At 67.0% G+C, this 57,671-nt stretch carries 40 protein-coding genes and 2 pseudogenes (1 of these 42 cut by a window edge); 24 read left to right on the top strand and 18 right to left on the bottom strand.

Translation table 11 applies throughout. The features are described from left to right. From OID54_RS29345 to OID54_RS29330, 4 genes are all read left to right on the top strand, one after another. On the top strand, positions 1 to 317 hold the 3' portion of the coding sequence (locus OID54_RS29345) for a hypothetical protein (RefSeq protein ID WP_329024364.1). It extends 307 nt beyond the left edge of the window; 317 of the gene's 624 nt are visible here — the last part of the coding sequence; the start codon falls outside the window, past its left edge; its stop codon occupies positions 315 to 317. Between the two features lie 307 nt (positions 318 to 624). Continuing rightward, complete coding sequence (locus OID54_RS29340) at positions 625 to 1,890, top strand: DNA sulfur modification protein DndB (protein WP_329024362.1); 1,266 nt, start codon at positions 625 to 627, stop codon at positions 1,888 to 1,890. Positions 1,891 to 2,127: 237 nt separating this feature from the next. Further along, complete coding sequence (locus tag OID54_RS29335) at positions 2,128 to 3,810, top strand: hypothetical protein (protein ID WP_329024361.1); 1,683 nt, start codon at positions 2,128 to 2,130, stop codon at positions 3,808 to 3,810. A 1,257-nt stretch (positions 3,811 to 5,067) separates the two neighbouring features. Continuing rightward, positions 5,068 to 6,597, top strand: coding sequence for a helix-turn-helix domain-containing protein (locus tag OID54_RS29330; protein ID WP_329024359.1), 1,530 nt, complete (start codon positions 5,068 to 5,070; stop codon positions 6,595 to 6,597). Positions 6,598 to 6,722: 125 nt separating this feature from the next. Here OID54_RS29330 and OID54_RS29325 read toward each other — a convergent pair whose 3' ends face one another. Further along, entirely contained in the window at positions 6,723 to 7,136 is a 414-nt protein-coding gene (locus tag OID54_RS29325) for an integrase (RefSeq protein ID WP_329024358.1), read from the bottom strand. Positions 7,137 to 7,715: 579 nt separating this feature from the next. Between OID54_RS29325 and OID54_RS29315 the strand changes: the two genes are divergently transcribed. Both OID54_RS29315 and OID54_RS29310 read left to right on the top strand, forming a co-directional pair. Next, a complete protein-coding gene (locus OID54_RS29315) occupies positions 7,716 to 8,540 on the top strand; it encodes an IS5 family transposase (protein ID WP_329024354.1) in 825 nt (274 codons plus the stop codon). A gap of 267 nt (positions 8,541 to 8,807) precedes the next feature. Continuing rightward, positions 8,808 to 9,416 carry an SMI1/KNR4 family protein gene (locus tag OID54_RS29310; protein ID WP_329024352.1) on the top strand — a complete coding sequence of 203 codons (609 nt, stop codon included), beginning with the start codon at positions 8,808 to 8,810 and terminating at the stop codon, positions 9,414 to 9,416. A 63-nt stretch (positions 9,417 to 9,479) separates the two neighbouring features. On the opposite strand, the gene OID54_RS29305 is transcribed toward OID54_RS29310, so the two are convergent. Further along, positions 9,480 to 13,895, bottom strand: a complete 4,416-nt coding sequence (locus OID54_RS29305; RefSeq protein ID WP_329024351.1) for a golvesin C-terminal-like domain-containing protein — start codon at positions 13,893 to 13,895, stop codon at positions 9,480 to 9,482. A 313-nt stretch (positions 13,896 to 14,208) separates the two neighbouring features. Between OID54_RS29305 and OID54_RS39285 the strand changes: the two are divergent. The 11 genes and pseudogenes from OID54_RS39285 to OID54_RS29255 all read left to right on the top strand — a co-directional run. Then, positions 14,209 to 14,840, top strand: a pseudogene (locus OID54_RS39285) (transposase); the annotation flags it as partial. Positions 14,841 to 15,272: 432 nt separating this feature from the next. After that, positions 15,273 to 15,725 (top strand): peptidase M23, encoded by a 453-nt coding sequence (locus OID54_RS29300; protein WP_329024349.1) that lies wholly within the window; start codon positions 15,273 to 15,275, stop codon positions 15,723 to 15,725. Between the two features lie 82 nt (positions 15,726 to 15,807). Further along, a complete protein-coding gene (locus OID54_RS29295; protein ID WP_329024347.1) occupies positions 15,808 to 16,704 on the top strand; it encodes a hypothetical protein in 897 nt (298 codons plus the stop codon). Positions 16,705 to 17,696: 992 nt separating this feature from the next. Further along, positions 17,697 to 18,527: a hypothetical protein gene (locus OID54_RS29290; protein ID WP_329024345.1), complete on the top strand. Its 831-nt coding sequence runs from the start codon at positions 17,697 to 17,699 to the stop codon at positions 18,525 to 18,527. After that, positions 18,524 to 19,246 (top strand): ABC transporter ATP-binding protein, encoded by a 723-nt coding sequence (locus OID54_RS29285; protein WP_329024343.1) that lies wholly within the window; start codon positions 18,524 to 18,526, stop codon positions 19,244 to 19,246. The genes OID54_RS29290 and OID54_RS29285 overlap by 4 nt, the downstream gene beginning before the upstream one ends. Next, positions 19,243 to 20,535: an ABC transporter permease gene (locus tag OID54_RS29280; protein ID WP_329024342.1), complete on the top strand. Its 1,293-nt coding sequence runs from the start codon at positions 19,243 to 19,245 to the stop codon at positions 20,533 to 20,535. The genes OID54_RS29285 and OID54_RS29280 overlap by 4 nt, the downstream gene beginning before the upstream one ends. A 484-nt stretch (positions 20,536 to 21,019) precedes the next feature. Then, positions 21,020 to 21,709, top strand: coding sequence for a response regulator transcription factor (locus OID54_RS29275; protein ID WP_329024340.1), 690 nt, complete (start codon positions 21,020 to 21,022; stop codon positions 21,707 to 21,709). A gap of 2 nt (positions 21,710 to 21,711) precedes the next feature. Further along, positions 21,712 to 22,893, top strand: coding sequence for a sensor histidine kinase (locus tag OID54_RS29270; protein WP_329024338.1), 1,182 nt, complete (start codon positions 21,712 to 21,714; stop codon positions 22,891 to 22,893). A gap of 217 nt (positions 22,894 to 23,110) precedes the next feature. Next, positions 23,111 to 24,721 carry an amino acid adenylation domain-containing protein gene (locus tag OID54_RS29265; protein WP_329024336.1) on the top strand — a complete coding sequence of 537 codons (1,611 nt, stop codon included), beginning with the start codon at positions 23,111 to 23,113 and terminating at the stop codon, positions 24,719 to 24,721. Further along, positions 24,718 to 26,022, top strand: coding sequence for a hypothetical protein (locus OID54_RS29260; protein ID WP_329024334.1), 1,305 nt, complete (start codon positions 24,718 to 24,720; stop codon positions 26,020 to 26,022). The genes OID54_RS29265 and OID54_RS29260 overlap by 4 nt, the downstream gene beginning before the upstream one ends. A gap of 81 nt (positions 26,023 to 26,103) precedes the next feature. Beyond that, positions 26,104 to 26,871, top strand: a complete 768-nt coding sequence (locus tag OID54_RS29255) for an enoyl-CoA hydratase-related protein (protein WP_329024332.1) — start codon at positions 26,104 to 26,106, stop codon at positions 26,869 to 26,871. A gap of 154 nt (positions 26,872 to 27,025) precedes the next feature. On the opposite strand, the gene OID54_RS29250 is transcribed toward OID54_RS29255, so the two are convergent. Next, complete coding sequence (locus OID54_RS29250) at positions 27,026 to 28,576, bottom strand: MFS transporter (RefSeq protein WP_329024330.1); 1,551 nt, start codon at positions 28,574 to 28,576, stop codon at positions 27,026 to 27,028. Positions 28,577 to 28,805: 229 nt separating this feature from the next. On the opposite strand from OID54_RS29250, the gene OID54_RS29245 reads away from it, so the two are divergent. Continuing rightward, positions 28,806 to 29,612, top strand: coding sequence for a PaaX family transcriptional regulator (locus OID54_RS29245; protein WP_329024328.1), 807 nt, complete (start codon positions 28,806 to 28,808; stop codon positions 29,610 to 29,612). Positions 29,613 to 29,765: 153 nt separating this feature from the next. On the opposite strand, the gene OID54_RS29240 is transcribed toward OID54_RS29245, so the two are convergent. Beyond that, positions 29,766 to 30,254, bottom strand: a complete 489-nt coding sequence (locus OID54_RS29240; protein ID WP_329024325.1) for a beta-class carbonic anhydrase — start codon at positions 30,252 to 30,254, stop codon at positions 29,766 to 29,768. A gap of 356 nt (positions 30,255 to 30,610) precedes the next feature. Here OID54_RS29240 and OID54_RS29235 point away from each other — a divergent pair, with 356 nt between their 5' ends. Further along, positions 30,611 to 31,030, top strand: coding sequence for an ATP-binding protein (locus tag OID54_RS29235; protein ID WP_329024323.1), 420 nt, complete (start codon positions 30,611 to 30,613; stop codon positions 31,028 to 31,030). A 108-nt stretch (positions 31,031 to 31,138) separates the two neighbouring features. On the opposite strand, the gene argF is transcribed toward OID54_RS29235, so the two are convergent. The 11 genes and pseudogenes from argF to OID54_RS29180 all read right to left on the bottom strand — a co-directional run bounded on the left by argF (position 31,139) and on the right by OID54_RS29180 (position 47,378). After that, positions 31,139 to 32,158 (bottom strand): ornithine carbamoyltransferase, encoded by a 1,020-nt coding sequence (argF, locus tag OID54_RS29230; protein ID WP_329024321.1) that lies wholly within the window; start codon positions 32,156 to 32,158, stop codon positions 31,139 to 31,141. Positions 32,159 to 32,314: 156 nt separating this feature from the next. Next, a complete protein-coding gene (locus OID54_RS29225) occupies positions 32,315 to 33,547 on the bottom strand; it encodes an arginine deiminase (protein WP_329024319.1) in 1,233 nt (410 codons plus the stop codon). Positions 33,548 to 33,694: 147 nt separating this feature from the next. After that, positions 33,695 to 36,262 carry a polynucleotide kinase-phosphatase gene (locus OID54_RS29220; protein WP_329024317.1) on the bottom strand — a complete coding sequence of 856 codons (2,568 nt, stop codon included), beginning with the start codon at positions 36,260 to 36,262 and terminating at the stop codon, positions 33,695 to 33,697. Then, positions 36,259 to 37,827: a 3' terminal RNA ribose 2'-O-methyltransferase Hen1 gene (locus OID54_RS29215; RefSeq protein WP_329024315.1), complete on the bottom strand. Its 1,569-nt coding sequence runs from the start codon at positions 37,825 to 37,827 to the stop codon at positions 36,259 to 36,261. Before OID54_RS29215 ends, OID54_RS29220 begins: the two co-directional genes overlap by 4 nt. Positions 37,828 to 38,130: 303 nt before the next feature. Further along, positions 38,131 to 39,069, bottom strand: a complete 939-nt coding sequence (gene mmuM / locus OID54_RS29210; protein WP_329024313.1) for a homocysteine S-methyltransferase — start codon at positions 39,067 to 39,069, stop codon at positions 38,131 to 38,133. Positions 39,070 to 39,078: 9 nt separating this feature from the next. After that, positions 39,079 to 40,002: an LLM class F420-dependent oxidoreductase gene (locus OID54_RS29205; RefSeq protein ID WP_329024311.1), complete on the bottom strand. Its 924-nt coding sequence runs from the start codon at positions 40,000 to 40,002 to the stop codon at positions 39,079 to 39,081. A 902-nt stretch (positions 40,003 to 40,904) separates the two neighbouring features. Next, positions 40,905 to 41,396: pseudogene (locus tag OID54_RS29200) on the bottom strand (DUF6099 family protein); the annotation flags it as partial. 205 nt (positions 41,397 to 41,601) lie between these two features. Then, a complete protein-coding gene (locus OID54_RS29195; RefSeq protein WP_329027855.1) occupies positions 41,602 to 41,916 on the bottom strand; it encodes a nucleotide pyrophosphohydrolase in 315 nt (104 codons plus the stop codon). Positions 41,917 to 42,047: 131 nt separating this feature from the next. Then, entirely contained in the window at positions 42,048 to 43,193 is a 1,146-nt protein-coding gene (locus tag OID54_RS29190) for an ATP-binding protein (RefSeq protein WP_329024309.1), read from the bottom strand. A gap of 56 nt (positions 43,194 to 43,249) precedes the next feature. Further along, complete coding sequence (locus tag OID54_RS29185; protein WP_329024307.1) at positions 43,250 to 43,663, bottom strand: cell division protein SepF; 414 nt, start codon at positions 43,661 to 43,663, stop codon at positions 43,250 to 43,252. A 259-nt stretch (positions 43,664 to 43,922) separates the two neighbouring features. Then, the gene (locus OID54_RS29180) at positions 43,923 to 47,378 is read right to left on the bottom strand and encodes an AfsR/SARP family transcriptional regulator (RefSeq protein ID WP_329024306.1); all 3,456 of its coding nucleotides are present in this window, start codon (positions 47,376 to 47,378) and stop codon (positions 43,923 to 43,925) included. 189 nt (positions 47,379 to 47,567) lie between these two features. Here OID54_RS29180 and OID54_RS29175 point away from each other — a divergent pair, with 189 nt between their 5' ends. After that, positions 47,568 to 48,452: a ParB/RepB/Spo0J family partition protein gene (locus OID54_RS29175; RefSeq protein ID WP_329024303.1), complete on the top strand. Its 885-nt coding sequence runs from the start codon at positions 47,568 to 47,570 to the stop codon at positions 48,450 to 48,452. Between the two features lie 807 nt (positions 48,453 to 49,259). Further along, entirely contained in the window at positions 49,260 to 50,000 is a 741-nt protein-coding gene (locus OID54_RS29170) for a gamma-glutamyl-gamma-aminobutyrate hydrolase family protein (protein ID WP_329024301.1), read from the top strand. A gap of 178 nt (positions 50,001 to 50,178) precedes the next feature. Here OID54_RS29170 and sepH read toward each other — a convergent pair whose 3' ends face one another. Beyond that, positions 50,179 to 51,258, bottom strand: a complete 1,080-nt coding sequence (gene sepH / locus OID54_RS29165) for a septation protein SepH (protein ID WP_329024299.1) — start codon at positions 51,256 to 51,258, stop codon at positions 50,179 to 50,181. A gap of 450 nt (positions 51,259 to 51,708) precedes the next feature. Here sepH and OID54_RS29160 point away from each other — a divergent pair, with 450 nt between their 5' ends. Continuing rightward, the gene (locus OID54_RS29160) at positions 51,709 to 52,557 is read left to right on the top strand and encodes a hypothetical protein (protein WP_329024297.1); all 849 of its coding nucleotides are present in this window, start codon (positions 51,709 to 51,711) and stop codon (positions 52,555 to 52,557) included. A 47-nt stretch (positions 52,558 to 52,604) separates the two neighbouring features. Here the strand turns inward: OID54_RS29160 and OID54_RS29155 are convergent, their stop codons facing one another. Both OID54_RS29155 and OID54_RS29150 read right to left on the bottom strand, forming a co-directional pair. Then, a complete protein-coding gene (locus tag OID54_RS29155; protein WP_329024296.1) occupies positions 52,605 to 53,927 on the bottom strand; it encodes a D-arabinono-1,4-lactone oxidase in 1,323 nt (440 codons plus the stop codon). Beyond that, positions 53,884 to 55,134, bottom strand: a complete 1,251-nt coding sequence (locus tag OID54_RS29150) for an MFS transporter (RefSeq protein ID WP_329024294.1) — start codon at positions 55,132 to 55,134, stop codon at positions 53,884 to 53,886. Before OID54_RS29150 ends, OID54_RS29155 begins: the two co-directional genes overlap by 44 nt. Positions 55,135 to 55,444: 310 nt before the next feature. Between OID54_RS29150 and OID54_RS29145 the strand changes: the two genes are divergently transcribed. Then, on the top strand, positions 55,445 to 56,575 hold the full coding sequence (locus OID54_RS29145; protein WP_329024292.1) for a ferrochelatase: 1,131 nt from the start codon (positions 55,445 to 55,447) through the stop codon (positions 56,573 to 56,575). Between the two features lie 202 nt (positions 56,576 to 56,777). Then, on the top strand, positions 56,778 to 57,587 hold the full coding sequence (locus tag OID54_RS29140) for an inositol monophosphatase family protein (protein WP_329024290.1): 810 nt from the start codon (positions 56,778 to 56,780) through the stop codon (positions 57,585 to 57,587). Positions 57,588 to 57,671 lie beyond the last annotated feature (84 nt).

Here is a 57,671-nt window from a genome sequence, read left to right as displayed (position 1 = left end):
AACTCTCCTATCTCATCTCCGATGACGCCCGCGACGGGACCATGACGGTCCGTGCGCTAGCTGAGCGTTACGAGATCCCGCAGCGGGTGGTCCGGCTCGTGCTGGACAGCACACAGCCCGCTGATCGCGATGTGAAGTTCCGCAAGGACCCGGTCATGGTCCCCGTCATCCGCCTGGTCGACGAAATGCTCGCCCGAGGGGTTCGCGGCAGAGCTATCTGGGCGGAGCTCATGGACGAGCACGACTACTCCGTGTCCTACTCGTCCCTGCTCTACTACGTCCACCGAGGCCGTCGCTTGGGACGCCACCAGCAATGAGCGAACCCCCCGACCCGCCCGACTGGTCGGCTCGGCGGCGAGCCGGTTGCCATCTGCGACACGCCTCAGCTGGATGATCTAAGCGCCGAGGATGCCAGCGAAGAGGGTGCCGGGGGCGGTACGCACGCCCCCGGCCTGTACGTAGTCGCCCACGGCTGCGCGGCCAGCTCGCACTCCATGACGTGAGGCTTGAACTTCAACTTAAGAGGGGAATTAAGAACTTATTCTGCAAGATAGAGCGCTGCGTGGTAGTCTTTTCAAACTGAAGTGCAATATAAGATCACAACTGACCCGATAGGGGCTTGTATTGAGCATCAACGTTGATCCGCTGCGTCTGTCCAAGCCGCAGGACTCCAGTACGTACTTGGCAATCAAGACTCCCCAGGGAGGCCGCGACGTCTACAGCACGCGCGTTCCCCTCCTTGATCTCCCCACCATCCTCCCTGTCCCCGACCCGACCAACGTCGACAAGGACAACCGCAAGGTCGACCGCCTCCACGCCAAGCACTTCGGCGAGTACCTCGACACCAAGAAGGATTGGGTCGCCCCCGCCCTGTTGGCCCGCGACGGCGGAGGCTGCACCTTCGAGAAGGTGGACGAGCATGGCGCCGTCGGCTACCTCACAGTCCCGTGGGCAATCGGCGGTATCTCCTCTCTGCGCACCATCGACGGCCAGCACCGTGTGCTTGGTGTCTCCATCGAGAAGCAGCGCATCACCGACGCCATCTCTGGCCTCGACCGTGAGATGGCGCGCAAGGTCAGCCCGGAGAAAGCCGTCAAGCTCCAGGCCGAACGCGAGAGGCTCATCGGCCAGATGAACCGACTGAAGGCCGAGTTCGTCGGTCTGGACATCTATGTGGAACCGGACCCGATCAAGGCCCAGCAGATGTTCGTTGACGTCGCCGACAACGCCAAGGGCATCAGCAGTGCCGTCCGCGCCCGCTTCGACAGCTACAAGGTCGCCAACCGTACGTTGTCCGACGTCATCGACCACCCGCTGCTCAAGGGCCGGGTCGACGCCGAGCAGGACCGCATGACCCTGAAGAATCCCAACCTCATGGGAGCCAAGCACGTCGCCGACATCACCCGCGCCGTCATCGCCGGGGCAGGCGGTCGGATCAGCAAGAAGGCCGAGCAGACCCTGACTGACGGCGAGGTCATCGAGCAGGTCAAGGACTTCCTCGACGTCATCTCCAACGCTTTCGCCGACCTCGCCGCCATCACTGAGGACGACCCTGAGTCGGAGCGCCAGGCCGATGAGCTGACCATGTCGCAGAAGCTCCGCCGTACCTCGCTGCTCGGCTCAGTGGGCATGCTGCGCGTCCTGAGCGGGGTGTTCCGAGAACTGCGCTCGGGCGACAACCCGGTGGAGCTCGACGACATCACTGAGTTCTTCAAACGACTCGACCCTCACATGGCCGCGCCGGTCACCGAGAACAGCATTTGGCGCACCACTGAGGCAAACGCGGACTTCGAGCTCAACGCCGCCTCGCCGATCATGCGGACCCAGAACATCGTCCACCTGGTGGGCGTCATCACCGGCTGGTACAAGAAAGCTCCCGCCGGTCTGTAGCCGATCACACGACCCACGAGGGGCGCCTTCCTGTCCTTGGAACGGCGCCCCTCGCGATGTGCGATCGCCGCCAGTGGACTGGCTGGACCGCTCCGGCCCGGAGGATGCGTCCTGGACGCATCAGGGCGTTGACGTACGCAGAGGTCCTGGTTGTGCAGGGCTTCCAAACGAGACGACCGTCGCCACCACATAGACCATCTCAGCGCCCCTTGCCGAGCACTCACGTGAAGAGCCGTCATGGACCTCAACAGCAACCCACTCGCTCATCGGACCACCCTTACGGTTCCGCACTCTGAGAACGTCTTCCAGGATGTTCGCCGAATCAGCGCCCAGTGGCTGACCAAGAAATTCGGCAGCGCACCTTTCACATCTGGCCACCATTACCTCGATGAGGTCTCGGTACTCACCAACCAGGCCGCATATCTCGCCGACGGTGCCGAGCACGCGATACGCCTGCAGCTGCGCGAGGACAAATCCGACGCCACCTGGCGCACCGCCATCACCGCTGTTGCGTTCGAGGACGACTCTGCACTGGTCTCTGTTGGTTTGGAGGTGTTCCCCAACGGCCACGCGCCACTCTCCCCTGGCCGACCCGGGCTGGTCCGCGACATGGTCCGCGACCTGCAACCCACGGACGGAATGGCCCCGCTAACCCTGGACACTCTGACCGTAGGCGCTCAGGGTGTCGATGCCCTGGTCGACGTACTGTGCGACCCGGCTCGCCGCATGCCGATGATCGTAGCGGCACGGCCGGTGCGCTCCGATTCTGTGTGGTCGGACCGGATGAGAAGGGCCATGACGCAGTGCGCCGGCGCGGCCTCGCTGTACCTGCTTGAGGACACCGTCGCTGTCGACGCGTTCCGCGACTCCATCGGCGAATACCATCGCGTCGCCCCGGGCTCGGTGCGCACCTTTCTTCCGCAGGTGGATCCCGCATGGCCGCAAGACGGGCCACGACACCGGTTCCTGACCATGGCCCGGATGAGCGACCCCAAGGACGGAGCCTGGTTCGGTCTCGCGCGCACCGTCCAGCGAATCTCGACCGAGGCCGCGCTGCCGGAGGCGCTACGCAGCCTCTCGTTCCCTGATGCAGGCCAGCGCCACCGGGCGGAGCGTCAGGCCGCCCTATCAGTGGTCCGGCGCTCCGACCAACTGACGACCATACGAAACGACGTTGCCGAGCTGAAGGCGCTGCTCGCACAGGCGGACGAGGATTTGAAGGAGGCCGGGCGCACTGCTGAGCTGTCAGCGCGCACCGTGGCCTCCCTGGAGGAGCAGCTCCACTCGACTGTGGAGCGCTCGGACGGGGATATGGAGGAGGCTGTACGTGCTCTGGACGATGTGGAACGGGCGCGGGCCGAAGCAGACGTATTGCGGGGCCGACTTCGTGATGCAGGGCGCTTTGAGGACACGGTGGTCGCCGAGCAACCCCAGGGAGTGCCCGACTCGTTCGAGGACCTGTGGGAGCGGCTGAATGCCCTCGACGGGGTCCTGGTGACGGCTGACAGGAGCACGGCCCTGGAACTGGACGACACAAACCGAGCCCGAGTATGGGCGGCCAAGGCGTGGAATGCCCTTCGGGCGTTGAACTCCTACTCACAGGCAGCCAAGGAAGGCTTCAACGGCGGCTTCTACCAGCACTGCACCTCGGACCGATCTGGGGCAGTGAGCTGGCCGATCAAACAGCTGGCTATGACGGAGTCCGATACGACGATGAACATGTGGGGCTCAGAGCGGATATTCGCAGTCCCCAAGAAGGTGAACTCCTCTGAGCGGATGGAGATGCAGGCCCATCTCAAGTTAGATTCGAAAGGCAGCACCTCGCCGCGGGTGTACTTCATGGACGACACGAAAGGCGCCACAGGACAGGTAATCGTGGGCTATGTCGGTCCCCATCTAGCCAATACGAAGACAAACTGACCGTCGCGGCCAAGACTCGGTGACCGATCAGCGTGGGCAGCGCCCGCCAGGCAAGCACCGCGACGCCCTTGCCGTCGCCGCACGTGACCCTGGCCGTCGACCGCAGCGCCGAGCCAGGATCTGGAAGGTCCCACTCGGCTACCTGTCACTTCGCCATAGCTTCGGGACACTGAGCCGAGATGACTGACTAGACCCAGAGGGAAGGGACCGTCCAGATGAACGCGAGGCCGAAAAGCCCACAAGAACTGAGCCGAGTGCCGCGCAGCGCTGAGGGCATCGCAAACACTCTGACCAGCGCTCGCCGGACCGAGTTCTACCGCGAGTTGCTCACGGCCGCCCCCGAAAGTATTCAGGGTGTCCTGCGCTACTGGTGGTGCGAGGCAGTGTTGGAGGACTCCAGCCCCGTAGGCGACCGGCTCACCGAGGCCGCGCTGGCTGGCATATTGCCTACCCACACAGTCTCGGACATCGTTGATCGGCGGCGGGCGGCGGGACTGCCTGGTGAATGACTCAGGCACGCAGGCTGGCCTCGTGCCCTACTGACGGCTGTCTCACTCAATCCAGTCCAGGCAGGTCAACGCGATCCAGTCGACTACCTTCAATGAGACAGGACACCCGATGGGCGCGGTGTGCTGTATCACGCGTACCCCGATACAGCCCGCCGTCGCGCCCAAGAACGCACCAGCGCACGGACCGAGACCCAAGGCGATCACACCAGGTCAGAGCCGATTCTGCGCGGCGAAGGCCACCCTCGACTCGCATGACCACCAGGGCGTGTGGCAAGGCGTGCTCACCGCACGGCGACGGAGGCCGACTCCCCCGCGGCAGTCGAACAACCTCGTCGGACTCCATCCACACCGGGGCATTCCCACAAGGGCGGCATGAGCCCCTTCACTCAATAACCGAGATACAGGGGTGGAGCCTTCCGGGTCTACGCCGTCGGAGCACCCCCCTGTCAGCATCACCCATCAGTGCACTTGTGCCGATATGAGTCCCCTTCAGCGACTTCACCGTAGACGTCCTCTTCTCTTCGTCGGCACGCCACGATTCTCCGAGTCCAGCGCCCATCGCAGCCCCAGGCCACGGGCGCTCGGGTGGAACCGGAACACCGCACCCCAACACCCGGATGGACCCCCACCGCTTGACGCACCAGCGCTCCCGACGGACCGTCAAACTGCGAGCGGGGCTCGCCGCAGGCTCACCCGAACGCCACCCCCGTCGTGCGCTTCATCTCATATCTGAGATAACCTCCCCTTCATGGCAGACGACTACCTCGTACGTATCGGTAAGCTCATCCGTGACGCTCGACAGCATCGCGGCTGGACACAGACTCAACTCGCAGACGCTCTCGGCACGAGCCAGAGCGCGGTCAACCGTATCGAACGTGGCAACCAAAACATCAGCCTTGAGATGATCGCTCGGATCGGTGAGGCGCTGGACAGCGAAATCGTGTCCCTGGGCTACGCCGGCCCGATGCATCTGCGGGTCGTGGGCGGGCGTCGTCTGTCCGGCGCGATCGATGTCAAGACGAGCAAGAACGCCTGTGTGGCGCTGCTGTGCGGCTCCCTTCTGAACAAGGGCCGCACGGTGCTGCGCCGCGTGGCCCGCATCGAAGAGGTCTTCCGTCTGCTGGAGGTCCTCAACTCCATCGGTGTCCGCACCCGCTGGATCAATGACGGCGTGGACCTGGAGATCGTCCCGCCGGCCCAACTCGACTTGGACGCCATCGACGCGGACGCGGCCCGCCGCACCCGCTCGATCATCATGTTCCTGGGACCGCTGCTGCATCGGGTGGAGTCCTTCCGACTGCCCTATGCGGGCGGTTGCGACCTGGGAACCCGCACCATCGAGCCGCATATGATCGCGCTGCGCCGCTTCGGTTTGGACATCACGGCGACCGAGGGCCTATACCACGCACAGGTCGAGCGGACGACCGCACCCGACCGGCCGATCGTCCTGACCGAGCGCGGCGACACCGTGACCGAGAACGCCCTGTTGGCGGCTGCCCGCCATGAGGGGGTGACGGTGATCCGCAATGCGTCGTCCAACTACATGGTCCAGGACCTGTGCTTCTTCCTGGAGGCCCTCGGCGTACGCGTCGACGGCGTCGGCACCACGACGCTGACCGTCCACGGCGTGCCCACCATCGACGTCGACGTCGACTACTCGCCCTCCGAGGACCCGGTCGAGGCGATGAGCCTGCTGGCCGCGGCCGTCGTCACCGAATCCGAGCTCACGATCCGTCGGGTCCCGATCGAGTTCCTGGAGATCGAGCTCGCCGTACTGGAGGAGATGGGTCTCGACCACGACCGCTCCAGCGAGTACACGGCGGACAACGGACGTACCCGGCTGGTCGATCTCACCGTGCGGCCCTCGAAGCTGGAAGCCCCGATCGACAAGATCCACCCCATGCCCTTCCCGGGCCTCAACATCGACAACGTGCCGTTCTTCGCCGCCATCGCCGCGGTCGCGCAGGGCCAGACCCTCATCCACGACTGGGTCTACGACAACCGCGCCATCTACCTCACCGACCTCAACCGCCTCGGCGGCAGGCTGCAACTCCTCGACCCCCACCGCGTCCTCGTGGAGGGCCCGACCCGCTGGCGCGCCGCGGAGATGATGTGCCCACCCGCACTGCGGCCCGCCGTGGTCGTCCTGCTGGCGATGATGGCGGCCGAAGGCACGTCCGTGCTGCGGAACGTGTACGTCATCAACCGCGGGTACGAGGAGTTGGCTGAGCGCCTGAACTCGGTGGGTGCGCAGATCGAGATCTTCCGCGACATTTGACATACGGGCGCCGCCGCACCCCGTCTGACCTGCCAAAACAAAGGTCTGATGGGGGTGCGGCGGCGTCTGTGGGACTTCTCTGGGACTTTGGGCCCGGGAGCAGCACTCCCGGGCCGCAATCTCGGTCAGCCGAATAGGGCGTCGATGGCGGCGGTGCCGCGGGCGCCCGCCCGGGGCAGGAAGTGCGCGTACTTCCTCAGAGTGAACCCCGGGTCGGAGTGTCCCAGCCACTGGGCGAGTGAGACGACCGACTCACCGGCCTCCAGCTGCTCCGAGGCGTAGAAGTGGCGCAGCGCGTGGAAGCCGTGTTCGCGGGAGGGTTCCCAGACGCGCTGTCCGTCGGCGCGCTGCTCCAGGCCGCCGATTACGCCGGCCTTGGTGAGTGCGGGTTTCCAGATGTAGGAGTTGAAGTAGTTCCGGTTGATGGCCTTGCGCTCGCGGCCGGTCACGAGCAGGTTGTACGTCCTGGGCCGGCGGTGCTTGGCCTCCACTGGTGTCTCCGGTGAGCGGGGGTCGTCCCAGGCCATGGTGACCGGCACGGACGGGAACGCGGTCGCGTCCGTTGTGCTGCTTCTCCAATGCTGGAGGGCAGTGCCACGTCGCGGACCTTGCGGCCTTTGGGGAGCGCGAAGCACAGGCTCGCCCGGACCATCTTGACCTGGCGGCGGATGTGGACGACGCCCTCTTCGAAGTCGAAGTCGTCCAGGCTGAGTCCGAACGCCTCGCCCTGGCGCAGGCCGAGACCGGCGCCGATCTCCACGAGGATCCGGTAGCGGTCTGGGAGGGCGGCGCGGATTGTCCGTACGTGTTCTTGCGGCCATGCCTCCAGCCTGCCCGGAGCAGCGGCGGGCGGCCGGTCTTAGTGGGCGTTTGATTCCCATATCCGGTAGTCCATCACGATTCTGGGCTACCGATCAGGGACGCCAGGTTGCCCAACTGCCAGGAAAGCGGCTTATGCGGCCATGAAGCGGCCGTCAATACACCGGGTTCCTCAGCAAAGCTCCCGTCTCATTTGGAAACCCACCGGTCCATGCTGAACTGCGAACTCGCCCCACAAAGCCCCAGACACCCCCGCACACGCCCTACCCAGACCGACCAACGCCACATACCCAGGCATCATGCAGCCCTCACGGCCCTACCCCAGCGACCTGTCCGACGCCCGCTGGGAACTCATCCGCCCCACCCTCGAAGCCTGGCGCCAACACCGCAACGGCATCCGCAAACCCACCCACGACCTACGCACGCTGATGAACGCCATCCTCTACATCGACCGAACCGGCATCCCCTGGCGCTACCTGCCCCACGACTTCCCGCCCCACCAGAGCGTCTACGGCTACTTCGCTCGCTGGGAAGCCGACGGCATCTTCGACCAACTGACCGGACCACTACGCGGCAAAGTCCGCCAGGCCGAAGGCCGCACGAGCGAGCCCACCGCCTGCCTCGTCGACAGCCAGAGCATCAAAACCTCAGCCACCGTTCCCCTGACCAGCCAAGGCATCGACCCTGCCAAAAAGATCATCGGCCGCAAACGGCACATCGTCACCGACACCCTCGGACTCCTGCTCGCCGTCACCGTCACCGCCGCCAGCGTCCACGACTCCACCGCCGGCACCCAACTCCTGACACACGTCGCCGAGCAACACCCCACCATCACCAAAGCCTGGGCCGACAACGGCTACAAGACCAAGGCCGTCGAACACGCCGCACGCCTCGGCATCGATCTCAAGATCGTCCAACGCGACCCCACAACCCGCGGATTCCACGTCCAACCCCGCCGCTGGGTCATCGAACGCACCCTCGGCTGGCTCATGCACCACCGACGCCTCGCCCGCGACTACGAAACCCATCCCCACCGATCAGCAGCCATGATCCAAATCGCCACCATCAACCTCATGACCCGCCGCCTCACCCACGAGACCACCCCCAACTGGCGCGACGGCTAAGCCAAATGAAACAGACATCAGAGAATCAAACGCTCACTTAGCCCCGTCCGAAACGTACGCCTGGCACAAAACTCCGCAGGCCATCCGTACGACACGTCCCGGAAAGACTGTGCGTCGAACTGACGCTACTACCGAACAGGTCCGTCTGGACAGCAACACGGAAGTCAACGAGGCGAGTTCACCTCACCTCTGTGGTTTGCTCACTTCGTGACGGCCGAACAGGCTGCCCCGCCTCGTGCGACGTCCTGAAATCATGAAGGAGACGGGATGGATAGTTCCACGCCTGACGGACCTTACAATCTCCAGGAGCTTTGGCTAAGATTTGAGAATTGGCTCTGCCAGAATGCACCGGCAGACCACGCGACCCTTCGCCCGGGTGTATCCGATGCCGAAATAGTTAGACTCGAGGAAGAAATCGGATTCGCATTGGTTGACGAACTGAAGTCATTTCTCGCGATACACAATGGCGTGGCATCGCGGAGGTCCAGCATGGAACCCGGCGCCTTCATTATTGGGTACAGCCTTCTGAACGCGGAAGGAATTATGGAATGGCAGCACAATCTTGCCGATATGGCCCAGGAGGCTTTCGACGAAGGATACGAGAATGATGTAGTCGAGTTAACCGCAAATTCCCGGTGGGTTCCTTTCGCTCAGAGCCTGGCCGGTGATCTCTTGTTTGTTGATCATCGGACTGACCGCTATGGTCATGTCGGTGTGATTTCATTTGGAAGTCCCGAGTATCGGCGACTTTGGCCGAGTATGGGTCAGATGTTTTACGACCTGTGTAACGCGGTGGAGGCTTTGGAGCAGCTACCTACAATGCCCCGTCGTCCTTGTATCCATGAAGGGCGCATGTTGGAGTGGGTCATAGATTGACCCGGAGACCAAGTAGCCCGCCAGATCGGGGAGACCTGGCGGGCCACTTGGTCTGGCTAGTTTCTAGCTGATGTTGCAGACAGTACTGATGTTGCAGCCCTCGAATCCGGTCTGGACGAAATACGGGTCATTGTCCAGGAGACGGACATCTTTCGTAAAGTTCCCGAGGTCCCCACCTGCATTCGTGTTTTGTAGGGCCGGAACTGCGGCTCGGCCGCAGATCTCGTTCCAGGTCGGATACGGATAGTTATTGTCGAGTTCGAGCATCCAAGTGCCGTTGGTTTGCTTATCTGCGTACATCTGAACGCAGTACTTCCCCGAAGTGAGCGTCATCCCGCCGCTTTCACGGGATTTCGCGAACGGGTACTCGTCGCAACTGGTTCCGTCCGCATTAGGGTTCGGGTTCCATTCAGCGACAGCGCGTTCACACATCTTGTGGCGATTCTGTTCGGCCGTTGTGTCATTCGCGAGGCGATGCAACGGCTTGTTGTGAGCTTCGCTTCCCGGATGAGATGCCAGCTTCTGCATGACCACCCAGTAGTAGGCGGCGGCGGCTGGGTACTTCTGGGTGTTGAGTTGCAGAGTGGGTGTGTACTTCGGGAATATGCAGCCAGTATTTCCGCCCACCTTGTTGTCGCAGCGGATGTCGAAAGCGCTGTGGCTCCAATTCGGAACTGCCTGGACAGCAGCCTGGGGAGTCGACCAGCTGGTGCTCCAGTCCAGATTGAGGATCTGCTCGCCGCCTGTGATCTTGTTCCAGGTATAGGTGTTTGTGCGAGTGGCTACGTGGGTGTCCGCGGCGGTCCAGGTGGTGCTGCCGGTCCAGGGGCCGCTGGATTCGGTGCAGCCCGTTGTCGGCCAGCAGTCTTCCTGGAAAGAGGTGAGGCTCGTGGAGTTGATTCCTGTCATATTGACCAGGGAGATCTCGGTCCATGTAGTGAACTGGGTCGCCTTGGGGTTGAGGTCGATCTCCTGAATGATCTTCATGGTGGCGTTGCCGATCGGTGCACCGTTGCGTGTGGCGGTAAGGACGAGCAGTCCACGCAAGCAACCTTCTGTCCGTGTATAAACGGAACCGCCGCTGACGCTCCGGCACCATCCAACAGGTGCGAGCGCTGCCATTTCAGGAGCCCGGGCTCTCTGGGCATTTGTGGAGGGGGAGACAGTCCTCTTGCTCTCCTCGCTCATCGGTTTGTACTCGGCGCACAGGGTGCTGCCGTCACGAGCGGCGGAGCACGAGCGATTACCAGTCGATCCCGCGGATGGTGCAGTCCTTGCGGAAGCGGTTCCCATGGGTCCCGCATCTTTTGCTACCTGGCTGGCCACAAAGTCAATGTCGGCAGCGTTGGGGTTTGCCTCGGGGAATCGAATGTCGTGCAGACCATCGTAATCACCGGGCACGAAGGCTATGGCGTCCCAGGCCACGTCCTTGTCGCCGGTGCCGACGCTGTTGAAGTTCGACAGACTCACCTGGGGGAGTGTGCTGTTGAAGCGGTAGACGCCGAGATCGACCCATTTGTTCGACTCGTTGGCGGTCTGCGAGATCTGCTTTGTCTGGATTCCGTGAGCGGTAGTGATCTTGTAGTTGGATTCGGTGGTCTGCGCGCCGTGGTCGGGAATGTGTGCGTACACCTTGGCTTGGCCGCCGGGAATTGTCTGGCCGAGTTTCCAGATGCCGGTGACTTCCATGCGGTTGGCGTTAGCTGGGTTGGGATCGGGTTGGCGGGTGTGGGTGAACCAGAAGTGGTTGCCGTATCCGCCACCAATCTGGTGGGTGTCCATCTTGCCCGGGTAGGTGCCGTTCCACGCGTTGTAGTTGAGTGTGAATGTTCCCGCGGACCCTAATGCTCCGCAGCTTCGTGCGGTTGACCCGGCGGGGGTGACGCCGTTCGGAACGTCGTCAATGATCAGAGCATTGCTTGCCAGGCCGCTCGTACAGCGTGGTGGGTAGGAGTTGGCGTCGGGCTGCTCCGGGTAGGAGGTGTTGAACCGGTGGACCTGGTTGCCGCACTGGGCGCCAGTTGTGCAGCTCTTCCACTGAACTGACTTGTTCCACCAGCAGTGCAGCCAGTGGGGGTTGGTCGTGCTGTTGCCAGCGTCGAGGGTGCAAGCGCCACCGCCGGGGTCGTTGGAGTCACCGACGGCGATTTTTGATGGGTTGCAGGAGATGGTGGAGTCGCAGAACAGGTCGATGGGCGGCTTGGCTGCGGTGCGGGCGGCGGCGCCACTCCACCATGCCGCCCGGTAGCCGGCCTGCATGTCGCCGGGCGCGAACATCGAGGTGATGGGCCGTGCCGCCCAACCGATGACCTTTTCCTGGTAGGGCCAGTCCTGTGGGTTTGCGGCGTCGCCGTAGTTGTCTCCGCCGAGCGCGTTCTCAAGGAACGGCAGTCGGTTTGCCTTCCAGAGCGGGTTGGCGGGGTTGTTCGTCCAGCCCACGCCCCAGTGGCCGGCCGTGTCAGCGTCGGACTGGGGGTAGAAGCCGGAGTTGTAGGCCCACAGGGCGAAGAACCAGTTCTCGATCCACTGGGGGTGGCCGTCGTTGACCGTCATGCCTGCTGTGCGGGTCTGGTTCCACTTGTCCGAGAGGATCTGTGCGCCAGCCGCTATGTTGGCGGTGTAGTCCAGCGCGATGGCTTCCTGCTGAAGGACGGACTTGGTGGGCTGGCCGTGGCCAGGCAGGCGCATGCCGTCAGTGGCCTGGGTGATGCCATATCCGCAATCAGCGTGAGCCCAGTCAATCTTCCACGGATCGACCTGTTGACCGCTCGGGCTGTAGTCGACGCCGTAGAAATTTCCAATGAGGCTGTTCGAGGTGACGCCAGGCACCGCGTAGCGGGTGGCCTGCCACAGGTTGGTTTCCTGGGCCGCGACGCCGAGGAGGATTTGGGAAGGGATGTGCCAGCGGTCGTTGGCGCTGTCCTCGGTGTCCAGAATCCCGTTGGGGTCACCTGCGAGCAGGATAGGCGGGAAGATGCCTTGGGGCTGGTATCCACCGGTGCCGGTGTTCTTCCAGTTCGGCGAGCGGTAGAAGTCGAGCCTGCCGACAACTGCCTGGTTCACCGCCCACTCGACCTGACGGGGTGTCGGCTGGAATGCCTGCTTCTTCACGTCGTTGCGGGGAACTGAGCAGGTCCGCTCGGTTGCGTCCTCGCTCGGATTGGAGGGCGACGAGGCGATGAGCTGCGTGCGCGTTCCTTGTGTGGTGGGGTTGTCAATCTTGGTGTGGGAAGCCCTCCGGGCCGGCTTCGTCTTGTGTTGAGGGAGAGCCGGCGAGGATTCTCGGCCTTGCTGTTGGGACTTCTGCCCGCCGATGCGGTTCATGCCGGGAACAGCGTCCAGGGTGACGGTCTTCTTCGTGTCCAACAGGCGAAGGGTGGTGCGTGCTGTGCGCTCTGTGAGGGCTTCCTCGGGGCGGACCCGGGTGTCTTTGCCATCAGCCCAGTCGGTAGTGACCGCGGCGCTGCCGCCGCTGGAGATGAGCGCTCCCTTGGAGATGCGTCCGGGGTTCTTCACGGTCTTCGGTAAGGCGGTCCTGCTCTTGGCCTTGCCGGTGATGTATGTGGTGCCGTCTGCTGAGGATGCCAAGTCCCACTCGGTGAGGGATCCGTGGGCCAGCGTGGCAGCCTTGGCGTTGTCCTTTGTGAGTTGATTGGCACTCAGGTACTGGGCGTAGCCGGTGGACGCCTTCTTCTTGCCGTTTTTGGCGCGGTCGATGTAGGTGAGGCCCCCTGCGGCGTCTACGGTCAGTTGGAAGGGGACCGCCTTCGTACGGGTGATCTCCGAGAGCCTGCCCTTGGCTCCTGCGGCGACCAGGCGGTTGCCGTGCGCGGCGACGATACCTTTCTTCACAGGGACGGCGGAGGTGACCTGGCCGGGATAGGTGAGAGGGCTGGCCACCTTGCCACTGGCCGCATCCACGCCGATCAGGCGGGATTGTTGCTTCGCGTCGCCCTCGTAGGAGAGCTGAGTGAATACGGCTTGCTCACCTGAGCCGCAGCCGGGGCTGAAGTAGGCCAGCGACGTTTGGAAGGGCAGCTTGGTGACCTTGCCAGTGGTGAGGTCCACAGTGGCCGCGAAGGCTCCGCGCGCCATCAACTCAGGTTTGTTGCTGAAAGTCCTTGGGGCATAGGCGACTGCCGCTCGTTTACCGGAGGCGGTCAGACATGCGTTGCCTATCCAGGTGTCGGTGTCGAACCCGGGCTCGGTGAGGGTGGCTGCGGTTTTCACGGTGTAGCCGTGTTTCTCATCCGCGACGAGTAGGTGGAAGCCGCTGCCGTCACCGGAGGTGGTGAAGACGGTATCGGTGGACTTGGTGTAGTCACTGCCGAGGGTGTTGGCACGATCCTTGAGGGGAACAGCAGCAGGGTGGTCGATATCTTGGGTGTTCGGGGCCCGCCATTGGGTGGCGTTCTTGGGCGGTAACGGCTCGGATGCTTGAGCGGGTAGTGATAACGGTATGGCCAGTGTTGTTGTCACTGCGACGATGGTTGGTGTCAGGAGCCGTCTTCTTCTTGCGTGTTTCACATTGTCCCCTTAATCGAGGTGTCTGTGCAGCAGTGGCCCTCCCAATGGGAAGGGGTGATCGCCCTATCTGTCGACCTTGGGCTAGGTATCCCGCTTGGTCGGGCTAGCCGGAAAGGGCAGAGGAGATCTACCCCCCGTCACCAACACCAAGCCCGCCCGACCCCAGTGCCCCACAGGGAACGGCCTGAATCTTCCCTGTGAACCGGCGCGCGGGTACGACGCCGCCCCTAGAACCGAATGAGCGACATTCAGGAGTATCTGATCAATGGCGGATCTACTGATCAAGGAGAGACGCCAAGTGCGCGAGACGGCGATTGGGGATGAGTCTGTGGAGTCGGCTGGACGTGCAGCGTCGGACGAGTACCTCGTCGCGACGCTGGTCGACCAGGCTTGGAATGAGGGCCTGCAATTGACTGGTGGGGTGCTCTGCTCCAGCAGCTGCCGAGCGGGGGTTGGAGTCTGCCTTGGAGAACGGGATCACCGATCACCTCGGCTAGGTCTAGGTGCCCCGCCATCCATACGGTCGGCAGTTTCGAGCCGCAAATTGTCAAGAAGCGGCAGCGGCGCTGTCCGGGGTGGATGAAACGGTGCTGTCGCTGGCCGCATAGGGGCTTACCCACGGGGAGATTTCGGCTCGTCTCGCCGAGGTGTACGGCGATGAGGCGTCCAAGCAACACCATCACCGACACGGACATGGTTGGCATGGCCGAATGGCAGAGCTGGACCCTGTGTACCTGGTCTTGTCCGTGGACACGCCGTCAACGTCAAGTCAGGGACGGGTAGGTTGCGAACCGCCCTGCCTATCACTTCGTGATGGTGGTGCCTGCGGATGGCACCCGCGACGCCCTTGGCCTCTGGGCCGGCGAGGGCGCGAAGTACTGGCTTCGCGTGTTCACACCGAACCGAACTGCGGCCTGGACCACGTGCTACTACAAGCAACTGTTCCGTCTCACCACATAGGACACGGCCTTAGGTTCACATCGGCGTCTATGGCCATGGACAAGCCTGCAGATGACCTTGTGAGTCAATTCCGGCCAAGCTTCTCGTTTTGCGGTGTGGACAGCTCCGCGGTCCTGTTTTATGGTCTGCACCAGTTTGCAGACATCGAGGCCACTGGCGCAATTGGTGTAAACCACGCCAGTGGAGTCGGCGAGATAGTGGTAGATTTCGGGCACGGTGAATTTTCCGGAAAATTTCGGACTCCCGTACTCCCCCTGCATCCACGGAAGCCGCCCTGGGGTACGACTCACCTCGAGCCTCAGCTCGAAAAGTGAACGCTGTGCGCATGATTCCTAAATACTCTTTCGTTCATTTCCTGGGGGAGATAGAATGCGTTCGAAGCTAATTGCTGTCGCTTTATCTGCCGTCGCGGCCGTGGCCGCAACCGCAGCCCCTGCCCACGCGGAGCCCTATCCCGTCATCAGCAGTTGCGGAACGAGCACCGATGCGTTCTGCCTGTACTACAACTCGAACAATGGGGGTTCTCGCGTCGGCCTCAAGATCAACTGCCGCAACTATGACTACTGCGTGAACAATCCGCATGTAGACCCTCGCGTGAAGTTCACTACCAGTGGCAGCGGTAGCGGGCAAGCAGTCAAGAACAATACCGCGTCGGTATACAACTACTATTACGGCGTTATGCGCGTGTACGCCAACTCCGAGTACGCCGGCTACTTTGACAACTGGCCGGCGTACGGGTACGCCGGGTCGCAACTGTGGTACGGAAACCTCAATTCCACCTACAATAACAACGCCTCCCAGAAGACGTTGAGCGGTGCCTGAGTCCATGATTCCCGACACAAGCAGATCCCCGCGTCCGGCGACCCACCGGACGCGGGGATCTGCAAGGCTGGCGCGGCCGGTCATGCTGGCGTCGACCCTGATTGCCCTTCTGGTCGGCTGTGAAGAGGGCTCCCGCGGAGCTGGGGCGGACGGGGAAAACGCTGCGGCTGGGAAAAGCCGGGTTCCGGCCCATTCAGAGAAGGCTACTGTTCCCCCGCTGCCGATTGAGAAGTACCTGCTCGATACCGGGCAGGAATTGCAGCTCATGAAGGCATCCAAAGTTCTCATCACACACTGCATGGCGAAATTTGGGTTTGACTACGTAGGCCCCAGCTTCAACACCACGGAAAATTTGAGCGAGAATGGCACCAACCGCGCTCGGCGGTACGGCGTTGCCGATGTCAAAACGGCGAAAGAGCATGGTTACCATCTGCCAGGCGTGAAGGACGGAAATCCCGAGGCTTCGGCGCCACGTATGAGTGACGCCGAGATCCGTGTATTCATCGGGGATGCTGATCCGAACAGTGGTGTGCGCAGCGGAGATCGCTCCAACGGGAAGGTCATCCCCAAGGGAGGCTGCTCCGGCGAAGCCATGCGAAAGATCACAACAGACACGCCTCATGATCTGGCCAGTGAGATCAACAAGGAAAGTCAAGCAAAGTCATTGTCAGATCCGGAAGTCGTGGCGGTTTTTGCGGCCTGGTCCTCGTGCATGAAGGGGAATGGGTATTCATACACCTCCCCGACTGGGATATCGGAAGCGGTGACCAATCCCGGTCCGGAGCGGACGGAGATCGCCACCGCTGTCGCTGATGTCGAGTGCAAGAAGAAGACGAACCTGATCTCCGTGTGGCACGGTGTGGAATCTCGCATTCAGAACCAGATGATCGGCCAGAAGGAAGAAGCCCTCGGCTCGGAGAAGCGCCATATGCAGGCAGCTTTGAAGATTGCTTCCCAGGTTCTTGAGGAAACCTCGTGAGCCGCCGGGTCCAGTCTGTCCTTGCCCTTGCCCTCTGTTTGGGTCTGGCAGGATGCGATTCCTCCTCTCCGACACATGCGGAGTCTTCGCAGCCGGGGAACGCCGCCTCCAGCAGCGCCGACGCCCCCTCGCCGCCGAGTGCCCGTCAGCTCGTAGCCGAACAGGTCCAGCACACGCTGTCCCCTCAAATCGAGAGCCTGGCCGGCACCTACGGTGAAGGGACGAACTCCCCGTGCAGCTCAGCTGCTGCGGAACTCTTCACCCCATCGTGTGCCGCCATGGCTGATGCGGTCGGAAAGCTCGCACAGAACGTGCTGGCCGAGATCCAGGGGAAGAGCGTCCCTTTTACGACGATGCGCAGGGTGGCCGTGTCCGCGCGCAACGCTGCTGAGCAGTATCCGAAACTGTCCTGCGGGACACTCCCCTCCAGCGCTTCCGTCCAAGAGGCATGTCGCAGGCACGGGGCCGTGATCGCCCAGTCTCCCGTGGATTTCCGGGACGGCGTGAATCTGGGACTCGCGGGGAAATGACCGCGTTCGCTGGAAGGTGTGTTGGTGAGTGAGGAGAGTCCGGCGGGGCGGCGTGCAGGGCTGTCCCGGCGTCGCCAGGCACTGGTGTGTTTGGTGGTCGGCACCATAGGTGTCGCGGGCGGCGGGGTGGGGGCCGCGGCGTTTATCAAGTCTCCGGCTCAGGTGGCAGCCGAGACTGCTCCTCCGGCTCCCGATGTTCTCACTGCTCAGGTGCAGCGGCGTGTCCTGGCCGAGACACTCGTGACACGCGGAACAGTGGAAGCTGCCCAGAGCGTCGATGTAGCGGCCGCCGGAGCAGACAGGAATGTTGCCAGATCAGTGGTAACAGAGGTGCGGACGAAGAGAGGTGCCGCAGTCACCTTCGGACAGGTTCTCGTCGAGGTTTCCGGACGGCCGATTGTCCCTTTACCGGGGGCACTGCCTTCGTACCGGGATCTCACGAGGGGCTGCCGGGGAAAGGACGTGACCCAATTTCAGCGCGCACTGGCGGTGCTGGGCTATTCCTCAGGCGCTGATTCCGCCGGGGTGTATGGCATGGGTACGGAGCGTGCTGTCGCAGCCTTCTACCGCGCGCGTGGTTATGAGCCTCTGACTGCGCCCGTGGAGGACACCACTGCCGCCCCTGTCGTTGGTGACACGGCGGCAAGCGCGCCTCCCAAGGCGTCGAAGCCCCAGGTGGGAGTGATCGTGCCGGCAGGTGAAGTGGTGTACCTCCGGTCCGGCCCGGTCCGTACCGGAGAGATCGCCGCGTCGGTGGGGAAAGAGCCGGACGGAAAGCTTCTGACGCTTTCAGCCGGAACCCTGATGGTGCGCGGATCGGTGGCCGCACATGAAGTCGGCCTGGTCCGCGCAGGTCAGAAGGTGAACATCTTCTCCGAGACTTCGGGAAAGGGTGCTTCCGGCTCGGTGCTCTCCGTGGCCACGGAACCTTCGGCGAAGAAGGCGGGAGAAGCGCAGCAGGACCTTGGTGGCTACACCGTCAAGGTCAAGCCGGACGCCGCACTGCCGGCGTCATTCTCCGGTGAGGATGTCCGGCTGACGATCGAGGCCGCCTCTTCCGGAAGCGAGGTGCTGGCCGTGCCGTCGGCCGCCCTGTCGGCCGGTGCCGACGGCCGTACGACGGTCTCGGTGCTGGAGTCGGGAGGTTCGCAGCGCAGGGTCGAAGTACGGACCGGGATGTCCGGGAACGGGCTGGTGCAGATCACCTCCGTGCCGACGGCACGCCTTTCTCCCGGTGACCGGGTGGTGGTGGGCGTGGCACCGGCCAGCGGCGCAGGCAGGGCACCGCGATGACGACCACAGCAGCGACGGATTCCGCAACGCCGGCGGTCGTGGAATTCAGATCCGTCGGAATGCGCTACGGCGGCCGCCCGCCGGTCGTGGCGCTGGACGCCTGTGATCTGACGATCAGCCGCGGTGAATACGTGACGGTGGTCGGCCCGTCCGGTTCGGGAAAGTCGACGTTCCTCAACATCGCGGGTCTGCTTGACGCCCCGACCAGCGGTCGATATCTGCTGGACGGCATCGACACCGGGACCATCAAGCAAAGACAGCGCGCGGCCCTGCGCGGCACCCGTATTGGGTTTGTCTTCCAGGCATTCCATGTCCTGGCGCACCGCACCGCCAGGGAAAACGTTGAACTTGCGATGGTGTACCAAAGAGTTCCTCGACGGGAACGGCGTATCCGCGCAGAGGAAGCGTTGCGGCAAGTCGGTCTGGGGCACCGCATCGACTTCCTGCCCACTCGTATGTCGGGAGGGGAGCGGCAGCGCGTCGCCATCGCACGTGCCGTGGTGACCCGCCCGTCTCTACTGCTGTGCGACGAACCCACGGGCAACCTCGACTCGGGCACCACCGCTTCCGTCCTCGGCCTGCTCAGCGAGCTGCATGACACCGGCATGACGCTAGTGGTGATCACCCATGACGCGCACGTCGCCGCCCAGGGCCAGAGGACCCTGACCATGCTCGACGGCGGTCTGAAGGACCTCAGCCTCACGGAGGCGGTTCGATGAGCCTCGCCCCGGCCCGCACCCCTGCCTCTTCCCCTACCCGTGCCTCGCGTCGCCGCCGAAGCGCGGACCGCGGTATCCGCCGTTCGTCACTGTCCCTACGTGACCTGGTGTCCGAGGCAGTGGCGGGCATGTTGCAGCGCCCGGCCCGGTCCGTCCTGACCGTGCTCGGCACCGTACTCGGCGTGGGAGCGTTCGTCGCCGTCCTGGGTCTGACGGGTACGGCCGCAGCACAGATCGACACTCGATTCAGCGAACTCGCCGCCACGGAAGTCACGGTGGACGACACCGGCGGTGAGACCCCCGATGCCATCCCTCTGGCCTTCCCTTCTGACGCCGACACCCGTATGGAACGGCTCAATGGTGTCCTGGCGGCAGGCGTCTACTGGAATGTCCGGCTGGGACCCGGTCAGGCCGTCAGCTCACGGCCGCTGGAGACCACCGCAGACACAGGTGGCGACACCACCGTGGTGTCCGCCTCGCCGGGAGTGCTACATGCCGCCGGATCGACGCTTTCCCAGGGTCGGCTCTTCGACTCCTACCACAACGCCCAGCGTCAGCGAGTCGCCGTCATCAGTACCTCGGTCGCGGCCCGTCTGGGCATCACCACCCTGCGGACCGAACCGGCCGTTTTCATCGGCAACACCCCGTTCACTGTGATCGGCATCCTCAGAAGTGTCGACCGCAAGGCCGATCTCCTCCTATCCGTTGTCATCCCCCGGGCCACGGCCGAGTGGATATGGGGGCCTCCGGGCGCCGACCGCGCCAGGATGCTCGTATCAACCCGTCTCGGTGCCGCCCCTCAGATCGCCCACGAAGCCGCACTCGCTCTGCGTCCCGAACACCCCGAGCATTTCCGGGCCATTGCGCCGCCCGACCCGCGCGCCCTTCGCTCGGCGGTCGACGGAGACCTCAACCAACTCTTCCTTCTACTCGCTGCGATATGTCTGGTGATCGGCGCCGTGGGCATTGCCAACACCACCCTGGTGGCCGTCATGGAACGCACCGCCGAGATCGGCTTGCGCAGAGCCCTGGGAGCGGGCGGTGGGCACATCACCCTTCAATTCCTCGCCGAGTCGGCCATCTTGGGACTGTTAGGAGGACTGGTCGGAGCATCCCTCGGCACCATCACCGTGGTGGCTGTCTCCGTGGCCCGTCAGTGGACACCCGTCATCCACCTGGAAGCAGTCGCCGCCGCACCTCTGCTGGGATGTGTCACCGGACTGATCGCCGGCCTGTATCCCGCATGGCGCGCTTCCCGCATTCCACCCGTGGAGGCGCTCCGCCGGTGACGATCCCGGCAGCAAGATGACATGCCCTCTCCGCACAAGGTCCACTTCGACTGATGTGTCAGCTACTCACCACGCATCGAATGACATTCCCTCATCATGAACTCCCTCCCTGATCGATAGGGAGCCGCGAGGTCCGAAACCGACACCCGAGCGGGCCCTTGCATCCAACCTGAGGAAGAGCATAAAGAGACGAATGCGGCGCCTGCGCGTCGGGCGCCAAGGGCGCCCGCAGGTCCGGCCTAGGGCATGCCGCCGTGTCGACGAATTGGGCCAACGGCAAGAGTAGTTCGGGTATGCGCCAAGGCGTCCCAGAGGGCCGCAGCGGAATACACCCGTCCTGCTGCTCCAGGTGCGCGTCGCTGATCGCTGCTCAGTTGGTGCCATTGACCGGGCTCGGCGTCAAGGGCGACATTCGTGGCGCGACGGACTCCACGAATCCCGGTTCGGCTCCTCCGGGGCCGCTCGCTGATGCCACGCTGACCGTATGTCACCTCACCATGTGCTGGTCGTGGACGACGACCCCACCATCGGCGAAGTGGTCGCCGGCTATCTGTGTCGCGCGGGCTTCTCCGTGGATCTTGCCGCCCACGGTCCCGCAGCGCTCGCGGCGGCGGCGGCCCGTCGGCCGAAGCTGGTCATCCTGGATCTGATGCTGCCCGGTATGGATGGATTCCAGGTCTGTCACACCCTGCGCCGTGACGGCCCGGTACCCGTGATCATGCTGACCGCGCTCAGCGGTGAGGAGGATCGCATACTCGGCCTCGAAGTGGGGGCCGACGACTACGTCACCAAGCCGTTCAGCCCTCGCGAGCTGGTCCTGAGGGTGGAGTCCGTACTTCGCCGCACCGAGCGGTCCGGCGCAACCGGGCCTGTCCTGCGAGCTTCGGGTCTCGAACTCGACCCCGAGGCCCGGCGGGCGACCAGGTGTGGGCGTCAACTGGCCCTGACCTTACGTGAGTTCGACCTCCTCGGCCACTTCATGCGCCATCCGGGAACGACCTGCGGACGGGAACAGCTCATGCGGGAGGTATGGGGGTGGGAGTTCGGCGATCTGTCCACCGTCACGGTCCATGTCCGCCGACTGCGCAGCAAGATCGAGGAGGATCCTGCGCACCCCCGCCTGATCCTCACCGTCTGGGGGGCGGGCTACCGCTTCGACGGCCACCCGGAGTAGTGATGCCCCTCTCCGACATGCTCCTCATCGCGGCATACGCCCTGGTGGGCGCCGCCACGGCGGGACTGCTGGGCGAACTGGTCCTGCGGATGCTCAAGTGCTGCTCGATCGCCGTGTCCCTCATGGTGGTCGCCGCCGTCACCGTGGCGGCCATGCTCTCCGGAACCCTGACGGTGTGCTGGGCGATGTTCCTGTCAGCCTACGATCTGACCGTCGTCACCCTGGTAGGCGCGATGGCGTCCGTGACTTCCCTCGGCACCGCACTGATTCTCGGCCGCCGAGTCGTCGGCAGCTGCCGTGCGCTGGTCGTCGCGGCCCGGAACTTCGGCGAGGGCGGGGCCTTCACCGCACCCGAGGGTGCCGCCCCTGCGGAAATCGCCGCGCTGAGCGGCGAACTGGCCACCACCAGTCTCCGGCTGGCCGAGTGCCGGGAGCGCGAACGCGCACTGGAGGCGTCCCGACGCGAACTCGTCGCCTGGATCTCCCACGACCTGCGCACCCCGCTGGCGGGGCTGCGCGCCATGTCCGAGGCGCTGGAGGACGGCGTGGTCGCCGACCCGGCCCGCTACCATCGCCGGATCCGCGAAGAAGTCGACCGGCTCAACACCATGGTCGGCGATCTCTTCGAGCTCTCCCGCATCCATGCCGGAACCCTCGTCCTGACGCTGGCCCGAATATCGGCGGACGATCTCATCGGCGAGGCACTCGAATGCGTCGTCCCCCTCGCACGCGAGCACCGTGTTCGTCTGGTCTCCAACCAGGTCAACGCCGTCCCTGTCGAGGCCGACGCCCGGGAGATGACCCGGGTGCTGGTCAATCTGCTGGCCAACGCCATCCGCCACACGCCCGCGGACGGCACGGTCGCGGTTGTGGCGGAACGCCGGAGCGACACCGTCATCCTTTCCGTGAGCGACGGCTGCGGAGGCATCCCCGAGGCCGATCTCCCCCGGGTGTTCGACGCCGGTTGGCGCGGCACCGAGGCGAGGACGCCACCAGCGGGCGGAGGACTCGGGCTCGCCATCGTGCGGGGAATCGTCAAGGCGCACGCGGGCCGGGTGGAAGCAGGGAACATCCCGGGCGGCTGCCGATTCGAGGTCGTGCTCTCCGCCGCCCCCGCACGGCAGGTCGCCCCCACCCGAGCCACCGCGGCAGTCATGGTGCCCCCGGAGCCCCGCCCGGGCTGACCGGCCTGCGCCAGCCGGACCACCACGACCCGGGCCGCACCACCCCCGACCCGTCAACACACCCCGCACACCCGCGCGTCACCTCCGACGACTCCCTTGGCGAACTGGTGTCTTACGAAAGTCTTACGAGTGGTCTGTACCACTGGTCGCCCTTGTCCCCCAGCCGGTTTCCTGAGCCGCATCCGACCGATGTCGTGTCTCAGGAGGTGCGCTGACCATGCGCGAAGACCTGGCCGTACCAAGTGCGCGGAGAATCCAGCTGCCCGCGGGGGCCTGGGCGAGCGAGCTGCTCGACGGACTGTCCCCGGCTGACCGGTCACTGTTCCAGCAGTACGGGGCGGGGCCCCGCCTGACGATTCCCCATGCCCTCGTCCACCGGGCGTTCGAGGAACAGGCGGCCACCCGGCCCCTGGCGACCGCCGCCGAACACCTCGGCAGCACGATCAGCTATGGCGAACTCGACCGCCGCGCGGACCGGCTCGCCCAACAGCTCGCGGACCTCGGAGTGGGGTCGGGGGACCTGGTCCCCGTGTTCGTCCACCGCTCCTTACCGATGCTGGTCGCTCTCCTGGGCGCGCTGAAGGCGGGAGCCGCCTATGTGCCCCAGGACATGCGAATCACCCCCGCCGCGCAGCTGCGCCATGTACTGCGGACCACCCGGCCCCGGGTCGTCCTGACGCTCACCGAGTACGTCGACCGGATCCCGGCCCGCGCCGGTCAGCAACTGATCGCCCTCGACGCGCTGATGGCGGAGCCGGACGAGCCCGGCCATCCGCCCTTCCGGCCGGCCCGGACGCCGAACGCGGACGACGCCTGCTACGTGCTCTTCACCTCCGGGACCACGGGTCCGCCCAACGGAGTCGCCGTCACCCACCGCAATGTCTGCAATCTGCTGCACAGTGCCCCCGGCGACCTCGGCATCGGGCCGGGGCAGCGGGTGGCCCAACTCCTCAACATCGCCTTCGACATGGCGGCCTGGGAGATCCTCGGCGCGCTCAGCCACGGTGCCACCCTGCTGCTCAGGGGGCGCGACTTCGCCGAGACCGCGCGTACCGCGGACGTCCTCATCGCCACACCAACGATCCTCGCCGGCCTCGACCCGAAGCAGTGCGAGCGGGTCCGGACCGTCGCGGTGGCCGGAGAGCCCTGCCCGCGCCCGCTCGCCGATCGATGGTCGGACGTCAGCGCGTTCCACAACGGCTGTGGCCCCACCGAGACCACCATCGTCAACACTCTCCAGCGCCACAGGCGCTCCGCGGAACGGCTCACCATCGGACGCCCCACACCCAACAACACCGTCTACGTCCTCGACGAGCACCAGCGGCCACTGCCCATCGGCGCGATCGGCGAAATGTGGGCGGGCGGGGCCGGGGTCAGCGCCGGCTATCTGAACAATCCGGGGCTCAACGCCGCGCGCTTTCTCCCTGACCCCTTCCTTGGACCCGGGCATCTGATGTTCCGCACCCGCGACCTCGGCCGCTGGACACCCGAGGGCGAACTGGAACATCTGGGCCGCACCGACGATCAGGTCAAGGTTCGCGGATTCAGAGTCGAACTGGACTCGGTGTCCGCCGTCCTGGAGTCGGTAGCCGGATGCCACCAGGCGGTGACCCTGAAACTCGACGACCGGACCCTGGTCTCCTTCGTCACCCCAGCGGGCATCGGTGCCGAGGAGGCACGGCAGGCCGTCGCCGGGACGCTGCCGTACTACTGCGTTCCCGACCTGGTGCACGCATGCGAGACCCTTCCCCGGACCAGCCGGGGCAAAGTCGACAAGGCACAGTTGCTGACCCTCGCCCGGCGTCTGCGGGCGGAGGCGACCTCATGACCGCACCCGTGCGGCTCGACAACCACGCCCCCGCTCTCGCGCCCCAGCCGCGCACCGGCCGGCTGCGCCACGCGCTGAAGGGGCCCTTGCTGATGCACTACCACCGGCTGGCCGCCCTGGTCATCGCCGCCAACCTGGCCTTCCTCGCTCAGGGGGCGAGCGGCGGCAGCACCCTGTCCGAACAGGAGCTCTCCAACGCCGCGCTGATCAATGTCGCCCTCGCCGTCGTCATCCGCCAGCAGTACGTGATCAACTTGCTGTTCCGGCTGGCGACAGCGGCCCCGACCTCCTGGCCTTTGACCGTCCGCCGAACCTTGGCGAAGGTGTACCACTTCGGAGGGCTGCACGTCGGCGGGGCCACCGCCGGAACCCTCTGGTTCCTGGCCCTAGTCGGGACCATGACCCTCCAGGGCGCGCCCACACCGGTCCTCGCGGTCTCGTACGCCCTGGGCATCCTGCTGATCGCGATCATCTCGACCGCGCTACCGCCCTTCCGTACGCAATTCCACGACCACTTCGAACGGATCCACCGGTACGGCGGCTGGGCGGCGCTCCTCCTGCTCTGGGCACAGACCCTGCTCGTCGCGCACGAGCAGCAGCAGTCACCTCTCACCTCATCCGCCGTCTGGCTGCTGGCCCTGATCACCCTCAGCGTGGCACTGCCCTGGCTCCGGCTGCGCCGGGTGGCGGTCGCCGCGGAGCGGCCCTCCACCCATGTGGCGCTCGCGCGCTTCGACTACGGGGTCACCCCCTTCGCCGGATCCTCGACCGCGATCAGCCGCAGCCCGCTGGGGCAGTGGCACTCCTTCGCCAATGTGCCCGAGCCCGGCCGCAGCGGCTACCGCCTGACCATCTCCCGGGCCGGTGACTGGACGGGCCAGTTCATCGACGACCTCCCCACCGAGGTCTGGACCAAGGGAATCACCACGGCGGGGGTTGCCAACATAGAGACCCTGTTCACCCGGGTGGTGTACGTCGCCACTGGCAGCGGGATAGGTCCGTGCCTCCCCCATCTCCTCGCGGGGGAGGTGCCCGCCCTTCTGGTCTGGGCCACCCGCAGTCCCCGGACGACCTACGGCGACGCCCTCGTGGACGAGATCCTCACGGTCCAACCTGAAGCAAGGATCTGGGACACCGCCGAGCACGGAAAGCCCGACATGCTCGCCCTCGCCCAGGCCGCCCACCGGGACTTCGGCGCCGAGGCGGTGATCTGCATCTCCAACAAGAAGCTCACCTGGCAGGTGGTCCAGGGCCTGGAGAGCAGGGGCATTCCCGCGTATGGAGCGATCTGGGACTCCTGAGACGGGTGGGAAACCCGGCCTGGCCGCCCCGCCCAACTCCACCACCCCTCCCCCATCCGACTTCCTTCAGGAGAACCCGCCATGTATCTGACCGCCGAACGGGACGACCGTGTGGTCACCGTGCGACTCGACCGGCCCCGGGTGCGCAACGCGCTGAGCACACCGCTGCTGGACGAACTCCTCGCGGTGCTCCAGCCGCTCGACGACGACCCCGGCATTGGCTGCTTCGTCATCACCGGCTCCGACGAGGTCTTCGCGGCAGGTGCGGACATCAAGGAAATGGCACACAAGTCAGCGCCCGAGATGATCGCCGAGGACTACTTCGGTCGCTGGGAGCAGTTCACCGCACTGCGCACCCCCAAGATCGCGGCGGTGGCCGGATACGCCCTCGGCGGCGGCTGCGAACTGGCCATGATGTGCGACACCATCATCGCCGCCGACACAGCCGTCTTCGGTCAGCCGGAGATCACGCTGGGCGTCATCCCCGGGATGGGCGGAACTCAGCGGCTCACCCGGCTGGTGGGCAAGGCGAAGGCGATGGATCTGATCCTCACCGGCCGCACCATGGACGCCGCCGAGGCCGAGCGCTCCGGCCTGGTCGCCCGGGTCGTCCCCGCGGATCGACTGGCGGCCGAGGCATACACGATGGCGCGCACCATCTCCTCCTACAGCACCCTCGCGGCCCGGGCCGCCCGAGACACTGTGGACCGCGCACTGGAGACGGGCCTCACCGACGGGGTCCGCTACGAACGGCGGTCCTTCCACTCACTGTTCGCCGGAGCCGATCAGAAGGAGGGCATGCTCGCCTTCTTGGAGAAGCGAGCCCCGAAATTCCGGCGAGACGGCTGACAGGCCAGGCGCCCCCGGCGCCCGGCCCACCGCAGGTCACCAGCCGCCCGGGACTGCCTTCGGGTCCCGGGGCTCCGGCGCGTGTTTCGGTGGCCGGACCCAGCCGGCCCCGTGGAGGGCGGATGATGTGGAGGGCTGCCGGGCCCATCGGCGTTCAGCCTCCGCCGGGGGTCACGCCGCCCTTCAGTCGCTCCAGGTCGGATGCCCGGACCTGGATCACCAGCAGGGCGATCACGGCGGCCACCGCGGTGAAGATCGCAGCCATCACGAAGGCCGAGGAGATCCCGGAGGCGAGCACCTGGTTCGCCCAGGATGTCGGGAGTTCGCCGGTCCGTTGGAAGGTCAGGCGTTCGGCGGGGGTCGCCTGTTTCAGGAACTGCGGGATGACCTCATCGGCCTTGTTGCGGCTCGCGGTGCCGAACACCGTCACCAGGATCGACAGTCCCAGCGAGCCACCGACCTGCTGCATCGCGTTCAGCAGACCGGACGCGGCGCCCGATTCCTCCCGGGAGACCCCGGAGACGGCCATGAGTGTCAGGGACACGAACTGCATGCCCATGCCCAAGCTGAAGATGAGCATCGGCCCCAGCACACTGCCGAGATACGTGGAGTTCACGTCGGTCTGGGTCAACCAGCCAAGACCCAACGCCGCCAGGATCGCGCCGGTCACCATGAAGGGTTTGGGACCGTACTTCGGCAGCAGTTGGGACGTCACCCCGGCCCCGATCGCGATCACCGCGCTCACGGGCAGAAAGGAGAGACCCGCCATCAAGGGGCTGAACCCCAGGACGTCCTGGACGAAGAGGGTGAGGAAGAAGAACATGCCGAAGATCGCCGCGGCCAGGCTGAGCATGATGCCGTAGGTGCCGGCGCGGTTGCGGTCCGCGAACATGTGGAGGGGTGTGATCGGTTGCCGCGAGCGTCGCTCCACCAGGATGAAGACGCCGAGAAGAACGACCGCCGCCACGAAAGAGCCGATGGTGAGCTTGTCGCGCCAACCTTCCTGAGCCGCGCGGATGAACCCGTAGACCAGGGCGACCATGCCCAGGGTGGACGTCAGCGCGCCCGCTACGTCGAAGTGTCCCGAGTGGCGCTCGGACTCCGGGATGTAGCGGGGCGTCACCACCAGGATGAGCAGGGCGATCGGCACATTGACGAAGAACACCCATCGCCAGTCGAGCCACTCGACGAGCATGCCGCCGGCCAACAGCCCGATCGCGCCACCGCCCGCGGAGACCGCGGCGAAGACGCCGAAGGCCCGGTTCCGTTCCGGCCCCTCGCGGAAGGTCGTGGTGATGAGCGCGAGCGCGGTGGGAGAGGCGATCGCGCCGCCGACTCCCTGAAGGGCTCGGGCGGCAAGGAGTTGCCAGGAGTTCTGGGAGAGGCCACCGAGCAGGGATGCCAACGCGAAGAGCGCGACGCCGAACATGAAGACGCGCCTTCGGCCCAGGATGTCGCCCACCCGTCCACCGAGCAGCAGCAAGCCGCCGAAGGTGAGCGTGTAGGCGTTGACCACCCAGGCGAGGCTGGTCGTCGAGAAGTCCAGCGCGCTCTGGATGTGCGGGAGCGCGATGTTCACGATGGTGATGTCGAGGACCACCATCAGCTGACAGGAGGCGATGACGAGAAGGGCTATACCCTGGCCGCCACCCTTCGCCGGGGTGGTGGCCGTAGAGGTGGTCGGTACCGGTCGGGGGGTCGTCATGGCGCATCGTGCCCTCACGGGAGGGTGAGCGGACGGGACCGTCCGCCAATCCACCCATCGACCGTAAGCCCGGCCCCCGGCCCCCACCAGTCGATCAAGATCTGCTGCCCTGGCAGAAGGAATCCGCTGGTGGCAGCCGTGTGGGCCACGTTTCGACGATACGACGCGCGGTGATCGGCCCGAGTCGGCAAACTCCGGTGCAGGCGATCGCGGGCCCTACAGTGATCGGGTGGTCGACCAGCACACCTCCCATTCACTGCTCGTCACCTTCTATGCAGCCTACGGACGCGAGGTACCGAGCCCCTTCCCCCTCACCCGACTGCTCCGGCTCCTCGCCGCCCTCCAGGTGGACGGTTCTTCGGTGCGCTCCTCCGTCTCCCGGCTCCAGCAACGCGGACTCCTCGTCCTGGAAGAGGACACGGAGGGAGCCACGGCGCACGCGCTCTCGGTCCAGGCACATCAACTCCTCGCCGACAGCGACCGCCGCATCTACGACCGGCACACTCCGCGACTGGCGGACGGCTGGGTGCTCGCGGTCTTCTCCGCGCCCGAGCCGGAACGCCACCACCGCCATCAGCTCCGCTCCCAACTGGAACAGCTCGGCTTCGGATCAGCGGCTTCGGACGTCTGGATCGCCCCGGCTCGGCTGTACGAGGAGACCCGGCACACATTGCGCCGGCGTCAACTCGACCCGTACGTCGAACTCTTCCGAGGCGAGCATCTGGGGTTCGCCGCGACGGCGGAGGCGGTCGCGAACTGGTGGGATCTGGCTGCGATCACCAAACAGCACCAGGCGTTCCTGGACGAACAGGAACCGGTGTTGCGAAAGTGGTCGGCAGGACAGGTGCCGACGCCGCGGGAGGCGTACCGGGACTATCTGCTGGCCTTGGATTCCTGGCGCCGACTGCCGTACGCGGATCCGGACCTGCCGATGGAACTGCTCCCCGTCGGATGGCCGGGAGCACGATCCGCCGAGGTGTTCGCGGCCCTGCACGAGTTGCTACGGGACGCGGGAGCACTCTTCATCACGACGTGAGACGACCACCACACGTGAGACGGCCACGCAGGGGAGACGGCCCACCGAACAACGTACGACTGCGCCCGCCGGCGGGATACGGGCCGGCGGGCGCAGTTGCTCCTCCCCCTGTCGAAGGCGATGGTCAGTGCGCCCCGACGGTGTGGAGTCCTGCTACTTCACTTCCTTGAGGAGACCGCTCTTCACATTGAAGACGAATCCACGAATCGCGTCGGTGTGGGTAACGAAGGGGTCCACCTGAATCCGTCGAACCGATTGCCGAACGTCGTCCTCCAGATCGGTGAATGCCTCCGGAGCCCAGTGCGGGCGGATTCCTTCCTCTTTCTCGATCTCGCGCTTGAAATCATCGTCGGTGAAGGTGAGCATTCCGCAGTCGGTGTGGTGGATCAGCATGATCCTCCGGGTGCCCAGCAGCCGTTGGCTGATGACCAGTGAGCGGATGGTGTCCTGCGTGACGACGCCTCCGGCGTTCCGGATCACATGGGCATCGCCGTCCCGAAGCCCCAGCAGCGCATAGATGTTCAGTCGGGCGTCCATACACGCGACCACGGCGAGCCGACGGGCAGGCGGTAGCGCGAGCGGCCCACCAAAGGATTGCGCGTATGTCTCGTTGTTCACCAGATATTCATCGGTGGCTGACATTTCTTACCTCACCTTACGAGTCCCCCGAGAGCACTTCTCGCCCCCGTCGCCAGGCAGGCTAACGACTAGGAATTCGAACAGGAAAGTTTCCTTCACCCATTACCCACGGTCGAAATCCGAAAGAAATAGTCAGCTTATCGACGAATGGGTGTGCGAAATTCTTTTTACTTGACGGAGGCGCTCGGGGGTAGGCGTGAGGCGGGGCCGGTGCCGTACCGCGGTTGTGGCAGGGCTCCTGATCGGGAGGGTCACCGACCGGTCGAAAACCCGAGGGGCTTCCTCCCGTGGAGGCCGAGCGACCGCCTCCTGGCCGTCCGGCCAGCCCCCACTGTGACGATCGAGAAACGGATCCCGCTGTGTCCACTGTGTCCGGCCCGGCCTCCTGGCGCATCGCCCTGCCGCATACGGCGGCGGCGGTACCGATGGCGCGTGCCCTCATCCGTACGGCGTGGGCTGAGCTCGCGGCGACCGCGGACAGCGCCACGGCGGAACTGCTCACGGCGGAGTTGGTGGCGAACGCGGTCGAACACACCCACGTCGCACACCCGATCTCGCTGGTCGTACAACTCCTGCCCACCGGATGGCGGGTGGAGGTGCACGACGGCGGACCGATGCTGCCTGGGCAGCCGCCGCCTCACTCGGGACGGCCGGTTGCCCCGTGGTGCGAGAACGGCCGCGGACTACTGCTAGTCAGGGCACTCAGCTCGGATTGTGGACAGCGACCGACGGCGGAGGGCAAGGCCATGTGGTTCACCCTGCGGACCACCGGTCCGTGAATCCCGGCGGACCAGTCAGTGACCGGGCGCAGCACTACGCACAAGGTGGCCCGGTCGCGCTTCCCGAGGCGGAGCAGGCAGGAGCCACCTCGGCCGAGCCGCGGCACTTCAGGCCGGCAGCGCCCCGGGGGCAGCGAGGGTGGCCACCAGTACCGCCTTGATCGTGTGCATCCGGTTCTCCGCCTCGTCGAAGACGACCGAATGATCCGATTCGAAGACCTCGTTCGTGACTTCGAGTTCGGTCAGCCCGTAGCGCTCGTGGATCTCCCGGGCGACCGTGGTGTCGAGGTCGTGGAAGGCGGGCAGGCAGTGCAGGAACTTGACGTCGGGGTTGCCGGTGGCGCGCAGTACGTCCATGGTCACGGCGTACGGACCGAGGGCCTTGATCCGCACGTCCCAGATCTCCTTGGGCTCACCCATGGAGACCCACACGTCCGTGGCCACGAAGTCCACTCCGTGAGCCCCTTCGGCGATGTCCTCGGTGAGGGTCAGTCGGGCGCCGCTGACCTCGGCGATGGCCCGGGCCCTGGCCACGATCTCCTCGGTCGGCCAGAACGACCGGGGCGCGACGATGCGTACGTCCATGCCGAGCAGGGCGCCGGTGACGAGGTAGGAGTTCCCCATGTTGAACCGGGCGTCGCCGAAGTAGGCGAAGGCCATCTCGTCGAGCGGCTTGGAGCAGTGCTCGGTCATCGTCAGTACATCGGCCAGCATCTGGGTGGGATGCCAGACATCGGTGAGGCCGTTGTAGACGGGTACCCCGGCGAACTCCGCCAGTTGCTCGACCGTGGCCTGGGCGTCGCCGCGGAACTCGATCGCATCGAACATACGACCAAGAACGCGTGCAGTATCCTTGGCCGACTCCTTGCGTCCGATATGCGAACTCGCTGGATCGATATACGTAGTAGCGGCCCCTTGGTCCGCCGCCGCGACCTCGAAGGCGCAGCGCGTGCGCGTCGACGCCTTCTCGAAGATCAGCGCGATGTTCTTCCCGCTGAGGAGTCGCACCTCGGCGCCGGCCCGCTTCGCGGCCTTCAGCCGGGCGGACAGCTCGATCAGACTGCGAAACTCCTCGGCCGTGAAATCCAGCTCCTTGAGGACGTGGCGGCCTTCGAGATGTATCGCCATGGTGGGTACTCCTGCGTCGCGAATGCGGTGACTTTGGAAGTGTATACGAAAGCATGCATTGCTATACAGGTGCGGGGTGGGTCCGACTCCGACATCCGGAAGCACCCGGGGGCGCAGGCGCTGCCGTCGCACGCCCCTGTATGTCGCCGCGCACGGTCACACGGGCGCGCGCTCCACGGGACAGCTCATGCACCGCGGACCGCCCCTCCCCCGCCCCAGTTCGCTCCCCGGGATCTCAATGACCTCGATGCCCTGTTTGCGTAGATGGGTATTGGTCGTGACATTGCGCTCGTACGCCACCACCACACCAGGCTCCACCGCCAGGACGTTGCAGCCGTCGTCCCACTGCTCGCGCTCCGCCGAGTGCACGTCCTGGGTCGCGGTCAGCACCCGGATCTGAGTGAGGCCGAGCGCCGCGGCGATGGCGCTGTGCATCTGCTCGGGCGGATGATCGCTCACCTTGAGCCCCTGCGGCCCCTCGGCCGGTTCGATGGTGTACGACCGGAGATTGCCCAGCCCTGCGTACTGGGTGAACGTATCTCCGTCGACCATGGTCATCACGGTGTCGAGATGCATGAACGCCCGCCGCTTGGGCATGTCGAGCGCCACGATCGTCCGGGCGGAACCCGCCGCGAACAGCCCGCGGGCCAACATCTCCACCGCCTGCGGCGTGGTGCGCTCGCTCATCCCGATCAGCACCGCGCCGTTGCCGATGACCAGGACGTCACCGCCCTCGATCGTGGACGGATAGTCGTCCTGCCCCTCCGACCAGTGGTGGAAGGCGCCGGCCTGCGAACCGGTGAAGAGGGGGTGGTACTTGTAGATCGCCTCGAAGTGGACCGTCTCCCGCTGTCTCGCGGGCCATCGCATCGCGTTGATGGAGACCCCGTCGTAGATCCAGGCCGAGGTGTCGCGTGTGAAGAGGTGATTGGGCAGCGGGTCGAGGAGGAAGTCGTCGAGGTCCATCGCGTGGAAGCGCACGGACGTCGGCTCCGGATGACCGGCGAGGAACTCCCGCTTGGTCATCCCGCCGACCAGCGCTTCCACCAGGTCGGCCGTCGGAAGCTCATCGAAGACGGCCCGTAGATGGTCGGTGGCCAGGGGACCGTACTCCTTCTCGTCGAAGACGCGGTCCAGGACCAGCTTCCTGGGTTCGGGGATCTCCAGCGACTCCCGCAGGAGATCCCCGAAGAGATGGACCTCGACGCCCCGGTCACGCAGTATGTCCGCGAAACCGTCATGCTCCTGGCGGGCCCGGCGGACCCAGAGCACGTCGTCGAAGAGAAGCGCGTCCTTGTTGCTGGGCGTCAGACGCTTCAGCTCCAGGTCCGGGCGGTGCAAAATGACCCGGCGCAGCCGCCCGGCCTCGGAGTCGACTCGAAATCCCATGTCCCCATCCTCACCGCGCGGCGCCCACTTCACTCGGAGAACTGCCGGAACATCCCGGGCGGCACAGGGCCCGACCCTGCCCGGACGAGGCGCAGCGAGCGGGGAAGTTCACCGAAGTGCCTTCCTGGCTCGCTGCGCCCGCGCCGATCACAATCGGGGGTCCACCGGCTCCGACTCCAGGGCGAGCACCGCGAAGACCGCCTCGTGGACGCGCCACAAGGGCTCCGAGTCCGCCAGTCGATCCAGCGCTTCGAGCCCGAGCGCGTACTCGCGCAGCGCGAGGGACCGCTTGTGGTTCAAGAAGCGCTGACGCAGCCGCTCAAGCTGGTCGGGGCGGGTGTACTCGGGACCGTAGATGATCCGCAGATACTCCCGGCCGCGCACCTTGATGCCCGGCTGCACGAGTCGCCCCTTGCCGTCACGGGCCAGGGCCTGGAGCGGTTTGACGACCATGCCCTCGCCGCCGCGACCGGTCATCTCCAGCCACCAGTCGACGCCGGCCCGTACGGATTCCTCGTCGCCGGTGGCCACGACCAGGCGTCGAGTGACCTGGAGCAGGCCCGCGGCATCGTGCTCCACCAGCCGGTCCAACCAACCCAGTTGGACGTCGTGGGGCTCGGTCGCCAGCGAGCGACCGCGCACGGCCAGGATCTGGAAGGGAGCAAGGCGCACCCCGTCGAGACCGTCGGTGGGCCAGCAGTAGCGCCGGTAGGCCGTCGTGAACGCCGCTGCGTCAGCAGCGCGCTCCCGTTGCGTGGCGAGCAGTCCCTCGACCCCGATGCCCCGTGCCACCGCCGACTCCAGGACGCTCGTGGCGGACGGGAAGACGGCGGCGGACGCGGCGCCGACCGCCGCGTACTGCGAGCGCAGCAGCCCGGACGCCTTCAGCGACCAGGGCATCAGCTCCGCATCGAGGAGCAGCCAATCGGTGTCCAACTCCGTCCAGAGGCCGGCCGCCGTGACCGCGGCCCGCAGACGGTCGAGGATCTCCTCGGTGACGGTCTCGTCGTCGAAGAAGGGGCGGCCGGTGCGGGTATAGATCGTCCCGGTGGGCCCGTCGACCCCGAACCGCTGCCTGGCCGCCTCGGCGTCCCGGCAGACCAGGGCCACGGCGCGCGAACCCATGTGCTTCTCCTCGCACACGACCCGGGCCACACCGTCCGCCCGGTACTGGGCGAACGCCTCCACCGGGTGCTCCAGATAGCCCTCCTCCTTCGAGGTGGCGGTCGGCGCCATCGTCGGCGGCAGATAGGGCAGCAGCCGGGGGTCGACGGCGAAGCGGCTCATCACTTCCAGGGCCGCCGCCGCATTCTCCTCGCGCACGCTGATCCGGGCGTGGTGACGGGTCTCCACCACCCGACGCCCCTGGACGTCGGCGAGGTCCAGCGGACGGCCCTCACGGCTGCCCGGGGCATCGGTGAGCAGCGGACGGGCCGGTTCGTACCAGACCTTCTCGGCCGGTACGTCGACGAGCTCGCGCTCAGGCCAGCGCAGGGCGGTCATCTTCCCGCCGAAGACCGCGCCGGTGTCCAGGCAGATGGTGTTGTTGATCCAGGACGTGTTGGGGACGGGGGTGTGGCCGTAGACCACGGCGGCGCGTCCGCGGTAGTCCTCCGCCCACGGGTAGCGCACGGGCAGGCCGAACTCGTCGGTCTCGCCCGTCGTGTCCCCGTACAGGGCGTGGGACCGGACCCGGCCGGAGGTGCGGCCGTGGTACTTCTCGGGCAGACCGGCGTGACAGACGACCAGCTTGCCGCCGTCCAGGACGTAGTGGCTGACCAGTCCGTCGATGAACTGCGCCACCTGCTCCCGGAAGGCGGGATCCGTGGCGTCCTCCCGTTCCAACTGCTCGATGGTCTCGGCGAGACCGTGGGTGTGCTGGACGTTTCTGCCCTTGAGGTAGCGGCCCAACTTGTTCTCGTGGTTGCCGGGCACGCACAGGGCGTTCCCCGAGGCCACCATGGCCATCACGCGCCGCAGGACACCGGGACTGTCGGGACCCCGGTCGACGAGGTCGCCGACGAAGACTGCGGTACGACCTTCCGGGTGCACGCCGTCGACGTAGCCGAGCTTCCCGAGCAGGGTGTCCAACTCGGAGCTGCATCCATGGATGTCTCCGACGATGTCGAACGGGCCGGTGAGATGGCGGAGGTCGTTGTAGCGGCGCTCCAGGACGACCTCGGCCGCCGCCACCTCTTCGACGCTGCGCAGGACGTGGACCTTGCGGAAGCCCTCGCGTTCCAGTCCGCGCAGGGAGCGGCGCAGTTCGCGCTGGTGGCGCCGGATGACGCGGGGGTCCATGCCGGCCCGCTCGGGACGCAGCGCATTGCGCTCGACGCAGACCGCTTCCGGCAGGTCGAGGACGATGGCGATGGGCAGTACGTCGTGCTGCCTGGCCAACTGCACGAGTTGGCGACGGCTCTCGGCCTGCACGCTGGTGGCGTCGACGACGGTGAGCCGACCGGCGGCGAGGCGTTTGCCCGCGATGTAGTGGAGCACGTCGAAGGCGTCGCCGCTCGCGCTCTGGTCGTTCTCATCATCGGCGACCAGGCCGCGGCAGAAGTCGGACGAGACGATCTCGGTCGGCTTGAAGTGCTGGTGGGCGAAGGTGGACTTCCCAGAGCCGGTGGCACCGATCAGTACGACGAGGGAGAGGTCGGTGACGGGGAGCTTCCGGTGCGGGAGCGTCCCGATGCTGTCGGTCGTCGTGGTCATGCGGCCTTCGCCTCCTTCTCGCTGTCGGTGCGCTCGTCGGTGCGCTCGTCCGTACGCCGGCTCCCGGTGGTCTCGCGGCCCGGCCGGTGTGCCCGGTCCTTGCCGTCGGGGGTGTTCCCGTCCGGCCGGTCGGCACGGGTGAAGATCGCCATCTGGGTGGGCGGCCCCACCTCGGGATCGTCGGGGCCGACCGGAGTGAACGCGACGTCGTAGCCGTTCCGCTCGGCGGTGCCGATGGCCCAGGCGCGGAACTCGGCGCGCGTCCACTCAAAACGGTGGTCACCGTGACGGACATGGCCCGCTGGCAGGGTCTCCCAGCGGACGTTGTACTCGACGTTCGGCGTGGTCACCAGGACGGTCATGGGGCGGGCGGCCCCGAAGACCGCGTACTCCAGGGCGGGCAGCCGAGGGAGGTCGAGGTGTTCGATGACCTCGCTGAGCACGGCTGCGTCATACCCGGTGAGCCGCTTGTCGGTGTAGGTGAGGGAGCCCTGGATCAGCTTGATCCGGGCGGCCTGCCGCTCACTCATCCGGTCCAGTTTCAGGCGCCGTTCCGCGATCGTCAGCGCACGTACGGAAACGTCCACTCCGACGATCTCCGTGAAGCGCACATCCTTGTGGAGGGCCTGCACCAACTGCCCCTGCCCGCAGCCGAGGTCGAGGACACGGGTCGCGCCGGAGCCTCGCAACGCCTCCAGGATGGCGTCCCGCCGCTGCTCTGCGAGCGGTACCGGCTTCTCCTCGGTGTCGGTCGATTCGTCCACCGCGTTGTCGACGTCCTCGACCTGGAGATCGTCGGACTCGGCCAGTCGAACCAGTTCGAGGCGTTCCATCGCCTGTCGGGTCAGTCCCCACCGTCGGGAGAGATAGCGGCTGGTGATCAACTTCTGCTCGGGGTGGTCGGCGAGCCAGCCGTCCCCCGCGCGCAGCAGTTTGTCGACCTCGTCCGGGGATACCCAGTAGTGCTTGGCATCATCGAGGACCGGGAGCAGGACATAGAGCTGTCGCAGTGCATCCGCCAGCCGTACTTCGCCCTCCAGGACCAACTGGACATAGCGCGAATCACCCCACTCAGGGAACTTCTCGTCGAGGGGGACCGGTAGCGCCTCCACACTCCAGCCGAGCGGGCGGAACAGCTTGTCGACCAGTTTCGGGCCGCCTCTGGCGGGGAGCGCGGGCACCTCAATGCGCAGTGGCAGGGGAGCCTCGGCCCGCTCGGGACGCGCTGCGCACACACCGCGTAGGGCGCTGCTGAACACCGCGCTCAGGGCGACCGCAAGGAGGGAGGAGGCCGCGTAGGGGCGGTCGTTCACATACTGGGCGAGCGCTGCGTCGGGCGCGCCGCCCCTCCCCTTGCCCTTGCCGCGTCGCACCAGGGCCACCGGATCCACTTCCAGCAGCAGGGCAGCGGTGCACCGCTCGACGGACGCCTCGGGATAGAAGACGTGCGCCGTGCCGTACGAGGTGGAGAACGTCTGCGCCTTGTCCGGATGCTTGTGGAGCAGAAATCCAAGATCGGTGGCAGGACGTTCAGGAGTGCCAGTTGTACTGATTGTCAGGAACACCCCATCGATTATTGTGCATGCGACCAGGTCGAGAAAGCGATTTCTCGGTGCTTCGCTCAGACGCTGCGAGCCGGCCCACGCAACCGCTCAGACGCTGCGACCGGCCCGCGCAACCGCCCGGACAAACGGACCGATGCCCGTTCAGCCTGCTCGGACACTGTTCGTGGGGTCATGGGGCCCGAGCGCCCCACGCCGATCGGGGAAAGGACACGTCGTCCCCACCCGGGCCCGTCGAGTTCCTGCCGCAGGTGTCCATGGCGCTGCGCCGACCGGCTGCCTACCGCCACCGATGAGGAAAACCCGCTAGCGGCCGTCCGTCGGGGGAGCGCCGGGAGGCAGCGGCGGTGCGAGCGCCTCGGCCAGTTCGGCGATCGCATCGGGACCCACCCGACAACAGCCGCCCACCAGTCGGGCGCCCGCTGCCAGCCACTCCCCCGCCACACCGGGGTCGTACGCCGAACTGCCGCACCACGCCCGACGGCGGCCGTCCCAGCCCTCACCGCTGTTGGGATAGGCGACCGCGGGCTTCCCCGTCGCCGCCACCGCGCGTGCCACCGCCTCCCCCACCTCGTCGGGGTGACAGCAGTTGACCCCCACGGCGATCACTTGAGGATGGTTGGCGGCCAACTCCATGGCCATGGACAGTTGCTGGCCCGCCCGCGTACGTCCATCGGCGACGTTGTACGAGAGCCACAGCGGCAGACCGCACCCTTCGGCTGCGCGCAGCAGGGCTCGGGCCTCATCCATGTCCGGAACGGTCTCCAGAGCGAGTACGTCGGGGCCCGCATCGGCCAGTGCCTCGATGCGGGGCCGGTGGAAGCGTTCGAGTTCGCCCACCGAGAGCCCGTACCGTCCGCGGTACTCACTGCCGTCGGCGAGCACCGCGCCGTAGGGACCCACCGAGGCCGCCACCCACACTTCCTCGTCGCTCCGGTCACCCACGAGGCGGGCGCACTCGACGCTGCGGGCCAACAGCTCACAGGCCCGCGTCCGACCGATCCCGCGTCGGGCGAAGCCCTCGAAGGAAGCCTGATAGCTGGCGGTGATGAGTACCCGTGCCCCCGCCCGTACATATGCGGTGTGGGCGGCGACCAGTTGGCCCGGATCATCGGCGAGCAACCCGGCCGACCAGAGATCACCGCTCAGATCACATCCTTGCGCCGCCAGTTGGTTGGAGAGACCGCCGTCGAGGACGACGGGGCCCCCGGCGAGAGCGGTGGCGAGCGTACGGGTCGGGCGCACGGGCCTGCCTCAGCTCAGTTCGGTCTGGACCTGTGCCGAGATCAGCTCCAGATGGTCCAGGTCGTGGAGGTCGAGGAGCTGGAGGTAGATCCGGGAGGCGCCGATCTCTCCATAGCGCCCGATCTTGTCGACCACTTCGGCAGGCGAACCGGCCAGTCCGTTCGCCTTCAACTCATCCACCTCACGACCGATGGCGGCAGCCCTGCGCGCCACCTCCGCGTCGTCCCTGCCCACACAGACGACCAGGGCGTTGGAGTACACCAGGTCGTCGGGCCGACGCCCGACGGCCTCCGCGGCAGCACGCACCCGGCCGAACTGGCGCTCACTGTCCTCGATCGAGGCGAAGGGGATGTTGAACTCATCGGCGTACTGTGCGGCGAGCCGCGGTGTGCGGGTGGCGCCGTGACCACCGATCAGGACGGGCACCTTGCCCCCTACCGGCTTGGGCAGCGCGGGCGAATCGGTCAACTGGTAGTGCGTGCCCTCGTACGAGAAGGTCTTGCCGACCTCGGTGCCCCAGAGCCCGGTGACGATGGCCAACTGCTCCTCAAGGCGGGCGAACTTCTCCTTGGGGAAGGGGATTCCGTAGGCGCGGTGCTCCTCCTCGAACCAGCCTGCGCCCAGTCCGAGCTCGACCCGCCCGCCCGACATCTGGTCGACCTGTGCGACCTGGATCGCGAGGACTCCCGGCAGCCGAAACGTGCCCGCGGTCATCAGGGTGCCGAGCTTGATGCGTTCGGTCTCCCGGGCGAGACCGGCCAGGGTGATCCAGGCGTCGGTGGGACCGGGCAGCCCATCGGCTGACCCCATCGCCACATAGTGGTCGGAGCGGAAGAAGGCGTCGAATCCCAGGGCCTCGGTGGCCTGGGCAACGGTCAGCAAGGTGTCGTAGCTCGCGCCCTGCTGGGGTTCGGTGAAGATTCGGAGATCCATGTCCACCATCCTGCACCTTCGCATGCCGAGTGCCGCCAGCCCCCGCCGCCCGAACACTCAACGACGGCTCTGCGGGGTGAATTCCCTGCGGTCGACGGCCTGAGGTGCTGGTCAGAAGGGTCGACGGACGGGTGAGCACCGGTGCCGGGGGGCCTCCCCCCTCCCTCCCTCCCCTCCCTCCCCCGCCTCCCTCCCCGCGGTGCGGCCTGCTCACAGGCCCAGCCCACCATCCGGTGGGGACCAGAGAGCAGCCCCGCCCCGACTGCGCTCGTCGGGCCGTTCCCTCGACGCCAGGCCGCCGCGCGAACCGGCGCCCAGGCCGTCCACCCCGCACACGGGCCTGGTCTGTCGCACACCGCACCCGGCTGCTCCTCGTGGATCGGCCTCAGAGATCAGGCACAGCGATCAGGCACAGCGATCGGGCTCACACGCCAGGTCTGGAGGCCGAGCTGAGAGATCGGGCTCAGAGGTCACGTCCGAGGGTCGAGCTCAGAGGTCGAGCCCGGGGGTCGAACGGACGGTGCCCCGTCTCGTGCAGGGTCCGGTGCCACCGGCCGCACTTCCCCCGCCCGTCCCCGTTGCTGCCCTTCCCGCCATGGCTTCGACCGTCACCATGAACTCGCCGCCGAGTCCACGGTGCCGAGTCGCGCACAGTTTTCGCCCGCGGTTCCGGGTGAGCCCCGAGCACCCTGGAAGGCGCCACGCGCACCCGGCCGACGGCCGTCCTGCGGGCCTGCGGGGTCCGCTCCATGAGGGCGACCGGACAGCCCGGCGTCCACCGGGCCGGAACCACGTATCGAACCGGACCCGTTCCATGGGTCTGCGCTATCCGTCTGATGTGCCCCTGGGCCGGGGACGGGTGCACGAGAGGGACAGCCGCCGTCGATCTCCACCGGAGCCCTGCCGGCCCGCGGTCCCGCTCTGCCCCGGCTCGCATCAGGGGGTCTGCCGATGTCCCGATCGGCCAGTATCCGAAGCATCCCGGCAGCACGGTCGGTCGACTCATCCGCAGCGTCCACCGCTTCGATGCACTGCCAGTACAGCGCTTCCTGCCCCGTGGTGCAGGCGATGCCCACCAGGGCGATGCCGACGTCCTCCAAGAGGACGACCAGTGCCGTCAACGTCGCCCGGACGTCCGCCACACCCTTCAGTTGGGCGGCGCGGATCGCCCCGCTGCGCATGTCGGGCTGATCGAGAGCTCGCACCCCACGGGCGCCCGTCTCACAAAGAGCCCGCGCTTCGCCCCTCGCTTCAGCCGGTCCGTAGACCGCGAGCCAGGCTCCGATCGCTTGAGCGAGCGCCTGGGCCTGCCATGCCTCCGCCACCACGTCCCGTACCACCCGGCACTTCGCCAGGGCATTGCGGCTCACCGTCACGAGCCGTTCCGCATCCATGCACGCTGCCCCCGTTCATACGACTACTACCCTTTCAGTTCATTACCCAGAGTGAGGCTTGTTGAGCCTAAACACCAGGGGAATTCGGAAATCTGTGGACAGCTGGCCGATTGTGGATATCTCAATGACTCCATAGAGTGATATTTTCTTGATCAAAAGAAAATGCGGTCTGGACCAAGCGCTCCCCAGGCGCACCAAGCGCACCTCAAGGGGCGGGGAAACGTGACTCGTTGCGGTCGATCTTCTCGGAGAGCGCGGCCAATGCGTCCACCCCCAGGACATCGCAGAACTGGAGCAGGTAGGCGAGCACGTCCGCCACCTCGTCGCGCACCCGATGCGCCGATTCCTCGTCCTTCATCACCCGGGCCGACTGCTCCGGAGTGAGCCACTGGAAGATCTCCACCAACTCGGACGCCTCCACGCTGAGGGCGACCGCGAGGTTCTTCGGAGTGTGGAACGGACCCCACTGCCGCACCCGAGCAAAGTCGGCCAGTCTGCGTTGCAGACCCGCCACGTCCAGGTCGCGGGTCCCCCGATGCGGCCCCGTCGGACCGCCTTCGGCCGGCGCACCGAGATCAGGGGCGTCCGACCCGCCGGGCGAACGGTCCACACTCCAGGGTGCGGGCCCCTGCGGCGATCCTTCATCTCTCATCATGGCTCCAGATCTACCACCGTCACCCCTTCCACCCCCTGCGCGAAGCCGGCGTCGGCGACCGCCCCGACCAGCCGCACATGGCCCCGACCCGCCATCTCAGCGGCCAGCCTGACCAGTTCCCGCGCCTGCCTGCGATCCAGGCAACGGTCGAGGCCATCGGCGAGCACGGTCAGCGACTGGTACGCGTCGGGCACCTCCGTCACCTGATCCACCGCCAGCACTCCCGGGCCGGTCAGCAACACCAGGGCCAGGGCGAGGTAGCGCAACTCTCCGTCCCCGAGCCGACCCACCGGAGTGGCCCTCCCCTCCCCACGGGCCAGCAGCGCCCGCACCGTGCCGTCGGCCAACTCCTCCACGTGCAGCCCCGTGATCTCACCCGCGCACCCGGCGCGGACCGCCGCTGCCAGTCGGGCATGGCGCTGGGCGCACTGCCGCCGCGTTCGGTGGAGCACCTCAGCGAGGTTGTCGCAGCCCTGCCACAATCTGCCCTCTCCCACCGCCACGGGCCGTCGCATCCCGCGGGGCTGGGGGTCACAGGCGAAAGCCGAGCGCAGACCGAGCACCGTCTGCTCCGCCGCGGCCAGGACGTGTAACTGGCCATCGGTCTTGCCGGCCACGCGCAGCGGCAACAGGGAGGTGCCCAGCCGGTCGTCGGGAAGTGCCGCTCGGGTCACGGTGGACCGTCCGGACGTGTACCAGGCGCCCTCCACCCGGGATCGGCGCGGATCGCGCAGGGCGGTGGAGAAGAGTGTCCGACCGGCGCAGCTCAGCCGCTCGCCCACGATCCGCAGGGCGGGTTCCACCTGGACCGCGAGGTCGAGACGCACCGCCCCGGTCGGACCGTCGACCGTACAGCCGAGGCGAAAGCCCCTTCTGCCCTGTCCGTCGCCGCCCGCCCACTCGGGCACGCACAGGGCCGGGTCCGGGAAGACGTCCGGCAGTACATCGCCGGCCGCAAGGCGCCCCAGTGCCTCGTACGCCTGGAGGACGCTCGTCTTTCCGCTGCCGCTCGCCCCCGCCAGGAGCGTGAGCGAGGTGAGCGGCAAGGTGACGGCGCGATGGGCTCTGAAGGCGGAGAGCCGCAGCTCAGTGACTGTGGGTCGGAGGTCGTGGTCGCTGTCGGGAGAGATGTCCGTCGCCATGGGCGGGACGGTACGCAGCACTCAACGCGCCGAACCGTTCCGTCTCAGCGGCCTTCCTACGAACGGGGGACGGAGCGTGTGAAGGTGTCCGTCGTCTCCACGGTCCCGTCGACCTCGGTTCCTTCTGGGGTGAGCAGGAAGACGTTCCGGTCGACGCGGTGCATGGCGCTGCCCAGACCGAAGACGACGCCACTGGTGAAGTCAAGGATGCGCTTGGCCACATCGGTGTCCGCACCGGTGAGGTCGAGGAGTACGGGCGTCTGGCCCATGAGGTAGTCGGCCACTTCTCGGGCATCCGAGAAGACCTGCACCCTCAGCACGATGAACCGGCGCTGCGCTGCTTCGTATTCGCGTGGATCGGTGCGGTGGTCGGACCTCGACGGCCATTCATCTCGTCCGCGCAACGGGACGACCTGGGCCAGCCCCGCCCACTGCTCGTCGGTGACGTCGTACCTCTCGTACCTACTCATACCCGTATCCTCGTACCCCTCACCCGTTCGGACCAACACCGACACGGATGAGCGGCACATACATCGAAAAGGGCCCGTCCATCGCTGATGCGCAGGTGACGGCCGGGGCAATTGGCGAGTCAACCGTCATGACGGGCACGAGATCGGGCCCTTGGGCGACCCCTCCCGCAAGCACTGCCCGCCTTCTCGTCCCGACCCGAGTCGGTGGACGCGAAAGCCAGGGCGCAACCCACGATCGGCACTGACGGTACGTCAAAGTCTATGCCCTGCCGCACGCACGCGGGGCGGCCGTACCGGAATCCACCGCTTCCCCGAAGGGTGAACGCACGGGCCGGTACCCCGACATCTGGTAGATGGCCACTGCCTGTTCCCGGGCCCGTTGGGCAGCAGCGGGGTGCCCGCTCTGCTCCTGTGCCAGGGAGATGACGGCCTGGGCCTGCCCCTCCAGGAGCCGTAGTTGGGATGCCTGGGCCAGGGCGAGTGCTCCCGCCGCGTACCCCAGGGCCTCGTGATGGCGACGGGCCCCGACCGCGCAGACCCCGAGGCCGAGGAGGGCCATGGTCCGTCCCTTGAGATAGCCCATCTGCTCTGCGGTCCTGCGGGCGATGCGGAAATGTTCGAAGGCACGGGTGTACTCATGGCGGTGGTAGCGGGCGTGGCCGAGGGCCAGCATCGCATCGAGCTTGATCCTGGGGCGGCCCGACCTACGGCTCAGGCGGCAAGCGGCGAGCCCGTACCGCAGTGCGGCGAGGTCGTCCCCGCCCTCCGCTGCGATGAGCGCCAAAGCGCTGAAGGCGTCGCCTTCCCCTGCGAGGTTGCCGATGGCTTGGAACCCCTCCAGGGACTGTCTGGCCAGGCCCTCGGCCGTGCTGAGATCCCCCAGGTCGAGCGAGATCATCGCCAGGGTGGTGCTGATCCTGGCGATGCTGTCGGGGGCCGAGATCTGTCGGGAGATGGCCAGTGCACGGCGGCACAACTGCTCCGCCTCCACCAGTCGGCCCATCCCGTAGAGCACTTCGCTCAGGCCCTGGAGGGGCTGGTGCGGGGTGCGGCGCAGACCGCGGTCGATGCCGATGGACTGGGCGTAGAACTCGGCCGCGTGGCTGAGGAGTCCGAGGTCGGCCGAGACTCCGGCGAGGTTGGACAGGGCGACGGACTCGCACTCGCCCCAGCCAGAGCGCCGGGCCAACTCGATGGCCTGCTCGAAGTGGGTCCTGCTGAGCTCCAGACCGCCGAGTGTGAAGGTGACGAGGCCAAGGCTCTGCTGGGCCGCCGCCTGACCGCGTAGATCGCCCGCCTGTTGGGCGGCGCGGAGCGCGACCGTGGCCACCGCGGTCCATGTCTCGGCGTCCCTGCGGAGCCAGAAGTAGCCGCGCAGGGTGTCGGCGAGGATCCATACGGCGGGGTGGGGCTCGCCGACGGCCTCGGTCTCGATCAGTCGCACCAGTCCGGCCTGCTCCGCATCGAACCAGTCCGCTGCGGCCTGTGGATCGAGGAAGGTTTCGGGGCGGTCCTCGGGCGCCACCGGTTCGATGTCCAGCCGCAGGATCTGCGGATACAGGCTCCGAGCTGCGGCGTCCGCACAGGCCGTGTACCAGCGCAGCAATCGGCGGCGGGCCTCGCGATGGGCGGTGGCCGACTCCTCCGCGTCCGCGAGGAGTCGCGCGTACCACCAGATCAGATCGTGCAGCCGCAGCCGGTCCTGGCCGTTGCGCTCCACCAGGTGCTCGGCGAAGAGGCGGTCGATCACCCGGTGTGCGGCGCTGATCGAACGGCCCAGCAGCGCTGCGACGGCCGCTGCGGTGGTGACGGGACAGGGCAGCAGCCCCAGCGTTCGGAACGCCTCCTTGGCCTGCGGGTCCAGTCGGCGGTACGAGTGCTCGAAGGCCCTGCGGACCGCGGAGTCGGGGTCGCCGGCCACTGCGAGGCTCTCCAGCGGGTTGCCCGAGCGCATCTCCGCGACATGATCGGCGATCAGGCTCTGGGGGTGCAGGGCGAGATTGGCCGCGGCTATCCGCAGGGCGAGGGGGGTGCGGTCGCAGATGGCGACCAGATCGGCGAGGGCATCGGGCTCGGCCGCGGCGCGGGCGGGTCCGATGACGCTGCGCACGAGTTCTTCCGCGTCGTCAGCGGCGAGCGGACAGAGCGGGAGCATGGGGGCGCCGTGACTGACGATCAGCGCGCCCAGTCGGTTGCGGCTGGTGACCAGTGCGAGGCAGCCGGCTTCGTACGGAAGGAGTTGTCTGACCTGCTCGGCGGTCTCGGCGTTGTCGAGGACGACGAGCACCCGGCGTCCCGTCAGGGTGCGCTGGTAGAGCTCGGCCAGGGCGGGTACGTCGTGGGGCAGCTTCTGGTAGGGCACCCCGAGGGCCCGTAGCAGGCCGGACAGCGCCTCCTTGGGATTCATTGGGCTCTCGTCGCCGTGTCCGCGGAGGTTCAGGAAGAGCTGACCGTCGGGGAAGGCATCGGTGCTGCCGCGACACCATTGGAGGGCGAGCGCGGTCTTTCCGCTGCCTGCGGGGCCCACGATCATGACGACTCCGGAGCCGCCGCGTGCCAGCGATGCGAGCTGGGTCAGGCGCTCCAGTTCGTGTGCCCGGCCGATGAACGCGCCCGTCCGGGAACGGCGTTGCACGGATTCCGCAACCGGGCGGGTGGGCACCGGCCCCGGATCGGAGTGATCATCCACCCGATACGACAAGGAACCGCGCAGATCGGAATGGCTGGTTTGGGGTCGGTGGCTTACATCCTTTTCGACATGCTGTGCTCGGTCATGGTGGGTTTTGAGAGCCTTGGCCACAGTAGAAGCGGATATGGAAGCCGAACCCCTGTCGGAGTCCCGCACCTGCGCCGGCCCGGCCGCACCTCCTTCGACACCGCCGGCCGTACGGGCACGGGGTACGGAACCGGGGAGCCCTTGGTTGCCGCGGGCAGGTCCGTAGCGCTGCTGGGCTGCACGGACGGCATCCGGCAGTATCGGTCCGTCGAGCAGTTCGGGATCCGCCCGCAGGATCATCCCCTGGACGCGATTCAGATCGGCGCCCGGGTCGAGACCGAGGTCCTGGGCGAGCCTGGCCCGGGTCTCGTGGTAGACCTTCAGCGCCTCGCCACGGTGGTCGGCGCGGTAGAGGGCGATCATGCGGAGCATGGCGAGCCGCTCGTGGTGCGGGTACTCCGCCGTTGCCCGCGCCAACTCCTCCAGCAGGAGCCCCCGGTGGCCCAGGGCAAGCCGCGCCTCCGCCCGCTGGGTGACCGCCGAGAGGTATAACGCGTCCACGCCGGTGCCGAGCCGGCGCACGAGCCCCTCCGCTGCGGTACCGGCGAGCACCGGGCCACCCCAGTCGTCGAGTGCCAGATTGAGCAGCCGCAGCCGCTCATGCACGTCCTGCTCCCTTTCGGCGCGCTGCCACAGACGGCGGACGCGGTGCAGATCGACGGCTTCGGGGTCCCCGTCCACGAGGTATCCGTCATTGCCCCGGGACAGGAAGAACCCGTGCTGCTCGGCCCCCGCCGCCGTGAAGCGACCGCGCAGTCGCGAGACGTGGACCTGAAGACTGCCGCGTGCGCTGGACGGAGGGTCTTCCTCATCCCACAGGAGATCGACGAGCCGATGCGCCGGCACGACTCTTCCTATGTCGAGCAAGAGCAGTCCGAGCAACAGCCTTTCGCGACGGCGTCCGATCGGCAGAGCGACGTCCCGGGAAAGCCACTCCATCCTTCCCAGGATGCGGAAGTGCATTCCCCCGTTTGTCATGCCATGCATCTTCTGCAATCGATTGCCATGTGGCAAGCGATTGGCAAGGTCATGGCCAGGCGGTGGCTGGTGACCCCTGTCATCTTGCCAAAGTGCCCGGGCTTGAACGCGGGGGGCTTGGGCGGCAGGCCAGAGAAGGGTTCCATCAGTATGTCCTCCGAGATGTTCACCATGACCGCCCCAGGGCAGACCCCCTCCGACGCCACCGTCAGCCATCCGTCGGAACTGCCGCTGAGTCACATCAGCCAGAACCCCGATAATCCACGCGAAGCCTTGAGGGATTTGGAGTCGCTGACCACCAGCGTGCGGGAGATCGGTCTCGTCAACGCCATCACGGTCGCTTCCATCCAAGCCTATGTACGAGAGCGTCCGACCCGTGCGGTCGAACTCGACCCCAGCGCCCGGTATATCGTGATCGACGGTCATCGGCGCCTGGAGGCGGCCCGTCGGGCGGGGCTCACCCATGTCCGGGTCAGTGTCGACGACGCGCTCGTATCGACCGACCGGTCGCTCCTGGAGGCGGCCTTCGTCGCCAACGTCCACCGGGACGACATGAATCCGCTGGAACAGGCCCACGCACTCAAGAAGTTGGTGGAGTTCTACGGGTCCCAGAGCAAGGCGGCCAAGCGGCTCGGCATCGCCCAGTCGACGATCTCCTCCAAGCTGTCCGTCCTGGAACTCGGCCCGGAGCTCCAGGCCGATCTGCTCGCCGGACGTCGCAAGGTCGTCCATGTGCGCAATCTGTCCCGGCTCACCCCGCAGCAGCAGAAGCAGCGGGCTGATGCTCGGGCCGCGGCCACCGACTCCAGGTCCGGCGAACCCCGCTCGCTCACCTCTGCGAGCCATCCGGCTCCGACACCCATCCCGCACCAGCGCGCGACGATGACGATGCCGTGGGGGGACGGGGTCGCCTGTGCGGAGATCGCGATCTCACGGATGCGCCCGGCGGAACGGGCTCGCATGTTGCGCAGGCTGTGGCAGGAGGCCGAGAAGGAGTCCCGCGGCGCTCGGCTCATCACCCAACGGCGCGCCTGAGCCGGCACGGTCATCCCATGGGGTGCGGCGGCAGGCCCGTCGTACCCCGCGGGCCGGTCTGCTCGCCTCCCCCGACTCGACCATCAACGGGAGCAACCCGGGCACCGCGCCCGACAGTTCAGCAGCCGGACCTGGATCGGGGGAAACCGAACCATCCGACCACTCCGGGGAGAGCGGCCCGCGTCCGTACCTCTCCGGCAGTTGGGCACCTCCGTCCGAAGTCCCTGACCCGCTCCTCATCCGGAGCCGACCGAGCCGGTGCCGTACGCGGTGATCGACTCCGCCCGTACAAATCCTCCCGCTCCGAAAAGCACCAAGGCCGCGGCACCCTGGGGGTGCCGCGGCCTTGTGTCTGCGTGGGGAGCCACGGGCACCTTCTGAGCGGCGGGTGCTCCGCTGCACCCCCCACCGGCCGCCCTTGCCGTCGACCGACCCCCGCGCCTACCATCCGCTTGTCGTTTGATCTCACACGGAATGAAGGGCGACACCTCACAAGCGCCGGGGGCGGACACCATCCGGGTCGGCAGACGAGCCGGGTGATCCACGCACGGCCCAAAGGCACAGCGCCACCTCGGAATCGAACCGTTCCGTCGGGCGTTGCAGCGAGCGCCGGTGTCATCGAGCCGCGATCTGGCCGGCACCACCCTCCTGCCGACCGCCCGTCACCAGGAGGGCACGACCACCCCATGCCTCCCCCCACCCACCGGCGGCGCAACTCCTCACCCGGGCCCTGCGGTCCGCCTGTCGAGGACGCCCTGAGACCCCTTCCAGCAGGCTCGTGCCGCCTCTAGCCGACCGGGACCAGACGTGACCCTTCCCCGACCGCTGATCGCCATCCCCGCCCGCTTCGCCGTCTCCGCGTCCGCGGTGCGGTACGGGGCCGAAGTCAGCGCTCGGGCCCTGGTGGAAGCCGTCTGGCGGGCCGGCGGTGAGCCGGTCACCATCCATCCGTACGCGCCAGGAGGGTTCGCCTACGCAGCGGATGTGGCGGCCAGGTTGGCACGGTTCGACGCCGTGGTGCTCCCGGGCGGCGACGACCTCGCGCCACACCACTACGAGCAGCACGACGAGCTCAAGGAGCATGATCGGCCGACGCGAGCACCCGGGATGGACGATGAACAGGACGGGTTCGATCTCGAAGTCGCCCGCCAGGCACTACGCCTGGGTCGACCGCTGCTCGCGGTGTGCCGCGGGCTACAGATCGTCAACACCGTGCTCGGCGGGACCCTTCGACAGGGATTCGAGGGACCCGAGCGGGAACACCGGGACCTGGTGCACCCCGTGACGCTCCGTCCGGGCTCGCGGATCGCGCGCATCACCGGCGGCGAGAAGGCCGAGGTCTCCTGCTACCACCGGCTACGGGTGGACCGGCTCGGTGAAGGACTGCGCATCACCGCCCGGGCCGCCGACGGAACGCCCGAGGCGCTGGAACTGGTCGGTGCGCGGGAGTGGTTGACGGCCGTCCAGTGGCATCCCGAGGACACGGCGCACGAGGACCCGAACCAGCAGCGCATCTTCGACGCCCTGATCCAGGTGGCGGCTCCCTGATCCGCCTTCCCGGGCCCGACCGGGTTCACCATTCACCCGAAGCGGCGAATGCCGTTGGATGGGCGGGGCGTCGCCACGAGGGTGAGCCCGGCGCCGATGGGCGCTGGGCCCACGACGCCGGGCGACGTGTCGTCTTTCACCGATCGCTCATGCACCCCCGGGAAAGGGGGGTCCGGCGCTAGTCCTGCTTCTTCCGACGGGTACCGAAGACGATCTCGTCCCAACTGGGGACCGCCGCACGTCGACCTGGACGCACACCGTCCGCTTCCGCTTGACGATCCGTCGTACCCGTCAGTCGATCCCGATGTCCGGCAACCGACCGCGGCATCAGCACATCCGCATAGGCCGAGCCAGCGCCGGCCGAGGCAGCGGGCGCCACGGGCTCCTCCGCTTCGGGCTCCTGCTCCACCTCTTCAACGGTCTCCGACTGCACCACACGCTCGGGTACGACCATGTCGCCGCGGAAGCTGGGCACCGCTTCCAGCAGGCTGGTGAGCGAGTCCCGCTCACTGCTGCCGGCCTCTTCCGCCCCGACCGCGGGGCCGCCAGGACCGCCGGGGCGGTCGAGGGTGCGATCCAACGGCCGGTCGCGAGGCAGTCGGGCGATCCGGGGAACGAAGGGGAAACTCGGTTCCTGCGTACTGGTGATGGTGTCGTCGGTCTCGCCGATCAACGCCCGTGCCTCGTCGTCGACGGCCTGCACCAACCGCCTGGGCGGGTCGTAGGTCCAACTCGCCGAGTGCGGTTCACCGGCCACGCGATAGATGAGCAGCACCTCCCAGGTGCCGTCATCACGACGCCAGGAGTCCCAGAGGGTGGTGTCCTTCTCCGCGCCGCGCAGGGTGAGTCGCTCCTGGACCGCCTCGCCGAGCGGGGGTCCTGAGTTCTCACCGGGACGACGTACGGCGGTCTTTCGGGCGCGCTCGGCCATGAACGCACGCTCAGCGAGCACGGGGCCCTCGAAGCGGCGCACCCGCTCCACCGGAATGCCGGCGAGTTGGGCGACCTCTTCGGCCGAGGCTCCTGCACGTATCCGCGCCTGAATGTCTCGGGGTCGCAGGTGGCTCTCGACCTCGATCTCGATCTGCCCCAGCCGGGCACGATCGTTGCGCACCGCAGCGCGCAGCCGCTCATCGATCGGAAGCGTGTATTCCGTGCTATCCGCAGCTTTGAGCACCAGTCGTGTGCCGTCGTTGGAGACGGCCACGACACGCAGTTCGGGCATGGGGACCTCCCGGGTGGTGCCTGCCGACGTCACCTGTGCGTCGCTGCTTCCGCTAGTCGAGTGTGGCCTGCCCGGGTGCAGCCTGCCACAACCTTGCCGAGTTGCCCGGCGTGTCGGGCACAGGCCCTGGATCGCCGTTATGGCACGGTTACCTGTTAACCACTCAGCGTCACACTTCGTCACGCTGCGTGCAGACTTCCACGCGATATCGCGGCGTCGCCGGATCGAGCGCCACTTTCGGCCCCCTTCTTGAGATCAGGACTCCGCAAGGGAGACCCTGCCCAAGGTTCGCCACAGTACTCCATTCGGGCCATCCGAGTGGTCTGCCGCGCCGCTAACTTCGCGGCGCGTTCGCCACCTCACCGGCGGTACACGGGCAACAGGTGTCTTGATTCACAGAATCTTCCCAAAGGGAACTATTCGCACCTCCCATTTGTCACTCAGAGGTACGCAGAACGACAGAAGGGAAAGCAGGGGCTGAGGATGCATCAGAAGCCGGACACCGAAGAAGGCCGAACCCAAGGGCGCGAACGGAGGCTGGACCTGAGCGTCCCCCAGGTCGCGGGGAGCGCCCTCGCCGCGGTCACCGCGGCGGTGCTCGCCTCCAGGCTCGGGGTGTACGGCACCATCATCGGCGCCGGGGTGGTGAGCGTGGTCGCCACTTGTGGCGGCTCGGTCCTCCAGCACTTCTTCAGCCGTACTGGCGAGCAGTTGCGCGAAGTGACGGTCCAAGCCCGCCCGATGAGCCGGAAGGCGCCCGGGCGCACCGCGACTTCGGAGCCCGTACCGGACCGGACGGGGTGGACGTCCGCTCGGCCGGGTGAGTTCACGAGCGCGACCACCCATGGATCCCGGGTCCGGGGATGGAAGCGGCCCCTGATCGCCGCGGCCGTCGTCTTTGGGGTGGCGATGGGCGGGGTGACCGCGTACGAGGTGGCCTCAGGCTCCGAACTCAGCGGCGGTAAGGGCACCACCGTCGGCTCGGTGGTCGGCGGGAGCACCGAGCGGCGCGGCCCGGCGGACTTCCCGTCGCCCACGCCTGATGACTCCCGCGACGACCAGCCGCACGAGCCCCGGCAGAGCCCTGCGCCGGGGGGCGGCGCATCGCCCGGCCCGGACGACGACGAGACGAAGGCTCCGGAGCGTCCCGAAGGGGAGCCGAACGAGAGCACCGAGGAGGAAGGCTCACCCGACGGCGCACCCGGCACCGACGTGCCCGACGGATCGCCGCCGCCCTCCGGCCCGGCTCCGGCGCCCACGCCCCCGTCAGAAGGCAGGGTGCCCGCACCCGGGCCCTCCGCTCCCGCCGCCGGTACCGACACCGGTCGATGAACCCGGGCCGGGCCGCGGTCGATGAACCGGGGAGCCGTCGCCTCCGCTCAGGGTCCGAGCACCCGTCGCAGATGGTCGTTGCCGAACATCCGCTCGGGGTCGAGCCGGTCGCGTACGGCGGTGAACTCGGCGAACCGCGGGTAGACCCCGGCGAGGTACTCCGCATCGCGCGTGTGGATCTTGCCCCAGTGGGGCCGACCGCCGTGGGCGGTCATGATCCGCTCCACGGCGGTGAAGTAGGACCGGTGGGGCGTGCCGCGGTACAGGTGGACCGCGAGGTAGGCGCTCTCCCGGCCCGACGCGGTGGAGAGGGCGATGTCGTCGCCCGGAGCCGTCCGGACCTCGACGGGAAAGCTGATCTTCAAAGGTGAGCGTTCGATCATCGCTCTGACTTCGCGCAGCGCGTCCACGGCGGCCTCGCGCGGCAACGCGTACTCCATCTCCACAAAACGGACCCTACGGGGCGAGGTGAAGACCTTGTAGGGGATGTCCGCATAGGTGCGGGCGGACAGGGCGCGGCTGGAGAGTTTGGCGAGGGCCGGGATGACCGCCGGCACCGTCCGGCCGATCGAGTTGGCCACCTGGAACAGACCGTTCGACAGCAACTCGTCGTCGATCCACCCGCTGACGGCGCTGGGAGGAGCAGGTGGGCCCGCGCTGCGGTTGTTGCGCTTGGTGATGCAGTTGTCGGTGTGGGGGAACCAGTAGAACTCGAAGTGTTCGTTCTCGGTGTGGAGGGCGTCGAATTCGGCGGTGACCCGGTCGAAGGACATGGGTTCCTCCCGCGCCCGCAGCACGAAGACGGGTTCCACGGCCAGGGTGATGGCGGTGACGACGCCGAGCGCCCCCAGTCCGACTCGGGCGACCGCGAAGACCTCGGGGTGCTCGGTCGCTGAGCAGTGGAGCACCGTGCCGTCCGCCGTGACCAGTTCGAGTGCCGTGATCAGAGCGGCTATCGAAGCGGAGTCACGGCCGGTGCCGTGGGTGCCCGTGCTGGTGGCACCGGCGATCGTCTGCTCCATGATGTCGCCCATGTTGGCGAGGGAGAGTCCCTCCCGGGCCAGGGCCACGTTCAGCCGTTTCAGCGGCGTACCGGAGGCGACCGTGACGGTCATCGCGGCGCGGTCGATGTGCCGGATGCCGGTGAGGAGGTCGGGGCGGATCAGCAGCCCGTCGGTGTCCGCGATGGCGGTGAAGGAGTGCCCCGTACCGGCGGTCTTCACCCGCAGACCGTCCGAGGCGGCCCGGCGCACCGCGTCGACCACTTCGTCGGCCGATGCCGGGGTCACCTCGCGCGTCGGACGCACCGTCACGGTGCCCGCCCAGTTACGCCGTGGTCGTATCGCACTTCTCCGGCTGGCCGTGCTCATCGTCTTGCTGCTCCTCCCCTGTCGGGACCGGCCTCTTCAGCCGGCGGTACCCCAGCAACGCCACGGCGATCCCGACCGCCCCCGCGACCCCCGCGACCCCGTACGCCGCCTCCGCGCCCGCTGCGTCCACCGCCAAGCCCGCACCCGACGAGCCGAGGGCGATCCCGACCGCGAGACCGGTGCTCACCCAGGTCATGCCCTCGGTGAGCTTGCTGCGCGGTACGTGCGCCTCGACGAGGGCCATGGTGGTGACCATGGTCGGAGCGACGGCCAGACCTGCGATGAAGAGCGCAACGGCCAGGGATGTGAGGTTCCCGACCATTTGGAGGGGGATCATACTCACGGCCATGCCGCAGACCCCCACCAGCCACCGACGTTCGGGCGACCCCTTGAGGTGGAGCAGCCCGAAGACGAGCCCGGCGAGGCAGGAGCCGAGCGCGTAGACGGCGAGGACCAGGCTCGCCGCCGACTTGCGGCCCTCCTCGTCGGCGAACGCGACCGTGACCACGTCGACCGCTCCGAAGATCGCTCCGGTCGCCACGAAGGCCAGTACGAGGACCTGGAGTCCGGGCGAGCGGAGTGCGGACGCCTTGGTGTGCTCTTCGCGGGGGTGCGGCACCGGCTCGGTGGCCCGCTGGGCGGTCAGCCAGAAGACGCCGACCACGAGGAAGACGGTCGCCAACAGCGGACCCGCGGCCGGGAACCATGCCGTGGACAGTCCGATGGAGACGATCGGACCGAAGATGAAGCACAGTTCGTCGACGATCGACTCCCACGTGTACGCGGTGTGCAGTTCGCGCGGGGAGTGCCGGTAGATGGTCGCCCAGCGCGCCCGGATCATCGATCCGACGCTCGGCACACAGCCTGCGCCCGCCGAGAAGACGAAGAGGGTCCAGTCCGGGGCGCCGTTCTGGGCGCAGAGCAGCAGCCCGGAGACCGCCGCGACCGCCACCAGGGTCGCCGGACGCAGCACCCGGGCCTGGCCGTGGCGGTCGACGAGGCGGGAGATCTGCGGTCCGATGACGGCGGCGGACATCGCCAGGGTGGCCGCGAGCGCCCCCGCCAGCCCGTAGCGGCCGGTGAGCTGGGAAACCATGGTGACGACGCCGATGCCCATCATGGACAGGGGCATGCGGCCGAAGAAGCCGGCGGCGGAGAACCACTTGCTGCCAGGGGCGGCGAAGATGGCGCGGTAGGGACTGGGCAAGTGAGGCTCCGGTCAAGCGTAAGGATGGCGCTGACAGGTTACGCCCGGATATGTGGCCCGTACATCCGTATTCTGCGCACATCTCATCCGATCCAGGCGACTCGTCACTTGGTGATGCTTTTGCCCCCTGAAATCCTTTGATTCCTTGCCGGCGATGAGCCCGGCCGGTGCACTCCGGGAGTGTGACGTACGCCGATGCCTCCCTCGCCGTCGGGGCCGGCTGGGCGAGAGCCGCACGTGATCGGCGGCAGTGGCCGGGTACGGCGGGGTACGTCTTTCTCGCGCGCGGAAGGGTGGCAGGATCGGAGTCATGTCCGATGCGCTTGACCCCTCCCCCTACGACGCCCTGCTGCTGCTCTCCTTCGGCGGACCAGAGGGCCCGGACGACGTCGTCCCGTTCCTGGAGAACGTGACGCGCGGCCGGGGCATCCCCAAGGAGCGGCTCAAGGAGGTGGGCGAGCACTACTTTCTGTTCGGCGGCATCTCGCCGATCAATGAGCAGAACCGCGTCCTCCTGGACGCCCTGCGCAAGGACTTCGTCGACCACGGTCTGAACCTGCCGGTCTTCTGGGGAAACCGGAACTGGGCGCCCTATGTGACCGACACCCTGAGGGAAATGGTCCAGGAGGGTCACCGCCGTATCGCCGTCGTGGTGACCAGCGCCTATGCCTCGTACTCGGGGTGCCGGCAGTATCGAGAGGATCTTGCCGGGGCACTGGCCAGTCTGGAAGCGGAAGGGTTGACAGGGGTACGCGTCGACAAGCTTCGGCACTACTTCAACCACCCTGGCTTTGTACGCCCGCTGGTCGAGGGGGTGCTGAGGTCGCTCGCCGACCTCCCCGAGGACGTGCGCACCGGAGCCCATCTCGCCTTCACCACCCACTCGATCCCGGTCACGGCGGCCGACACCTCAGGTCCCGTGGAGGGGCACGGTGACGGTGGGGCCTATCTGCGTCAGCACCGGGAGGTGGCCGGGCTGATCGCCGATGCCGTACATCAGGAGACGGGCGTCGAGTACCCCTGGCAGCTGGTGTTCCAGTCGCGGAGCGGCCCACCGCACATTCCGTGGCTGGAGCCGGACATCTGCGATCACCTGGAGGAACTCCACGGTTCGGGGGCACCCGCGGTGGTGATGGTTCCCATCGGGTTCGTCTCCGACCACATGGAGGTCCTCTACGACCTCGACACGGAGGCGATGGCCAAGGCGGCGGAGTTGGGGCTCCCGGCCCGGCGGTCGGCGACGGTCGGGGCGGACCCCCGCTTCGCGGCGGCGCTGCGCGAGTTGGTCGTGGAACGGGCCGCCAGTGAGCGGGGTACGGCGGACGTGCGGCCCTGTGCACTGGGCTCGCTGGGGCCGTCGCACGATCTGTGCCCGCTCGGCTGTTGCCCTGGGCGAGCCCCCAAGCCGGCGGCTGCGGGCGCGGAGGAGCGCACGGGCTGATCTCGGAACGGGGTTCTTCGGACGGATCGAGGCCCCTCCGACACCCGTCGGCGCCACGGCTGTGGAGCGATCGACTCTGGTCGTTCCTCGCCCCGCCGAAGGGATTCACCGCTCGGTGCCTCAGCGCGAATGACGGCCTGACCGGGTCCGATCGGACCGCGCAAGGATTAGAAGGATCATCCCACCGGGTAAAGGAATCGCCGTGACCGACGCCAGCGACCCCCTCCTGTCCGAACTGTTGGATCTCGCCCTGGAGGCCGCCGGACGGGCGGGCGAACTCCTGCGCGACGGCCGCCCCGCCGATCTGGGGGTGGCCGCGACCAAATCGAGCCCCATCGATGTGGTGACCGAGATGGACATCGCCGCCGAGAAGCTCATCACCGGCTTCCTGTCGGAACGCCGGCCCGATGACGGTTTCCTCGGCGAGGAAGGCGCGTCCACCACCGGCACCAGTGGTGTCCGCTGGGTCATCGACCCGCTCGACGGCACGGTGAACTATCTGTACGGGCTGCCGACCTGGGCGGTCTCCATCGCCGCCGAGCGGGATGGGGCGACGCTCGTCGGAGTGGTCGAGGTGCCGATGCGCGGGGAGACCTGCCGGGCGGTGCTCGGTGGGGGCGCCTACATCAATGACAAGGCGGTGCGGTGCCGCCCCGCGGCCCCGCTCGAACAGTCACTGGTGGCCACCGGGTTCAACTACGTCGAGTCCGTCCGCACCCACCAAGCCGCCGTCGCCCACCAGCTAGTGCCCCGGCTCAGGGACATCCGACGCAGCGGCTCGGCGGCGGTGGATCTCTGCGATGTCGCAGCCGGCCGGCTGGACGGCTACTACGAGCGCGGACTGCATCCGTGGGACCTCGCCGCGGGCGATCTCATCGCACGTGAAGCCGGGGCGCACACGGGCGGCCGACCCGGTCAGCGACCGTCGTACGACCTCACCGTCGCGGCGAGCCCGGGTGTCTTCGAACCGCTCCAGGGCCTGCTGGAGGAGTTCGGCGCCTGGCACGACTGAGGTCGGCGCTCTTCTGACACGAGCCTCACACCGGCCTGGCACGGGCATGGCGCCAACCTGGCACGGACCTGACACAGACGGCAG

The sequence above is a fragment of the Streptomyces sp. NBC_00690 genome (genome assembly GCF_036226685.1).
Lineage (GTDB): Bacteria > Actinomycetota > Actinomycetes > Streptomycetales > Streptomycetaceae > Streptomyces.
This window is presented reverse-complemented; position numbering and strand designations above follow the sequence as displayed.

Bases quoted from the DNA above. Each gene is read 5' to 3' on its own strand.
- OID54_RS29335 (WP_329024361.1), top strand. From the start codon at position 2,128: ATGGACCTCAACAGCAACCCACTCGCTCATCGGACCACCCTTACGGTT.
- OID54_RS29330 (WP_329024359.1), top strand. From the start codon at position 5,068: ATGGCAGACGACTACCTCGTACGTATCGGTAAGCTCATCCGTGACGCT.
- OID54_RS29315 (WP_329024354.1), top strand. From the start codon at position 7,716: ATGCAGCCCTCACGGCCCTACCCCAGCGACCTGTCCGACGCCCGCTGG.
- OID54_RS29310 (WP_329024352.1), top strand. From the start codon at position 8,808: ATGGATAGTTCCACGCCTGACGGACCTTACAATCTCCAGGAGCTTTGG.
- OID54_RS29300 (WP_329024349.1), top strand. From the start codon at position 15,273: ATGCGTTCGAAGCTAATTGCTGTCGCTTTATCTGCCGTCGCGGCCGTG.
- OID54_RS29295 (WP_329024347.1), top strand. From the start codon at position 15,808: ATGCTGGCGTCGACCCTGATTGCCCTTCTGGTCGGCTGTGAAGAGGGC.
- OID54_RS29285 (WP_329024343.1), top strand. From the start codon at position 18,524: ATGACGACCACAGCAGCGACGGATTCCGCAACGCCGGCGGTCGTGGAA.
- OID54_RS29280 (WP_329024342.1), top strand. From the start codon at position 19,243: ATGAGCCTCGCCCCGGCCCGCACCCCTGCCTCTTCCCCTACCCGTGCC.
- OID54_RS29275 (WP_329024340.1), top strand. From the start codon at position 21,020: ATGTCACCTCACCATGTGCTGGTCGTGGACGACGACCCCACCATCGGC.
- OID54_RS29270 (WP_329024338.1), top strand. From the start codon at position 21,712: ATGCCCCTCTCCGACATGCTCCTCATCGCGGCATACGCCCTGGTGGGC.
- OID54_RS29265 (WP_329024336.1), top strand. From the start codon at position 23,111: ATGCGCGAAGACCTGGCCGTACCAAGTGCGCGGAGAATCCAGCTGCCC.
- OID54_RS29260 (WP_329024334.1), top strand. From the start codon at position 24,718: ATGACCGCACCCGTGCGGCTCGACAACCACGCCCCCGCTCTCGCGCCC.
- OID54_RS29255 (WP_329024332.1), top strand. From the start codon at position 26,104: ATGTATCTGACCGCCGAACGGGACGACCGTGTGGTCACCGTGCGACTC.
- OID54_RS29250 (WP_329024330.1), bottom strand. From the start codon at position 28,576: ATGACGACCCCCCGACCGGTACCGACCACCTCTACGGCCACCACCCCG.
- OID54_RS29240 (WP_329024325.1), bottom strand. From the start codon at position 30,254: ATGTCAGCCACCGATGAATATCTGGTGAACAACGAGACATACGCGCAA.
- argF (WP_329024321.1), bottom strand. From the start codon at position 32,158: ATGGCGATACATCTCGAAGGCCGCCACGTCCTCAAGGAGCTGGATTTC.
- OID54_RS29225 (WP_329024319.1), bottom strand. From the start codon at position 33,547: ATGGGATTTCGAGTCGACTCCGAGGCCGGGCGGCTGCGCCGGGTCATT.
- OID54_RS29220 (WP_329024317.1), bottom strand. From the start codon at position 36,262: ATGACCACGACGACCGACAGCATCGGGACGCTCCCGCACCGGAAGCTC.
- OID54_RS29205 (WP_329024311.1), bottom strand. From the start codon at position 40,002: ATGGATCTCCGAATCTTCACCGAACCCCAGCAGGGCGCGAGCTACGAC.
- OID54_RS29190 (WP_329024309.1), bottom strand. From the start codon at position 43,193: ATGGCGACGGACATCTCTCCCGACAGCGACCACGACCTCCGACCCACA.
- OID54_RS29185 (WP_329024307.1), bottom strand. From the start codon at position 43,663: ATGAGTAGGTACGAGAGGTACGACGTCACCGACGAGCAGTGGGCGGGG.
- OID54_RS29180 (WP_329024306.1), bottom strand. From the start codon at position 47,378: ATGGAGTGGCTTTCCCGGGACGTCGCTCTGCCGATCGGACGCCGTCGC.
- OID54_RS29175 (WP_329024303.1), top strand. From the start codon at position 47,568: ATGTCCTCCGAGATGTTCACCATGACCGCCCCAGGGCAGACCCCCTCC.
- OID54_RS29160 (WP_329024297.1), top strand. From the start codon at position 51,709: ATGCATCAGAAGCCGGACACCGAAGAAGGCCGAACCCAAGGGCGCGAA.
- OID54_RS29155 (WP_329024296.1), bottom strand. From the start codon at position 53,927: ATGAGCACGGCCAGCCGGAGAAGTGCGATACGACCACGGCGTAACTGG.
- OID54_RS29145 (WP_329024292.1), top strand. From the start codon at position 55,445: ATGTCCGATGCGCTTGACCCCTCCCCCTACGACGCCCTGCTGCTGCTC.